The sequence below is a fragment of the Streptomyces sp. NPDC006365 genome, assembly GCF_042870755.1.
Taxonomy (GTDB): Bacteria; Actinomycetota; Actinomycetes; order Streptomycetales; family Streptomycetaceae; genus Streptomyces; species Streptomyces xiangluensis.
The window spans coordinates 478945-521600 of sequence record NZ_JBIAHS010000005.1 but is presented as its reverse complement, the minus strand read 5'-3'; the positions used below and the strand labels follow the sequence as shown (position 1 = coordinate 521600).

General features: G+C 71.0%; 31 protein-coding genes and 1 pseudogene (1 of these 32 running past the window's edge). 15 read left to right on the top strand and 17 right to left on the bottom strand.

Features of this window, described 5'->3' with window-relative positions:
• Positions 1-455: 455 nt before the first annotated feature.
• Entirely contained in the window at positions 456-905 is a 450-nt protein-coding gene (locus ACFYO0_RS18395) for a PTS glucose transporter subunit IIA (RefSeq protein WP_388676543.1), read from the top strand.
• Between the two features lie 76 nt (positions 906-981).
• Positions 982-2652 (top strand): phosphoenolpyruvate--protein phosphotransferase, encoded by a 1671-nt coding sequence (gene ptsP, locus ACFYO0_RS18390; RefSeq protein WP_388676541.1) that lies wholly within the window; start codon positions 982-984, stop codon positions 2650-2652.
• 71 nt (positions 2653-2723) lie between these two features.
• On the opposite strand, the gene ACFYO0_RS18385 is transcribed toward ptsP, so the two are convergent.
• Positions 2724-3614: a hypothetical protein gene (locus ACFYO0_RS18385; RefSeq protein ID WP_388676539.1), complete on the bottom strand. Its 891-nt coding sequence runs from the start codon at positions 3612-3614 to the stop codon at positions 2724-2726.
• Between the two features lie 122 nt (positions 3615-3736).
• On the bottom strand, positions 3737-5713 hold the full coding sequence (locus ACFYO0_RS18380) for an acetoacetate--CoA ligase (protein ID WP_388676537.1): 1977 nt from the start codon (positions 5711-5713) through the stop codon (positions 3737-3739).
• Positions 5714-5925: 212 nt separating this feature from the next.
• On the opposite strand from ACFYO0_RS18380, the gene ACFYO0_RS18375 reads away from it, so the two are divergent.
• Positions 5926-8292 (top strand): TIM-barrel domain-containing protein, encoded by a 2367-nt coding sequence (locus ACFYO0_RS18375; protein ID WP_388676535.1) that lies wholly within the window; start codon positions 5926-5928, stop codon positions 8290-8292.
• 40 nt (positions 8293-8332) lie between these two features.
• On the opposite strand, the gene ACFYO0_RS18370 is transcribed toward ACFYO0_RS18375, so the two are convergent.
• Positions 8333-8869: an NUDIX domain-containing protein gene (locus ACFYO0_RS18370; protein ID WP_388676534.1), complete on the bottom strand. Its 537-nt coding sequence runs from the start codon at positions 8867-8869 to the stop codon at positions 8333-8335.
• Positions 8870-9141: 272 nt separating this feature from the next.
• Between ACFYO0_RS18370 and ACFYO0_RS18365 the strand changes: the two genes are divergently transcribed.
• From ACFYO0_RS18365 to glpK, 5 genes are all read left to right on the top strand, one after another.
• Positions 9142-9567, top strand: a complete 426-nt coding sequence (locus ACFYO0_RS18365) for a Zn-ribbon domain-containing OB-fold protein (RefSeq protein ID WP_388676609.1) — start codon at positions 9142-9144, stop codon at positions 9565-9567.
• A complete protein-coding gene (locus ACFYO0_RS18360) occupies positions 9564-10754 on the top strand; it encodes a lipid-transfer protein (RefSeq protein ID WP_388676533.1) in 1191 nt (396 codons plus the stop codon). The genes ACFYO0_RS18365 and ACFYO0_RS18360 overlap by 4 nt, the downstream gene beginning before the upstream one ends.
• A gap of 124 nt (positions 10755-10878) precedes the next feature.
• A complete protein-coding gene (locus ACFYO0_RS18355; RefSeq protein WP_388676530.1) occupies positions 10879-12531 on the top strand; it encodes a GGDEF domain-containing protein in 1653 nt (550 codons plus the stop codon).
• Between the two features lie 457 nt (positions 12532-12988).
• Entirely contained in the window at positions 12989-13714 is a 726-nt protein-coding gene (locus tag ACFYO0_RS18350; RefSeq protein ID WP_386355292.1) for an MIP/aquaporin family protein, read from the top strand.
• 22 nt (positions 13715-13736) lie between these two features.
• Positions 13737-15248: a glycerol kinase GlpK gene (gene glpK, locus ACFYO0_RS18345; RefSeq protein ID WP_388676527.1), complete on the top strand. Its 1512-nt coding sequence runs from the start codon at positions 13737-13739 to the stop codon at positions 15246-15248.
• A 151-nt stretch (positions 15249-15399) separates the two neighbouring features.
• On the opposite strand, the gene ACFYO0_RS18340 is transcribed toward glpK, so the two are convergent.
• The 5 genes from ACFYO0_RS18340 to ACFYO0_RS18320 are packed head-to-tail and all read right to left on the bottom strand — an operon-like array spanning position 15400 to position 23499.
• Positions 15400-16005: an ATP/GTP-binding protein gene (locus tag ACFYO0_RS18340; RefSeq protein ID WP_388676525.1), complete on the bottom strand. Its 606-nt coding sequence runs from the start codon at positions 16003-16005 to the stop codon at positions 15400-15402.
• On the bottom strand, positions 15986-19612 hold the full coding sequence (locus ACFYO0_RS18335; protein WP_388676523.1) for a hydantoinase B/oxoprolinase family protein: 3627 nt from the start codon (positions 19610-19612) through the stop codon (positions 15986-15988). Before ACFYO0_RS18335 ends, ACFYO0_RS18340 begins: the two co-directional genes overlap by 20 nt.
• Before the next feature lie 24 nt (positions 19613-19636).
• Positions 19637-20032, bottom strand: coding sequence for a DUF742 domain-containing protein (locus tag ACFYO0_RS18330; protein ID WP_388676520.1), 396 nt, complete (start codon positions 20030-20032; stop codon positions 19637-19639).
• A gap of 9 nt (positions 20033-20041) precedes the next feature.
• Positions 20042-20482, bottom strand: coding sequence for a roadblock/LC7 domain-containing protein (locus ACFYO0_RS18325; RefSeq protein WP_388676518.1), 441 nt, complete (start codon positions 20480-20482; stop codon positions 20042-20044).
• A complete protein-coding gene (locus ACFYO0_RS18320) occupies positions 20479-23499 on the bottom strand; it encodes a nitrate- and nitrite sensing domain-containing protein (protein ID WP_388676515.1) in 3021 nt (1006 codons plus the stop codon). Before ACFYO0_RS18320 ends, ACFYO0_RS18325 begins: the two co-directional genes overlap by 4 nt.
• A gap of 376 nt (positions 23500-23875) precedes the next feature.
• Here ACFYO0_RS18320 and ACFYO0_RS18315 point away from each other — a divergent pair, with 376 nt between their 5' ends.
• The gene (locus ACFYO0_RS18315; RefSeq protein WP_388676512.1) at positions 23876-24457 is read left to right on the top strand and encodes a hypothetical protein; all 582 of its coding nucleotides are present in this window, start codon (positions 23876-23878) and stop codon (positions 24455-24457) included.
• 38 nt (positions 24458-24495) lie between these two features.
• On the opposite strand, the gene ACFYO0_RS18310 is transcribed toward ACFYO0_RS18315, so the two are convergent.
• Positions 24496-24720, bottom strand: coding sequence for a hypothetical protein (locus ACFYO0_RS18310; protein ID WP_388676612.1), 225 nt, complete (start codon positions 24718-24720; stop codon positions 24496-24498).
• Positions 24721-24760: 40 nt separating this feature from the next.
• Between ACFYO0_RS18310 and ACFYO0_RS18305 the strand changes: the two are divergent.
• Positions 24761-24960 (top strand): annotated as a pseudogene (locus tag ACFYO0_RS18305) (aromatic ring-hydroxylating dioxygenase subunit alpha); the annotation flags it as partial.
• An 82-nt stretch (positions 24961-25042) separates the two neighbouring features.
• Here the strand turns inward: ACFYO0_RS18305 and ACFYO0_RS18300 are convergent.
• The 4 genes from ACFYO0_RS18300 to ACFYO0_RS18285 form a co-directional block, all read right to left on the bottom strand.
• A complete protein-coding gene (locus ACFYO0_RS18300; protein ID WP_388676509.1) occupies positions 25043-29869 on the bottom strand; it encodes a hypothetical protein in 4827 nt (1608 codons plus the stop codon).
• Between the two features lie 118 nt (positions 29870-29987).
• The gene (locus ACFYO0_RS18295) at positions 29988-30866 is read right to left on the bottom strand and encodes a hypothetical protein (RefSeq protein ID WP_388676506.1); all 879 of its coding nucleotides are present in this window, start codon (positions 30864-30866) and stop codon (positions 29988-29990) included.
• A gap of 187 nt (positions 30867-31053) precedes the next feature.
• The gene (locus tag ACFYO0_RS18290; RefSeq protein WP_388676504.1) at positions 31054-32556 is read right to left on the bottom strand and encodes a hypothetical protein; all 1503 of its coding nucleotides are present in this window, start codon (positions 32554-32556) and stop codon (positions 31054-31056) included.
• A gap of 58 nt (positions 32557-32614) precedes the next feature.
• Positions 32615-33313, bottom strand: a complete 699-nt coding sequence (locus ACFYO0_RS18285) for a GntR family transcriptional regulator (RefSeq protein WP_388676501.1) — start codon at positions 33311-33313, stop codon at positions 32615-32617.
• 217 nt (positions 33314-33530) lie between these two features.
• On the opposite strand from ACFYO0_RS18285, the gene ACFYO0_RS18280 reads away from it, so the two are divergent.
• Genes ACFYO0_RS18280 through ACFYO0_RS18260 form a run of 5 tightly spaced genes read left to right on the top strand, consistent with a single transcriptional unit; the run spans position 33531 to position 37942 of the window.
• Positions 33531-34850, top strand: a complete 1320-nt coding sequence (locus tag ACFYO0_RS18280) for an MFS transporter (protein ID WP_388676499.1) — start codon at positions 33531-33533, stop codon at positions 34848-34850.
• A 26-nt stretch (positions 34851-34876) separates the two neighbouring features.
• Positions 34877-35668 carry a putative hydro-lyase gene (locus ACFYO0_RS18275; RefSeq protein WP_388676606.1) on the top strand — a complete coding sequence of 264 codons (792 nt, stop codon included), beginning with the start codon at positions 34877-34879 and terminating at the stop codon, positions 35666-35668.
• Between the two features lie 20 nt (positions 35669-35688).
• The gene (locus tag ACFYO0_RS18270; protein WP_386355247.1) at positions 35689-36447 is read left to right on the top strand and encodes a LamB/YcsF family protein; all 759 of its coding nucleotides are present in this window, start codon (positions 35689-35691) and stop codon (positions 36445-36447) included.
• Positions 36444-37076 (top strand): allophanate hydrolase subunit 1, encoded by a 633-nt coding sequence (locus ACFYO0_RS18265; protein WP_388676496.1) that lies wholly within the window; start codon positions 36444-36446, stop codon positions 37074-37076. The genes ACFYO0_RS18270 and ACFYO0_RS18265 overlap by 4 nt, the downstream gene beginning before the upstream one ends.
• Positions 37073-37942 (top strand): biotin-dependent carboxyltransferase family protein, encoded by an 870-nt coding sequence (locus ACFYO0_RS18260; RefSeq protein WP_388676494.1) that lies wholly within the window; start codon positions 37073-37075, stop codon positions 37940-37942. The genes ACFYO0_RS18265 and ACFYO0_RS18260 overlap by 4 nt, the downstream gene beginning before the upstream one ends.
• A 6-nt stretch (positions 37943-37948) precedes the next feature.
• Here ACFYO0_RS18260 and ACFYO0_RS18255 read toward each other — a convergent pair whose 3' ends face one another.
• From ACFYO0_RS18255 to ACFYO0_RS18240, 4 genes are all read right to left on the bottom strand, one after another.
• On the bottom strand, positions 37949-38803 hold the full coding sequence (locus ACFYO0_RS18255) for an SGNH/GDSL hydrolase family protein (RefSeq protein ID WP_388676491.1): 855 nt from the start codon (positions 38801-38803) through the stop codon (positions 37949-37951).
• The gene (locus tag ACFYO0_RS18250) at positions 38800-39993 is read right to left on the bottom strand and encodes a glycosyltransferase (RefSeq protein WP_388676488.1); all 1194 of its coding nucleotides are present in this window, start codon (positions 39991-39993) and stop codon (positions 38800-38802) included. The genes ACFYO0_RS18255 and ACFYO0_RS18250 overlap by 4 nt, the downstream gene beginning before the upstream one ends.
• Positions 39990-41114, bottom strand: coding sequence for a glycosyltransferase family 4 protein (locus ACFYO0_RS18245; RefSeq protein ID WP_388676486.1), 1125 nt, complete (start codon positions 41112-41114; stop codon positions 39990-39992). Before ACFYO0_RS18245 ends, ACFYO0_RS18250 begins: the two co-directional genes overlap by 4 nt.
• A 230-nt stretch (positions 41115-41344) precedes the next feature.
• Positions 41345-42656: the 3' portion of a HEAT repeat domain-containing protein gene (locus ACFYO0_RS18240; protein ID WP_388676483.1), read on the bottom strand. 107 nt of this gene lie beyond the right edge of the window; only the last 1312 of its 1419 coding nucleotides appear in the window; the start codon falls outside the window, past its right edge; it ends in the stop codon at positions 41345-41347.

The window sequence follows — 42656 nt, the reverse complement described above, 5'->3', positions numbered from 1 at the left end:
CCGAATGGCCGGAGACGGGGTATCAACATATCTGGCGTTGATTTTTGGCACGCTGTTGAGTTCTCAAGGAACGGACGCTTCCTTTGTACTCACCCGAGATACCAGATCTCGTGGCTTTCCTCCGGGCTTCCCTTCGGTGTTTCCAAACTCTATCAGGGTTCTACCGTCTCACTGACCATGGTACTGCGGGCATGCAGAACCGGGCCTCGCGATAAGATCCGACAAGTTTGGGTGCTGCCAGGCAACGACGCTTGTCGCGTCGCCCGCCTCAAGCAGGTGTACGACTCTACAGCGGGCTCCAGAGCAGGCGCAAATCGTTTGTGCTGTGCCCTACGGTCGCCAACCGAGACCTCTCCGGCGGACCGGGACTTCTCATGACTTACGCTGCTGAACAGCGCGCCGTCCGGTACAGGCAGTGACGGCCCATATGAATCTCCACCCCTGGGAGGCTCCCTATGACCACCGTGACGTCCCCGCTTGCAGGACGTGCCATCGGGCTCGCAGCCGTACCTGATCCCGTCTTCTCCGGAGCGATGGTTGGGCCCGGCACTGCGATCGACCCCGTGCGCGAGCCCTCCGAGGCTGTCGCCCCCATCGACGGCGTTGTTGTCTCGCTGCATCCGCACGCCTTCGTCGTAGTCGACGAGCAGGGACACGGTGTGCTCACACACCTCGGTATCGACACTGTCCAGATGAACGGCGAAGGCTTCGAGCTGCTGATCAACAAGGGTGACACCGTACAGCGCGGTCAGGCCATGGTCCGCTGGAACCCGGTTGCCGTCGAGGCGGCCGGCAAGTCCCCGGTGTGCCCCATCGTGGCGCTTGAAGCTGCGGCCGAGTCCCTCTCCGACCTCAACGTTGACGGCGACGTGAAGGCTGGCGACGCTCTCTTCAGCTGGCACTGACTTGGTGCGGTCATGAACGACAGGCAGGACGACCACCGCGGTGGCGGGACCCGCCGCTCTACTGGAGACAGGTGACATGGAGACAACGCTGCAAGGGGTCGGCGTAAGCCACGGTGTGGCGATCGGCGAGGTTCGGCACATGGGGACGGCGGTTCTCGAGCCGCCTGCCAAGCAGATTCCGTCGGAGGACGCGGAGCGCGAACAGGGGCGCGCCCGTAAGGCCGTGGAAGCCGTGGCGGCCGATCTGATGGCGCGCGGCAATCTGGCGGGCGGCGAAGCCCAGGCGGTGCTCGAGGCCCAGGCCATGATGGCTCAGGACCCGGAGCTCATGGCCGATGTCGAGCGGCGCATCGCTGTCGGGAGCACGGCTGAACGCGCGGTGTACGACGCGTTCGCGGCGTATCGCGCTCTGCTGGCGGGTGCTGGTGAGTACCTGGCCGGTCGTGTGGCGGACCTCGACGACGTGCGGAACCGTATCGTCGCCCGACTGCTCGGTGTTCCGATGCCGGGCGTCCCGGACAGTGACGAGCCGTACGTCCTCATTGCTCGAGACCTTGCGCCTGCTGACACTGCCCTGCTGGATCCGGCTCTGGTCCTCGGTTTCGTCACCGAGGAGGGCGGGCCCACCAGCCACAGCGCGATTCTGGCGCGGGCGCTCGGTGTGCCCGCCGTGGTCGCGTTGCCGGGAGCGGGTGAGCTCGCCGAGGGAACAATGATCGCGGTGGACGGCAGCACCGGTGAGATCTTCGTGAACCCGAGTGCCGGGAAGAAGGCCGCCATGGAGGCCGCGGCCGCCGAGCGCAAGGCGGCGCTTGCCGCGTCGACCGGGCCCGGAGCCACCTCGGACGGGCACAAGGTGCCGCTGCTGGCCAATGTCGGTGGTCCCGCGGATGTGCCGGCGGCGGTCGCGGCCGGTGCGGAGGGTGTCGGTCTGTTCCGTACCGAGTTCCTCTTCCTTGACGACAGCAAGAGTGCGCCGTCGGAGGGCAAGCAAATAGAGGCGTACCGCAAGGTCCTTGAGGCCTTCCCCGAGGGTCGTGTCGTGGTGCGTGTGCTCGATGCGGGTGCCGACAAGCCGCTCGACTTCCTGACGCCGGCCGACGAGCCGAACCCGGCACTGGGCGTGCGTGGTCTGCGGACGCTGCTCGATCACCCGGAGGTGCTGCGTACGCAGCTGACGGCGCTCGCGAAGGCTTCCGAGGGGCTGCCGGTCTATCTCGAGGTGATGGCGCCGATGGTCGCGGACCGTATCGACGCCAAGGCGTTCGCGGATGCGTGCCGCGATGCCGGGCTGCAGGCGAAGTTCGGTGCCATGGTCGAGATTCCGTCGGCCGCTCTGCGGGCGCGGTCGATCCTGCAGGAGGTCGAGTTCCTGTCGCTGGGGACCAATGATCTCGCGCAGTACACCTTCGCCGCCGACCGTCAGGTGGGCGCGGTGTCCCGTCTTCAGGACCCGTGGCAGCCCGCGCTGCTCGACCTGGTCGCGCTGTCCGCCGAGGCGGCGAAGGCCGAGGGCAAGAGCTGTGGTGTCTGCGGCGAGGCCGCGTCGGACCCGCTGCTCGCTTGTGTGCTGACCGGTCTGGGAGTCACCTCCCTTTCCATGGGTGCGGCGTCGATTCCGTACGTCCGGGCGACGCTGGCCAAGTACACGCTGGCGCAGTGCGAGCGCGCCGCAGCGGCGGCACGCGCCTCGGACAGCGCCGAAGAGGCGCGCACGGCGGCTCAGGCGGTGCTGTCCGGCGAGTAGGTCGGACCGCGCCGTTGACCAGTGCGGTGATCGAGGGGTGCCCCGGCTGAGCTGGGGCACCCCTCGCGCGTTCAGTGCGTGTGCGCCGTCGTAGGGCCGTCCCCCAGGTCCGGTGGCACGCAGTAGTCGACGCCCGACTCCGGGGAGACGAGGTCGCCGGATTCGATGTCGGTGCAGTAGGCGTCGAAGACCTCTCCGGCGGTCAGCGGTTCCAGGCCTTCGCCGCGCAGGCGCCAGCCGAAGACGCGGTCGGTCCTGTCGCCGGCGCTGGTGCGCATGACCAGGCCTCCGGCGCTCTGGGTGGCGATTCCGACGGCCAGGACGGTGGTGAATTCGAGGGCCTCGGCCTCGTCGAGCTGGGGTGTGCCCTCCTCGTCGTCGTCGGCATGGAGGACGGCGATGAGTGTTTCTGGTGAGGTCGAGACACTGCACACGAGGTGGCGCTCGCCGGGGCCTGTGCTTTCGAGGATGCGCACGAGCAGGTCAGAGGCTCGGATGAAGGCCGCACGGCCGATGTCCTCGCCGCAGGACGCGCAGCTGCCGATGCGGGACAGGAGCGTGGTCGCGTACTCCCACGTGGCTTGTCGGACGGCCTCGTCGACGAGGTTCGGGACAAGCTCGGCGAAGGGCTGTCCCTCGTACGGGAGGGTGGCGCCCGTCGAGGCGAGTTCTGCTGTGAAGCGGGTGCGGCTGGTCGGGGCGTCGGGTTCCAGGCCGTGCTCGGCGCAGAACTCCGCATACTCCTCGGGGTCGAAGAGTGCCACTGTGGTGTGGCCGCCTTGGGAGGCGAGTGTCCTGAGCAGGGCTTCCACCTGCTGGAGGTAGCTCGCGTGGTCGGTGAAGGTGAACGTGCGATAGCGCCGCATCGCCGTGAAGTCCTGTTCGTCGGTCAGCAGGCCGATGGTGCCGGCGATTTCGCGGCGCAGGACGCGTCGCATGCTTTGCTGCTGGATGTGCGCCATTTTCTCCCCCTGAGTACAGTCGATCAATGCTCACTCACCGTAATCGGCGGCACTGACAACGGCCGTCGTGCGAGGGGGGCACGGACGCGCTTGTGCGATAAACGAGCAGGTCAGCATCGTGATCAGGTGCGTTTGCGAGCCAGGTCCTGATAGAAGCGAAGCAGCTCCACACTGTCCACCGAACCGACGTTGACGGCCTTTTCGAGGGGAGCGCCCTGCAGCAGGCGCTTGACCGGGACCTCGATGCGCTTGCCGGTGAGGGTGTGTGGAATGCCGGGCACCTCGATGACCTCGTCAGGGACATGGCGGGGCGAGAGTTGTTCGCGGATGGTCTGCTTGATGCGCCCGCGGAGGGCTTCGTCGAGTGCGGCGCCCGGCGCAAGGTGGACGAACAGGGGCATCCAGTATCCGCCGTCGGGCTGTTCGACGCCGATGACGAGGGATTCGCGGATCTCGGGGAGGCGTTCGACGGCTTCGTAGATGTCGGCCGAACCCATGCGCACACCTTGGCGGTTGAGCGTGGAGTCCGAGCGGCCGTGGATGATCACCGAGCCGCGTGAGGTGACGGTGATCCAGTCTCCGTGGCGCCAGGCTCCGGGGTACACGTCGAAGTAACTGTCGTGGTAGCGGCTGCCGTCGGGGTCATTCCAGAAGCGGATGGGCATGGACGGCATCGGGTTGGTGACGACCAGCTCGCCGACTTCGTCGGTCAGGGGTTTGCCGCTGGGGTCCCAGGACTGAAGGTCGGTGCCGAGGCACGGTGCCTGGAGTTCGCCGATGTACACAGGGAGCGTGGGTACGCAGCCTGCGAAGCAGGAGCAGACGTCGGTGCCGCCGCTGACGGAGGCGATCCACAGGTCGGCCCCGCTCTCCGCGAACTCGTCGTGCAGCCAGCGGAATCCGTCGGGCGGCAGGGGCGAGCCGGTGGTGGCGACGCACTGCACACGGGAGAGGTCGAAGTCGCGGGAGGGGTGAACGTCCGCCTTGCGGCAGGCCATGACGTATGCGGCAGAGGTGCCGAAGAGCGTGGCTCCTGTGCGTTCGGCGATGCGCCACTGGGCGGCTGTGCCCGGGTAGCCGGGGCTTCCGTCGTACAGAACGATCGTGGTGCCCGTCAGGAGGCCGGAGACGAGGAAGTTCCACATCATCCAGCCGGTGGAGGTGTACCAGAAGAAGCGGTCCTCGGGGCCCATGTCGCAGTGCAGGCCGAGCTGTTTGAGGTGCTCGACGAGGATGCCGCCCTGGGACTGCACGATGGCCTTCGGGAGGCCGGTCGTGCCGGAGGAGTAGAGCACCCACAGGGGATGGTCGAAGGGGACCGCTTCGAAGACGGGCTCCACGTCCGCGGAGGTGAGCGCGGACCACTCCAGAGCGCCTTCGGGAGCCTCGGTGCCGAGCAGCGGGACATGGACCACGGCGCGCAGCGTGGGCAGTTCGCGGCGCAGCTCGGCGACGGTGTCGCGGCGGTCGTGCTCCTTGCCGCCGTAGCGGTAACCGTCGACGGTGAACAGGACGACCGGTTCGACCTGCTGGAAGCGGTCGAGGACGCTGCGGGCGCCGAAGTCGGGCGCGCAGGACGTCCAGACGCCGCCGACTGCGGCCGTGGCGAGGAGGGCGACGACGGCCTGCGGAATATTCGGGAGGTAGCCGCTGACGCGGTCCCCGGGGCTTACGCCGAGGGTGCGCAGCTCGGCTGCCAGGGAGCCGACCTGGCGGCGCAGTTCGGACCAGCTGACCGGGCGCGGCTCGTGGGTTTCGTCGACGTGGAGGAGGGCCGGGGCGTCGGCGCGGGCCTCGGCCGCGCGCAGGGCGTGCTCGGCGTAGTTGAGCGTGGCCCCGGGGAACCACTGGGCACCCGGCATCGAGCGGTCGCCGAGCACACGCGCGTAGGGGGTCGAAAACCGTACGTCGAACCAGTCGGTGACGGCCTTCCAGAAGGTGTCCAGCTCGTCCACGGACCAGCGGTGCAGGGCCGCGTAGCCGCCTTCGGCCGGGGCTCCGTGGTGCTCGGCCGCCCAGGCCTGGAACTTGGTGATCTGTGCCCGGGCGATGCGTTCCCGGTCGGGTTGCCAGAGCGGTGTGGGGTTCGCTGAGGACATGGGCGGCTCCCGGACTGTGCGCGTCGTATACGTGTATCACGCACGGGCTGGGGTGTGCGCGTCACGTGGCTGACACGGACGATGCCATGTGATCGACTTCTGCACCAGGGCGCGCCACGGATGGTCCGGGTCGTGAAGATGTGGCCCCGTCATGGGTGAACGGCAGTTGAACGACTCACACACGTGGACAGGTCAATGGCAGGCTGAGCAGCATGGACGCTCGTGACCTGGTGCGCTCGGTGAAGACAGTCGGTTCGACGGGGGCGGCCCAGGGGTGGCGAACCGTGCGGGCCGCGTGGCGCAGGAAGCGCGCCGACGCCTCCGGGCTTGCACCCCGTGGTGCCGAGCGTGCGCGGGTGCCCGGGCCCTTACTGGACGTGGAGCCGGGGCCCGGCGGCGGACTGGTCCGGTTCACCCGGTCGGAACTGCGGATCACCGTCGCCGTGAACGGAGCCGTCTTCTGGGGCTGGGACGGGGCCGGACCCGAGCCGTCGTACGCGCTCGCGGGCGACTCTCCCAAGCCGGACCTGCGAGCGGTTCTGGAGCCGGAGAAGGACGGCGCCTGGCGGGTGGTGTCCGAGCGCGTGACGGTCGTCGTCTCGCGGAACGGCGCCGTGGAGGTACGTACGCCGGGCGGGGTGACCCTGCGCCGCGATCTGCCCCCCCGGTGGTGGGAACCGGTCGGCGGGGGCCAGGCGCGTTGGATGCAGCGGTCCGAAGTGGCCGCGGACGCACGGTTCTTCGGCCTGGGCGGGCGCGCGTCGGGACCGCGGCTGCGCGACGGCACGTACCGGATGTGGAACACCGATCCCGGCCTCTCCTTCGGTCCGGGCGACGACCCGCTGTACATCACCATGCCGGTGCAGATGGTGGTGGCCGACGCCGCCACGCATCTCGTGTTCCACGACAGCACCTGGGACGGCACCGTGACCTTGCGCGAGGGCGAGGAGGGCGCGGGATCCGGACACGACCGGGCCGGGACGAGTGAGCTGCGGATGGACGGCGGGCCGCTGCGCTGCTGGGTGATGGTGGGCACCCCCGCGCGCGTGCTGCGCACCTGGACATCGCTCACCGGGGCCGCCGCGCTGCCGCCCACGTGGGCGCTGGGGCACCACCACGCGCGGTGGGGCTTCGGCAGCGAGCAGGAGGTGCGGCGGATCGTGGCCGGCTATCTGGAGCGCGGTCTGCCGCTGGACGCGGTTCATCTGGACATCGACCACTTCGACGCGCACCAGGTGTTCACGGTCGACCGGGAGCGCTTCCCGAAGCTTCCGATGCTCGCCAAGGAACTGCGCCGGGACGGGATCCGACTGGTGTCGATCGTGGATCCGGCGGTCAAGGCCGAACCGGGCAACGCTGTGTACGACAGCGGGTCCGCGGTGGACGCCTTCGTGGGGGACTCCGCGAGGAGGCCGGTGCGCGGTGTGGTCTGGCCCGGCGAGTCGGTGTATCCGGACTTCACGCGCGCGCGGGTGCGCCAGTGGTGGGGCAAGCTCTACGAGGAGCGGCTGGCGCAGGGTTTCGCGGGCTTCTGGCATGACATGAACGAGCCGGTGTCGTTCACGGCCTTCGGGGAGAACACCCTGCCCCGTTCGGCACGGCACGACCTGGAGGGACGCGGCGGCGACCATCGTGAGGCGCACAACGTGTACGCGCTCTGCATGGCGCGGGCCGGTTACGAAGGGCTGCGTGAACTGACGCCCGGGGAGCGGCCGTTCATGTTCTCGCGCTCCGGGTGGGCCGGAATGCAGCGCTACGGAGGGACCTGGTCCGGGGACGTGGCCACGGGCTGGCCAGGGCTGCGGGCGTCGTTGTCGCTGGTCGTGGGGCTCGGGCTGTGCGGGGTGCCCTATTCGGGCCCTGATGTGGGCGGGTTCGACGGCAGTCCGTCGCCCGAGCTGTATCTGCGCTGGTTCCAACTCGGCGCGTATCTACCGCTGTTCCGTACCCACGCGAGTCTGCGGGCCGGGCGCAGAGAACCCTGGGAGTTCGGCGACGAGATCCTCGATCACGCGCGCGTGGCGCTCGTCGAGCGGCGGCGGCTGCTGCCGTATTTCCTGACGCTGGCGCATCTGGCGCACCGTACGGGGGCGCCGTATGTGCGGCCGGTGTGGTGGGGCGCGCCCGAGGACAGAGTGCTGCGCGACTGCGACGACACCTTCCTGCTCGGCGACGGCCTCCTGGTGGCGCCGGTGCTGGACCCGGGAACGGACCGGCGTGCGGTGCAGTTGCCGCGGGGGTGCTGGTACGACACGGTGACCGAGGAGTGCTACGAGGGGCCCGCTCAGGTGCTGCTCGATGCCCCCTTGTCGCGGATTCCGGTGCTCGCGCGCGCGGGTGCCGTCGTGCCCGTACACGGCAGCGACGGCGGTCTGGAGCTGGAGGTGTGGCCGCCCGCCCCTGGACATACCGGAGGCGGGCTCGTGGTGCCGGACACGGGTGACGGATGGGACGAGCCTGAGATCGAGCGGTATGTGACGCGCTGGGAAGGAAAGCGCGTGGTCGTCGAGCGGGACGGGGAGGACGGCCCGAGCGAACCGTCACACCCTGTGCGGGTCCGCGGGCTGGGGACCCTGTGACGCACTCCTGAGCGGTGCACCAGGTGTCCTGGACGACGCGTCAGATGTACCGGCCCTCGAAGAACGCCCGCGCCGCCATGGTGTGCAGCGGGAAGGCGAGTTGGGTCGCCGTGCGGAGCAGGTGCCAGCCCTCGGTCTCGTCCGTGGCAGAAGGGGGCGGCAATGTGGCGGCCGGGCGCTCAGGGAGCAGGCCGAAGAGCAGGAGGTGGCCGTCGGGAGAACTCATCGCGTCGGCGAGCCGTACGTCGCGGCTCGCCGCGTCGATGCGCGTTTCTTCCTTGAGCTCGCGAACGACGGCGTGCCGCCAGTCCTCCCGGTGGTCGATGAACCCTCCGGGCAGAGCGGTGCCCCCGCGCGCGGGGGCGATGGATCGGGTGATGACGACCAGGGCGGTGCCCTTGGTGTCGTACACGGGCTGAAGGGCCACCGCGACGGGCAGCGGATTGCGGTAGGCCACGGCGCCACAGGAGGCGCAGGTGCGGGGCCAGCCGGAGACGCCCTCTCCGTAGGGCGCGCCGCAGCTCGAACAGTGGGAGTCCGGCGCGGAGTCGGCGGGCGGGTTCTGTGACGGGGACACGCCGGGGACTGTAGCCGATCATCACATGGGCGCCTCCGGAGGGCCGTCTCTGTGCGAGGAGACGAGAGACGGCCGGAACCACCCCCGTGGGCCCCGGCCGCCCCTACCGATACACCGACGCCCGGGAGGGCCAGAGCGGTTCTCCTGACGCAGAGACGTGTCCGCTGACGCCCTGCCCAAGCGGCGTGCCCCGTGCCACACTTCTGACGAGTCGTCAGATACGCAGCACTGGAGGGATCTTGTCCCGCATCCCCACCCCCAACCGCACACCCGTGGTCCCCGGCTGGTTCACCGGCGAGGGAGACGACTTCCGACTTCTGGGCACCTGTTGCTCGGCTTGCGCATCGGTGTTCTTTCCCCGCGAGGACGCCTTCTGCCGCAACCCGGGCTGCCCAGGCGGAGAGCTGGCAGAGGTCCCGCTGTCCCGGAGAGGCCGTGTCTGGTCGTACACCGACAGCCGGTATCGGCCACCGTCACCGTACGTGTCCGACCCGGAACTCGAATGGGAGCCCTACGCGTTGATCGCTGTGGAGCTGGAATCCGAGCGGATCGTGGTGCTCGGACAGACGGTTCCCGGGGTCACCGTCGCCGATCTGACGGTGGGCATGGAGGTGGAGGTCGTCCCGGGCGTGCTGAACGAGGACGCGGAGACGACCTGGACGACGTGGCACTGGCGACCGACGGGGGTGGGGGCATGACGGGTGAGGTGGCGGTGCTCGGCGCGGGCATGCACCCCTGGGGCAAATGGGGACGGGGTTTCGTCGAGTACGGGGTTGCGGCGGCGCGCGCAGCACTGGCCGACGCGGGGGTCGACTGGCGGGACGTGGGCTCGATCGTCGGCGCGGACACGGTCCGTGGCGGCTATCCGGGGTACGTGGCGGGGGCGACGTTCGCGAAGGCGCTGGGCTGGCAGGGCGCCCGGGTGGCGAGTGTGTACGCGGCGTGCGCGTCGGGGGCGCAGGCCGTCAACACGGCGCGGGCGCAGATCCTTTCGGGTCTCGCCGACGTGGTCCTGGTGGTGGGTGCGGACGCGGCTCCGAAGGGGTTCTTCCGGCCCGCGGGCGGGAACCGGCCCGACGATCCGGACTGGCTGCGCTTCCGGGTCCTGGGAGCGACGAACCCGACGTACTTCGGGCTGTACGCGCGGCGGCGGATGGCCGTGCACGGCGACACGTTGGAGGACTTCGCGCAGGTCAAGGTGAAGAACGCCGCCCTGGGAGCGCTGAATCCGAACGCGCGGTACCGCAAGCGGGTCACCGCCGAGGAGGTCGCCGCCTCGGCCGTCGTCGCCGATCCACTGCGGCTGCTCGACATCTGCGCCACCTCGGACGGGGCCGCGGCGCTCGTGCTGTCCAGCATGGAGTTCGCGCGGCGCCATGGAGCCGCGGATCCGGTGCGCATCCGCGCGGTGTCCACCGTGACACCACGCTTCCCCAACACGGTGCTCGATCTGCCGGACATCGCTACGGACTCCGCGGTCGCGGTGGAGCCGCCGCCCGAGACGTTCCGCGCGTCGATCGCGCGGGTGGCGTACGAGGAGGCGGGCATCGGCCCGGAGGACCTGTCGCTCGCCGAGGTCTACGACCTGTCCACGGCCCTGGAGTTGCAGTGGTACGAGGACCTGGGGCTGTGCGGCGAGGGCGAGGCGGCCAAGCTGCTGCGGGAGGGCGCGACGGCGCCCGGCGGTCGAATACCCGTGAACCCCAGCGGCGGACTAGCCTCTTTCGGGGAAGCCGTTCCGGCGCAGGCCATCGCCCAAGTCTGCGAACTCACCTGGCAGTTGCGCGGTTCGGCGGGCGAACGGCAAGTGGCGGGCGCGCGGGTGGGGATCACCGCGAACCAGGGGCTGTTCGGCCACGGGTCGTCCGTGATAGCCGTCCGGTGAGGGCAGGGTGCCCGTACGGGGGACCTGAAGTGGCTTTCCGTACGCTGAGTGATCGGTCCGGAATCCTGCGTGAACAGCTCGTGAACTGGGCTCGGGCGCATGCCGGAAGAGTCATCATGCTTTCGTGCGCTCCTGGACGGATACTCTCCGCTTCGCCTTCCAGCCGATCGTCAACCTGACGACGGGAGGGGTCGCGGCGCTGGAGATACTCGCCCGCCCGGAGGCCGGTGACGTCCTCGCACAGGCCCGCCGCGATCCCGAACTCGACGGCCGGCTGGCCGCGTTGGCGATCCGGTCGGCCGCCCGTCAGGAGACGCTGCTCCCGCTCCACGTCAACGTGTTCGCAGGCACCCTCGCCGACCTCGGAGGGCTCGCCGCGCTCAGGGAGGCCGTACGCGAGGCCGGGCGCATGCCGTGGGAAGTGACAGTCGACGTCGGCCCGCCCTTCACCCACGTGCCGCACAGAGCGCTCATCGAGGCGGTCACGACGCTGCGCGGCGAGGGCTTCCGGGTCTGCGCGGACGGCATCGGCGACGGCGACGTACCTCTTCGAGTGCTCGCGGATCTCGCGCCCGACCTGGTCAAGCTCGACGCTTCCCTGCTGACGCGGCCCGCGGTCGTGCGGGCGATGCGGACCCTGTGCGAGCAGCTTGGCGCACTGCTGTCGATCGAGGGCGTCGAGACCGAACAGCAGTGTGCGGCGGCCCTGTCGGCAGGCGCGCAGCTGGCGCAGGGCGAGCTGTTCGGTCCCCCGACACGCCGTCCGGCAGCGGACGTATACGTTCCGACGCTCTCCCACGCCACGGCGGCGACGCCTCCGTACGGGCCGTCGGTGCGGCAGTTCGTACGCCCTGCGGCGCTCTTGCCCGCAGGCGCGTCGGCAGGACAGGTGCGGGCGCTGCTGACCGGGTCGCCGGAGGTGTCCGGGGTGCTGCTCGTGGACGCGGCCGGGGTTCCGGTGAGGTCGGTGCACCGTTCCCGGTTCCTGCTGTCGCTGTCGGGCCGCTACGGGCATGCGCTGTACGCCGACCGGCCGGCCGCCAAGCTCGGCGATCCACCGCGTACGGTCGGTGTGGACGCAACCGCGTGGGAGGTCCTCGACGTGGTGGCGGACGGGGGCCGGGACCGTACGTCCGACGACGTCGCGGTCGTCGACCGGCTCGGGCGGTGCGTGGGGGTCGTACGACTGGCCGATCTGGTACGGGCGCTGGCCGAGAGCCGCGTCGAGGAGGCGGCCGGGCTTAACCCGCTGACGCGGCTGCCCGGTTCGGACACGATCACCACAGAGGTGGACCGGCGGATCACTGACGGGCGGATCTTCGCTCTGAGCTGGTTGGATGTCGACGGCTTCAAGCAAGTCAACGACAGTGCGGGGTTCGCGGCGGGCGACGAACTGATCCGCGCGGTGGGGCGAGCGCTGCAGGCGGCGGCGTACGGGGCCACGCGCGTGGGGCACATCGGCGGTGACGACTTTCTCGTACTGACGGATCCGGAGGGGCTCGATCCGCTGGCCATGTCGGTGCTGGACACGCCGTGGTCGGCCGGTGGTCTCGCCGTCACGCTGTCCCTGGCCACGGTGCTGTGCTCCCCGGGAAGCGTGACCGACCACCGTCAGGCGGCCACGTGTCTGGCGCCGCTCAAACAGGCCGCGAAGTCCCTGCGGGGCGCAAGCTGGGTGCTGGGCCACGCCGGCCTGCCCGGCCACGAGATCCGCCGGGGCTCGGGGGCGGCGCCCGCGCAGGCGGGATGCGGGGCGGGCGGGCCGAGCCTGGCCTGAGCGGCCTTCGCGAACCCGGTGCGGTTTCGCGCCCCGTAAGGGGCGCGGGGCAGTGACGTATGCGGCTCCGCCGCGATGGGCGTCCACCCCGCTCGAGCGAAGCCGAGAGTGGGGGACCTCCGCACAGCCGTTGCGGAACGCGGCCCTCCCGGTTCAAGCATCTTCGCGGGCCAGAACCGTTGCCGCCCGCGACCTTGACGGTCCTTAACCTCCGGTGAACACTTCCGGATGTCAGTCGGCGTCGCCGCATTCCGGCGTATTCACGCACTGCGCTGCGCGGGCCCTCGCCTGCGCCAACGGGTCATCCCCCATGGGCGATTCGGCTGCCACGGCACGCTCGTCACGGACGCCGGGCGGGGCGCGGGACTCTCCCTGCCTTCGGCTGAAGTAGCCATGGGAACGCACCCTGCACGGTGGCCCGGGGCCGACCGCCCCGGGCGAGGGCCTAGGAGCCGCCATGAGCAATGGAGACATCTTCGTCGGTGAGATCATCGGCACAGCGATTCTGATTCTCTTCGGCGCCGGAGTCGTCGCCGCCGTTGTACTGAACGACTCCAAAGCGAAGGACGCGGGCTGGGTCGTCATCGCGTTCGGCTGGGGCTTCGGTGTGATGGCCGGGGCGTACACCGCGGCACCGCTGTCCGGCGGGCATCTCAACCCGGCGGTGACACTTGGCATCGCCATCGACACCGGGAACTGGGACAAGGTCCACCTCTACGTCGCCGGACAGATGATCGGCGCGATCCTCGGCGCCGTCCTGTGCTGGCTGGTCTACCTCGCCCAGTTCCAGGCCAACGCCGAGGAGAAGAAGGCGCAACCGACGCTCGGGATCTTCTCCACGGCACCCGCGATCCGCAATCCCATGGCGAACCTCATCACCGAGATCATCGCCACCATCGCTCTGGTTCTGCCGATCCTGGCCTTCGGCCTGACCAAGGGTCTCGGCGAGTCCGGCACCGCGATTCTGATCGTCTCCTTCCTGGTGGTCGGCATCGGCCTGTCGCTCGGTGGTCCCACCGGATACGCCATCAATCCGGCCCGTGACCTGGGCCCGCGCATTACCCACGCCCTGCTCCCGATACCCAACAAGGGCACCTCGGACTGGAGTTACGCGTGGATCCCGGTGGTGGGGCCGCTGATCGGCGGGGCGCTCTCGGGGCTCATCTTCAACGCAGCCTTCTGAAGAATCCGACGAAGGGGACGTCATGACAGACAAGTTCGTCGCCGCAATCGACCAGGGCACCACTTCGAGCCGCTGCATCATCTTCAACGAAGCCGGCGCGATCGTCGCCGTCGACCAGCGCGAGCACCGTCAGATCTTCCCGAAGCCGGGCTGGGTGGAGCACGACGCCACCGAGATCTGGTCGAAGGTGCAGGCCGTGGTGGCGGGGGCGATCGCGAAGGCCGGTCTCCGCGCAGACCAGCTCAGCGCGCTGGGGATCACCAACCAACGGGAGACGACGGTCCTTTGGGACCGCGCCACGGGCAAGCCCGTGCACAACGCGATCGTCTGGCAGGACACCCGTACCTCCGCGCTCTGCAACGAGCTGGGCGGCTCGGACGGGCAGGACCGCTTCCGCGAGCAGACCGGCCTGCCGCTGGCCAGCTACTTCTCCGGGCCGAAGGCGGCCTGGCTGCTGGACAACGTGCCGGGGCTGCGTGCCCGCGCCGAGCGGGGCGAGATCGCCTTCGGCACGATCGACTCCTGGCTGATCTGGAACCTCACCGGCGGCACGGACGGCGGCCGTCATGTCACCGACGTGACCAACGCCGGGCGCACCATGCTGATGAACCTCGAAACCCTTCAGTGGGACGCCTCGATCCTCTCCGCGATGAACGTCCCCGAAGCGATGCTTCCGGAGATCAAGTCCTCCGCCGAGGTGTACGGGACCGCTGTGGGCCAACTCGGCGGGGTGCCGGTCGCCTCGGCGCTCGGCGACCAGCAGGCGGCGGTCTTCGGGCAGGCCTGCTACGACGTGGGCACGGCCAAGAACACCTATGGCACCGGCAGTTTCCTGCTGCTCAACACCGGGAACCGGCCGGTTCCTTCGAAGAGCGGGCTGCTCACCACCATGGGCTACAAAATCGGCTCCGAGGCGCCCGTGTACTGCCTGGAGGGATCGATCGCGATCACCGGCGCCCTGGTCCAGTGGTTCCGCGACCAGCTCGGCATCATCCGTACGGCGGACGAGATCGAGACGCTGGCGTCGAGTGTCGACGACAACGGCGGGGCGTACATCGTGCCCGCGTTCTCCGGCCTGTTCGCCCCCTACTGGCGCTCCGACGCGCGCGGGGTCGTCACCGGTCTCACGCGGTACGTCACGAAGGGGCACCTCGCGCGCGCGGTGCTCGAAGCGACGAGCTGGCAGACCCGAGAGGTCGTCGACGCCATGTACCAGGACTCCGGGGTGCACATCACGACCCTGAAGGTGGACGGCGGCATGACCAAGAACAACCTCCTGATGCAGCACCAGGCGGATGTGCTCGGGGTACCGGTGATCCGTCCGAAGGTCTCCGAAACGACCTGCCTGGGCGCCGCTTACGCGGCGGGCCTCGCGACCGGTGTGTGGAACGATCTCGACACGCTGAAGTCGCACTGGCAGAAGGACGTCGAGTGGACCCCGTCGATGGAGGACTCGGTGCGCGATCGCGAGTATCACAACTGGCGCAAGGCGGTGGAGAAGAGCTTCGGCTGGCACGAGGACGATCCCAGCTAGCGCTCGTTTTCGCGGTGCACGCGCGCGTGCGGCGTTTTCGGGGTGCACGCGCGCATGCGTCACGCGTGTCGTGACCCAGGACTACGGCCCGTACCCCAGTCGGCGGGGGTACGGGCCGTACGCGTGGCGGGCCGGGTAAGGAACGAGCGATTCAGCTGGTGACGGTCTGGCGGCGCTCGGCCGCGTACGCCATGGCGTGCTGGACGACGCCGATGAGGACCTCCTTGACGGACTCCCGGTCACGCGCGTCGCACAGCACGACGGGCACATCGGGGTCGAGGTCGAGGGCCTGGCGGACGTCTTCGGTGGGGTAACGGGCGGCGTCCTCGAAGCAGTTGACGCCCACCAGGAAGGGTATGGAGCGCCGCTCGAAGTAGTCGACCGCGGCGAAGCAGTCCTCCAGGCGGCGGGTGTCGGCGAGTACGACGGCCCCCAGGGCGCCGGTGGAGAGCTCGTCCCACAGGAACCAGAAACGGTCCTGTCCGGGCGTCCCGAAGAGGTACAGGACCAGGTCCTCGCGGAGTGTGATGCGGCCGAAGTCCATGGCGACCGTGGTGGTGTGCTTGCCCTCCACACCGCTGGTGTCGTCGACCGGCCGGCCGGCCTCGGTGAGCACTTCCTCGGTCCGCAGCGGCTTGATCTCGCTGACCGCGCCGACCATTGTCGTCTTGCCCACGCCGAAGCCGCCCGCCACGAGGATCTTGAGCGTGACGGGCTCGACGGGGGCCTTGCCGCGCTCAGAACGCCCGAAGATCATCGTTCTCTTCTCCTGCTTCAGTGGTGTCGTACGGGGATGGGGCGGGGGGTTGACCGTAACCGCCGCCCCCGGGGGTTTCGATGACCAGTACGTCGCCGGGGCCGACATCCGCCGCGTCGCTTCCGCCGAGTTCGGTGACCGTACCGTCCGCGCGTTCCACGCGGTTGGCACCCAGTGCTCCGGGCTCGCCGCCCGCCATGCCGTAGGGCGGGACCCTGCGGTGCTGGGAGAGCGTGGAGACGGTCATGGGCTCGTGGAACCGGATGCGGCGTACGGCGCCGTCTCCGCCGCGCCACCGTCCGGCCCCGCCGCTGTCGCATCGTACGGCGAACTCGTCGAGTTGGACGGGCAGTCGCCACTCGAGCACCTCGGGGTCCGTGAGCCGCGAGTTGGTCATGTGGGTCTGGACGACGGATGCGCCGGGGAAACCTTCGCCGGCGCCTGATCCGGAGGCCACGGTCTCGTAGTACTGGTGGCGTTCGTTGCCGAAAGTGACGTTGTTCATGGTGCCGGAACCCTCCGCCTGCACTCCGAGGGCTCCGTAGAGGGCACCCGTGATGGCCTGAGAGGTCTCGACGTTGCCGGCGACTACGGCGGCCGGGGGTTCGGGGGCGAGCATCGAGCCCGGGGGCACGATGATGTCCAGGGGCCGCAGACAGCCGTCGTTGAGCGGGATGTCGTCGGCGACCAGGGTGCGGAAGACGTACAGGACGGCGGCGTTGACCACCGAGAAGGGTGCGTTGAAGTTGGTGTCGAGCTGCGGCGACGTACCGGTGAAGTCGACGGTGGCGGAGCGAGTTTCGCGGTCCACGGAGATGCGCACGCGGATGACGGCACCGGCGTCGGTCTCGTAGGTGAACTCACCGTCTTCAAGGGCGTCGATGACACGGCGTACGGATTCCTCGGCGTTGTCCTGGACGTGCTTCATGTACGCCTGGACGACGTCGAGGCCGAAGTTCTCGATCATGCGGGCGACTTCGTCGACGCCCTTCTGGTTGGCGGCGATCTGGGCGCGCAGGTCGGCGAGGTTGGTCTTCGGGTTGCGCGAGGGGTAGGGCGCCTCGGTGAGGAGCCGTCGTGTCTCTGCCTCGCGGAGACGGCCGCCTTCCACGAGCAGCCAGTTGTCGAAGAGGACGCCCTCCTCCTCGATGACGCGGCTGTTCGCGGGCATCGAGCCGGGCGCGATGCCGCCGATCTCGGCATGGTGGCCGCGCGAGGCGACGTAGAAGAGAATCCGGTCACCCTCCGTGTCGAAGACCGGAGTGACCACCGTGACGTCGGGGAGGTGGGTGCCGCCGTGGTACGGGTCATTGACGGCGTAGGCGTCCCCGGGGCGCATCCCTGAGCCCCGGCGGCGGATGACCTCCTTGACGCTGGTGCCCATCGATCCCAAGTGCACAGGGATATGAGGGGCGTTGGCGACCAGGTTGCCTTCGGGGTCGAAGAGCGCGCAGGAGAAGTCCAGGCGCTCCTTGATGTTGACCGACTGGGCGGTGGACTCCAGGCGGGCGCCCATCTGTTCGGCGATCGACATGAAGAGGTTGTTGAAGACCTCGAGGAGAACCGGGTCGGCTTCCGTACCGAGATCGGAACTCTCCGTGACCGCCGCGCGTTCCATGATCAGATGCCCGTCGTCCGACATGGCCGCCTGCCAGCCGTCGTCGACGACGGTCGTCGCGCTGGCTTCGGTGATGATCGCGGGGCCGGTGACGGTTTCACCGGGGGGCAGTTCCTCGCGACGGTGCAGGGGTACGTCGCGCCGGGCGCCGCCCGTGTGGAGGCTGACGGTCTCGGGGGTGCCGGGGGCCGAGCTGGGGCTGGCGAGGGCGGAGAGATCGGGGGGGTCGGTGAGGCCGGTGGCTTCCACGGAGAGGGCTTCCACGACGACCGGACGGTCGAGGGTGAAGGAGTAGGTGGCGCGATGACGGTCTTCGAAGGTGCGGGTCATGGTGTCGGGCGCGGTGAGCTCGACGACGAGTGCCGTGTCCGTGCCGTCATAGCGCAGCTGGGCCCGGCGGGTGACCCGGATGCGGTCCTCGGGGACGTCCTCGGCGAGGAGTTCGGCGCGGGCAGCTCCCTCCAGGTCGTCCGCGGTCTTCAGGACACCGGGCATCGAGGACGCCTCAAGGGGCGCCTCGACGGATTGTTCGCGCATGGCTGTCGTGTCGGCGAGCCCGATGCCGAGCGCGGAGAGCACACCGGCCATGGGCGGCACGAGGACGGTGCGGATGCCGAGCGAGTCGGCGACCATGCAGGCGTGCTGCCCGCCGGCGCCACCGAAGGTGGTGAGCGCATAGCGGGTGACGTCGTGGCCCTTCTGGACCGAGATCCGCTTGACGGCGTTGGCGATGTTGGCGACCGCGATCTGGAGGTACCCCTCGGCGACCTGCTCGGGGGTGCGGTCGTCGCCGGTGGTTTCCCGGATCTCGTGCGCGAGGGCGGCGAACCGGTCGCGGACCAGCGCGTCGTCGAGCGGCTGGTCGCCGCCTGGGCCGAAGACCCTGGGGAAGTGGTCGGGTTGGATGCGGCCGAGGGCCACATTGGCGTCGGTGACGGTGAGCGGGCCGCCGTTCCGGTAGCAGGCGGGCCCCGGGTCCGCGCCCGCCGAGTCCGGCCCTACCCGGTAGCGGGAGCCGTCGAAGTGGAGCACGGAGCCGCCGCCCGCCGCGACGGTGTGGATGTCCAGCATGGGCGCGCGCAGCCGTACGCCGGCGATCTGGGTGGTGAAGACGCGTTCGTACTCGCCCGCGAAGTGCGAGACGTCCGTGGACGTGCCGCCCATGTCGAACCCGATGACACGGTCGAAGCCGGCGAGCTGCGACATCCGCGCCATGCCGACGATGCCGCCCGCCGGCCCGGACAGGATGGCGTCCTTGCCGCGGAACTGTCCGGCCTCGGCGAGCCCTCCGTTGGACTGCATGAACATCAGCCGCACGCCCCGCAGTTCATCGGCGACGTGCTGGACGTAGCGGCGCAGCACGGGCGAGAGGTAGGCGTCGACGACGGCCGTGTCCCCGCGCGGGACGAGCTTCATCAGCGGGCTGACCTCGCTGGACAGCGAGATCTGCGGAAAGCCGATACGCGCGGCCAGCCCGCCGATGGCCTGCTCGTGGAAGGGATGGAGGTGGCTGTGCATACAGACGACGGCCAGGGCGTGGATTCCGTCGTCGTACGCCTCCTGGAGCGGCCCGGCGAGGGCGTCCAGGTCGGGGGCGCGCAGGACGGTTCCGTCGGCGGCGATGCGCTCGTCGACCTCGACCACCCGTTCGTAGAGCAGCTCGGGCAGTTCGATCGCGCGGGCGAAGATCCGCGGGCGGTTCTGGTATGCGATGCGCAGCGCGTCCCGGAAACCGCGTGTGACGACGAGGAGGGTGCGCTCGCCCTTGCGCTCCAGAAGGGCGTTCGTGGCGACGGTGGTGCCCATGCGGACGGCGTCGATGGGGCCGTCGTCGCGGAGGAGTTCCCGTACGCCCGCGACGGCGGCGTCGGCGTATCGCGCCGGGTTGTCGGAGAGGAGCTTGTGCGTGAGCAGGCGGCCGTCGGGGCGACGCGCGACGATGTCGGTGAAGGTGCCGCCTCGGTCGACCCAGAACTGCCAGCCTGTCACGTCTGTTCCCCGCTTCCGCGCTGCTCAGAGCGCCCGGAGCCCATTGATCACGTCGCGCAGAATACTCTCGTCCGGCAGCTCGGCGGGGGGTACCGGACGCGTCACATGGACCATTTCGTCAGCCACGAGATCTCCTATGAGGACACGTACCACTCCAATGGGGAGGTCGAGTTCGGCGGCGAGTTCGGCGACCGACTGCGGCGCGTCGCGACAGAGGTCGACGATGTCCTCGTGCTCCGGGGACATCGTCTGGTCCGCCCCCGGGTCGTCGGCATGCGGTTCCGTCACGACCACCGCGATCAGGTCGAGGCGATGCTGGGCCGGGCTGGTCGTGCGGCCGCGTGTCATGGCATACGGACGGACCACCGGTCCGGCCTCGTCGTCGAACCAGTGGGACATCCCCTGACCGTCTCCGCTCATGCCATCCCACTACCCGCCTGCGGGCAGATCGGTGCGCGGAGCCTGTGCCAGATGTGCGCCGACCCTCTTGACCAGCAGCGTCATCTCGTACGCGACCTGCCCGACATCCGAGTCGGCGTCCGAGAGGACGGCGAGACAGCTGCCGTCACCTGCGGCCGTGACGAACAGGAACGCGTCGTCGAGCTCGACGATCGTCTGCCGGACACTGCCCGCCTCGAAGTGGCGGCCGACGCCCTTGGCGAGGCTGTGGAATCCGGAGGCGACGGCGGCGAGGTGCTCGCTGTCCTCCCTGGTCAGGCCCTCGGAGACCCCGGTGGGCAGACCGTCGCTGGAGAGCACGAGTGCCTTACGGATGCTGGCGACGCGGTCCACCAGGTCGTCGAGGAGCCAGTTGAGTTCGCCGGACACCTTGTTGGTCCTGATGTGGCCGGCGTCCTTCGGTGCGGTCATCGACCGTCCCCCTTTGTCGTTCCTTGTGCTGTGCCGCCCTGGGCCCCGTCGCCCGCGGCGTTCTCCTCACGGCCGCGCTGCCAGCCGCGCTGGAGCGAGGCCATGCGGTTGCGTACCTGGTCGGCGTCACGCTCGGTGGCCTCCGCGCCGTTCCCGTCGCGGGTCGCGTCGCGCTCGGCGCGCCGGTCGGGTCCGTCCTTCAGCTGCGGGGCCAGATTGGCCTGCCGTACGCGTCGGGGCAGCGGACCGGTGCCGCCGCCTGAGGGCGGGGCGCCGGTGCGGTTGCCGCCCGGCGCGGTGCCGCGACGCGACGCCCGCTTGGGGAGGGGCGCGGCGTCGCCGGGCTCACCGCCTCGGGCCGAGGCTTCGGTGCGTTCGAGTCCATGGGTTGACGCCTCACCGGCATCGAGGCGGCTGTCTCCCGGTTCAGAGCCGCGGCCGGCCGGCCGGATGCTGCCCGTGGGCTCGGTGTCGCGGTCCGGTGTCCGGCCGAGCCCGGCCCCGCCATCCGCAGGCTCGGTGCCCGCGTCGGGCTCGCCCTGGCGGGTTGACGGCGGATTCGCCGGTTCCCGACGTGACGGCAGCCGATCAGCTTTGGCGGCGCGCGTGCGCTTCGGCAGTTCCTCCAGTGCGCCCGGTCGTCCGGGCGCCCCCTCAGCCGATTCCGCCGCTTGCGTCGACTCCTCGGCGTCCGCGCGTTCCGACGGCTCAGCGCGCCGTGGCTTCGTCTGGGTGACGGGGCGGCCGTGGGAGCTGACGAGTTTCGGGGCCCTGCGGCGCGGGAGCGGCACGGGTTCGCCGGGGTGGTCGCCATCGCCCGGGCGAGCCGACTCGCCCGGGGCCTCGCGTGCCTGCTGGTGCTGTTCCACTGGAACACCGGCGATGGAGCGGCGCGGACGGAAGATGCCGCCACGCTCGCTGTCCTCGTCGTCGAGGCCGCCCGGGAAGTCGTCGAGGGCGTCCAGGTCGACGGGAGACTCCAGCTCGATGGGCCCGTCCAGAATGGAGGCCGGCAGGCCCGGAAGCTGGACCGGTACCTGGGAGAGCGCGGCCTTGCGGTTCTCGTCGCCCTCCTTCGGCGCGAGCGCCCGGTCGAGCCGGAAGCCCACGCCGTTGGTGTCGGGCACGTCCTCCGTGAGCAACGCGTCGGGGATGAACACCACGGCGGTGGTCCCGCCGTACGGGGACGGCTGCAAGGAGACGCGTACGTTCTGCCGCTGGGCGAGGCGGCTGACCACGAACAGCCCGAGTCGGTCGGTGTCCGACAGCTCGAACTCCGGGGTCTCGGCGAGCCGCAGGTTGGCGTCGAGGAGCGCTTCCGGGGCCATACCCAGACCGCGGTCGTGGATCTCCAGCGTGAAGCCGTTGGCGACTCGTTCGCCGTACACCTGGACTGCTGTGTGCGGGGGCGAGAACACCGTGGCGTTCTCCAGGAGTTCGGCCACGAGGTGGGTAAGGTCGGCGACCGCGGGACCGGTGACGGCCAGGCGTGGCAGTCGGCGTACCTCGATCCGTTCGTAGTCCTCGACCTCGGCGACGGCGGCGCGGACGACGTCCATCAGCTGGATGGGCTTGCGCCACTGCCGGGAGGGGGCCGCGCCGGAGAGAATCACCAGGCCCTCGGCGTGGCGGCGCATGCGGGTGGTCAGATGGTCGAGGCGGAAGAGATCGGCGAGTTCGTCGGTGTCCTCGGTCCTGCGCTCCATGCTGTCGAGCAGGGTGAGCTGCTTGTGCAGCAGGACCTGGCTGCGGCGGGCGAGGTTCACAAAGACCTCGGAAACGCCGTCGCGCAGTTCGGCCTGCTTGACGGCGGCCTCGACCGCGGCGCGCTGGAGGGTGTTGAGGGCCTGGCCGACCTCGCCGATCTCGTTCCTGTCGTACTCCAGACGCGGCACCTCGGTCTCCACGTCGACCTGTTCGCCCGCGGAGAGCCGACGCATCACGCTGGGCAGCCGCACGCCGGATGCCTCGTGGGCCTCCAGGCGCAGCCCGCGCAGGTCGCGGATGAGACCGCGGCCGATGCGTACGGACAGGAAGAGCGAGACCAGCAGGGCGATCAGGCCGAGGACGCCGGCGATGGCCGCCTTGACGATGACGTCGACGGCAATTGGGCGGACGCGGTCCTGGTAGCGGTCGCTCGCCTCGTCGTTGAGGGTGCCCAGCTCGTCGAGGACGTTGCCGGCCTCGGTGTCCCAGCTCTTCGCGGTGACGCCACGGGGCGTGCCGGACTCGGACGAGATGACAGCCTGTTCGGCCACCCGCAGCGGAGCGGTGGCGGCGTTCTTCCAGAAGCGCTCGTAGCGATCACGCTCCGCGGAGGGGAGCAGCGGCAGGTTGCTGGCGTACATCAGGTCGCGCTGGGCCACGAGGTCGGAGATGTCGCGGATTTCGTCGGAGGAGAGCCTGCCGACGACCAGCGCCGAGCCGAGCAGGGCGTCCTCTCGGGAGAGCAGTTCGCGCGCGAGGGCGATGTTGACGAGGGCGCGGGACTGCTTGTCCATCTCCACGTCGTCGACCACATGAAGGTTTGAGAGCACGACATAGCAGGGCTCGACGAGGTTGTTGTAGAGCTCCAGGGCCTGGGCCCGGGTGAGTGTGCCCTCTTCGACGCTGCGGCGCAGCGACTCGATGCCGTCCAAGGAGTCCAGCATGGCCGTCAGCCGCCCGCCGGTGCCCTCGCCCACCGCGTCGCGTACGTCGGAGTTCTTGGCGTTTCTGCGGATCTCGGTGATGGCGTCGTCGGTGGCGGCCCGGCTGCGACGGAGTGCGGCGAGCCCATCGGAGGCACGGGGGTCGGCGAGATAGACGAGGGTCTGACGGCGTTCCTGCTGCAGGACGCGGACGGTGTCCTCGGTCGGATAGGTGACCTTCTCCACGACGGACGAAGCGTCGAAGAGCTCACCTGCTTCACGCCCGGTGAGTACCGTGGCGAAGCCCCAGATCGCTGTCAGGGACACCAGCGGCACGACGAGCAGCGCCACGATCTTCCGGCGGATGGACTTCCCGCGAAAGCGCATGGCCTCCCCCAGCTCGACCCCCTCCGGATGGGGGTACACATGTGCGTCAACAAACGGCGTGAGCCTACTACCGACACACAGGGAACTCGAAGGCCCGTCCGGACGAGCCCCTTCCGTTTCGCCGACGCGACAGGAACAAGACATCCGCAGTTGTCCGTTCATTGGGGGAGATTGCCTCCCCGATTCCGGCACAGAACGCCGAACGCCAACCTCTCTGGAGACTTGGTCAGTTGGCCGAAATTTTCCGCTCGTTGGGAATCTTCGCGGTGCGTCGATCGTCTGTCTGTATGGGAGTTGGGGACGGAATCGGCTCAGGCGCCGCATGCCGCACCCGGGTGGCATAAAACGGCGCAAGCCGGGCAGCCGTGAGGTGTTGATGTCTCGTGACACCGAAGCGAAGGGCTGCTGGGCGGTGGGGAGTGACAAGTTGATGGGCACGGCAGAGCGGCGCGAGGCGCCCCCTCCGAGCGCGGGGGCAACGGCGGTGGCGGAGCGGGATGCCCGGGCACAGGCGCCGGATCGCGGCATTCCGGCACAGGAGGAGCAACAGGAGGAAGAGCGGGCGTACTACCGGCCGTTGTGGGTCGAGGAGCCCGCGCGCCGACCACGGCTGCCCGATCCGGTGCGTACGTCCGCGGTGCGGGCCGTCATCATCATCGCCATCACGCTGATCCAGGCGATGGTGGCCTTCCTGGGCACGCTGGCCGGTTCCTGGCTCGCGTTCCCCATGGTCCTGAGCAGTGTGGCGAGCACGGTGGTTGCCACGTGGGGCGCGCTGGACGTGTGGGTGACCCGGCAGGTGTGGATGCAGCGGAACGGCGTGGTGTCGACGCCGAGCAGCACGGCGCGTGCCTTGCGACGTGAGCGCCGCAAGGCACGGCGCCAGGAGCGGGCGTCCGAGCGCGCCAAGGAGCGGATACGCCGTCGGGGCGGCGCGGGGCAGTTGTCGCACTCCTGATGAGCTCCCGGTGAGCTGGTACGGAACTCAAGGCCGGCTCACCGGGAGGCGACTGCCGCCTCCACCGCGCTTGCCCCGCGCGCCAGTTCGCGCCTGGCCCGCCATGAAGGGGCGCGGGCGTTCCACGAGAGCACCGTCGTTGTGCGGCCGTCGCGCTCGTACCTCGCGAGGAAGCCGCCCTCGTCCGGCGCGCCGCCGATCGAGCCTCCTTCGATGCGGACGATGTCGGTGGCAAGCCGCCGCCCCCGCGAACTGGCGCGCACCGTACTGGTCGGACCAGAAGTAGGGCACGGAGCGCACGCTCTCGCCGATGCGCTCCCGGAGTTCGCCGACGGATGCGCCACCACGTACCACGTGGGCCACGACGCCGAGTTCGGCGACGGGGTCAGGGGTTCACCGTCGACGGCAGCGAGGGCTTCGCGAAGCCGCCCTCAGTCGCGGGGAACCAGGACCGCCGTTATTACGCGATCACGGACAACCCCACCGTTTTCATCGATCTCTTACGCCTGTGGGGCGACTGCGGGTCGTTCGTGCGTTGATCGCGCCCACGCGGCCGAGCCGCAACTCGATACCGACCAGCGCCCCTCAAGGGGCGCTGGTCGCTGGCCTCTTGTACATCCGCGTCGCCGTGATCTCGCTGTGTACCGACTCCCCCTCGCCGGCCGGAGGCTGCTGTGGCAGTCCCGGCCGGAGGTGTTCCTCGACGCTGATGTACTTCAGGCCCGCCCTGAGGTCGGCGTCGTTCCGCAGCCGGATCACCAGTGGGAACTCCGCCAGCGCGGTCGTATCGAACAGGCCGGTGGTGTAGAGGAGTTGGACGCCCAGCGCGTCCGAGACCGCCCTCTGCAGTTCCAGCAGGTACGTCGCGTTGGCGCGGCCGATGGGGTTGTCGAGGAACAGCGTGCCGGCGTGGCGGTGTTTGTCGCGGCCCCGGTCGTTCGAGCGGAGCGCGGCCATCGTGCAGTACAGGGCGATGGCCGCGGTGAGCAGCTGGCCCCCGGAGAACACATCGCCCATCTGCCCGACGGGGACACGCTCGGCGCGCAGTACGGCGTCCGGCTTGAGGATCTCGACGGCGACGCCCCTCGGCTGGAGTGCCGCGCCGACGCCGCGCAGGAGCAGCGTCATGCCGTCGCGGCGAAGGTCGGAGTTCTTCTTCACGGCCGCTCGCGTCGCCTCGTCGATGACCTCGCCGAGCCGCTCGGTGAGCGTGGCCTGGTCGGGCTCCTCGAAGCGGATGCGCAGGAACTCCTGCCCGGACCACTCGCCGAGCCCTTCGGGGAGACGGGACAGCCGCTGGGCGGACCGGAGTGTGGCCAGCGCCGACTCCACCAGCCCTCGCAGCCGGTCCACGATCGAGTCCCGGTTGCGCTCCAGCTGCGCCAGCTCGTCGGTGAGGACCCTGAGCCGAGGTGCGAAGGCGTCCGCCCACTTCTGGGCGTGCTCGGGCAGCGCGGCGGCGGGCAGCTCGCGGATCTGCTGCCGGGCAGGGGTGCGGACCTGCTCGTAACGTGTCGAGTTGGCATGCCGTACGAGGACATCGCTCGCGTCGCGTACGGCTGACTCGGCGGCGGAGAGGTCGGCGGCGCAGCCCCGCAGGGAGCGGCGGGTCGCGGCGGCGGACTGCCGGGCCTCTTCGAGGGTGCCCGGGTACGACTCGGGCTCCTCCTGCTCCTCGTCCGTCGTGTGTTCGCGCAGGAGGTCCCGCAGGAGGGCGGCCGTCTCATCGAAGCCGCCGGCCCCGTCCTCGGCGGCTCGGTGGGCGTCGAGCAGTTCGGCGTGGACCTCGCGCGCCTGGCTCAACGCCTCGGTACGGGAGGCGAGTTCGGCCGTGGCGGTACGCAGCAGGCTCTGCGCATGCTCGGCGTCTCGCGGGACAAGCTCCCCGGGCAGCTCGGTGTGGGCCTCGCCGTCCTCGGGGGCGTGCCGCTCGGCCTCGCCGCGCAGCCGTCCGAGCTGCTCGCTCGCGGTCGACATACGGGTCTCCAGCAGCTGGACGAGTTCCTCGGCCCGGGCGGCGGCGGCCTGCCGGGACGGCCCGTCGGAACCGTCCGGGGACTCCAGAAGCTGCGCCGCGCGTGTACGCACCTTGTTGCTGAGCCGGTCCAGCTCGGCGAGCGCGGCGCTCTCGTCGCTCTCGGCCCGCGCCTGCTCGGCGCGCAGATCGGCACCGACGCCGACCTTCTCGTAGAGCTGCGACGCGGCGCGGTAAGCCTCGCGGAGGGCGGGGAGGGACGGCTTGGGGTGGGCGCGTCCGGGGGCCTTGTCGCCTGACGAGTCTGCTGGTGCGTCTTGTGCCGTGTCTGCCTGGGGAACGCCCTCGCCTTTCGCCGCCGCGTCCTCCTGTACGTCGTCGGGGACGCCCGCGATCTCCGCGCGTTCGGCGCGCAGGGTGCGGGCCGTACGGCGGGCGTCGTCGGCGGCTCGTTGGGCGGCTCGCCGGTCCTCGTCGGCGGCTCGGGCTCGCTCCAGGCAGGACTGGGCGCGGGCCTCCGACTCGGCTGCCTCGTCGGCGAGTTCGCGCAGCCTGGCCTGCCAGCCGGCCCGCTCGCGCAGCCGGAAGGCGAGTCCGGCGAGCGCGTCGGCGGCGCGTCGGGCCCGCTGTGCGGCGTCCTGGCGCTCGTCCCGTACCCGGGCCGCGTCGGACGCGGCCTCGTCTGCCTCCGCCCGCACCGTGCGCGCCTCGGCCAGTTCGGCCTCGGCCTCCTCGGCGAACGCCCGCGCATCGCGGGCCGCCACGGCCAGTTCGGCGAGCCGGCCCGCCGGGCACCCGGCCCGCCAGGAGGCGAGGCGCGCCGCCAGCTCACGGTCCTTGGCCAGCCGGACCGCCAACTCCCGGATCTCCTCGTCCCGTTCGGTCGCACGCGTGCGCAACGCCTGCCGTTCCTCGTCGGCGGCGTGCTCGTCGTGCATGGCCGGGTTCGGCGGTACGAGGAATACGTCGCTACGGCCGCCGTCGCCCGCTTCGTTAGCCGGCGTCGGGGCGAGCAGCGCAGCGGCCGTACCGACGGCCACGGCGGACCGGGGCAGCAGCGCGGCATCGGCGAGGGCATCGCGTGCGCGCGCGTGGGTTTCCGGATCCGTGATGATGACGCCGTCCACCAGCTCGGGCCGGGCGGTCAGCACGCGTGCGTGGTCGACGGGGTCGACGGCCTGCGCGAGATAGCGCCAGCCGGGGAGCGCGGGGATACCACGCTCCCCCAGGTACTCCACGGTGGCCACGACGTCCGGCCCCGGTGGCAGCAGCCCGCCGTCACCGAGGGCTCCGAGAATCCGCGCGTCATCGGCCGCCGCGGTCCGCAACCCGAAGAGCTGCCGCTCGGCGGAGGCGACCCCGTCGTCGAGCAACTCCCGCAGTTCGTCGGCGTAACGGTCCAACTCCTCGGCGGTGAGGGGGCCTTCCGTCATCGGCCGCGCGGCGGTACTCCGGCCGTGGGCAGCACCGGCATCCCGGCTGACGCCGGGCACACTCGCGCCGTCGGCCGGGCCGTGCGCGGGCTCTCCGGAGCTGTCCGCCGCCGCTCGGGGCATCGGCACCCCGCCGCGGCCCGGGCCCGAGGCAGCCGCCCCCGGCAAGCTCAGCAGTTCGGCCAGCCGTTCCTCCTCCGCCAGGGCTTCGCCGGTGCGCCGCTCCGCGTCGTACGCACGCTCGGCGGCCGTCGCCGCGTCCGACGCGCGAGCCGCCGTGAGTTCGGCGCGGGACTCGGTGGCTGCGGCCTCTCGGGCGTGTTCCGAAGCGCGGCGGGACGCCTCGCGTGCGGTGTCCCAGGCGGCGACGGCGGACTTCTCGGCGTCGCTGGCCGCCAGGGCCGCGCGGGCGGGGTCGGCGTCGGGGGCCGTGTCGTCGAGCCATCCGGCGCGTACCGCCTCGGCGGTCTCCTGCTCGACCTCGCCGAGCCGCTGCCGCAGGTGACCGGCCTCGCTGCGGGCGCGCTGCGCCTCGGTGGCGGCGGCCGTGGAGTCGCGGTGGGCGGCCTCGCCGGTCTCCTGGAGCGCGGCGGAGCGCTCCTCCTCCTCGTTGGCGACCGTCTCGGCTCCTTCGGCCGCGGTGTGCAGCGCGCGGACGAGGTCGACGGCGGCCTTGGCGCGCGCGGCGAGCGCGGGCGCGGCATCCCGCTCGGCCTCACGGATCGCGGCGGCCACGCGCGCGGAGCGGTCCGCGGCCGCCCGGTGGCGCAGCACCGCCTCGGCGGCCTGCCAGGCGGAGTGCAGCGTGCGCGCGTCGCCAAGCTCGCGCTTCTGCGCCGTCGCTGCCTTCTCGGCGCCGGCGAGCGCCAAGGAGGCGTGCCGGTAGGCGAGTTCGGCCGCGATCAGGGCGCTCCTGGAGCGAGCACTCTCGGCTTCGGTGACCGTGTGCGCGGCGGCGGTGACCTGCTGGGCCAGATCGGCGGTCCGGGCCCGCTCCTGCACGGCGCGCGCGGTCAGCCGCCGGGCCAGCGTGCGCGTACGCCGCTCGGCGGCCGTGTGGATGTCCCGCGCGCGCGAACGGGTCTCGGCCGCTTCCACGATCCGCCCGAGCAGTTCCACGGACCCCGCCGTGAACTCCCGCTCGGCGATCAACTCGGCGCGACGCCCCAGCTTGCTGCCGAACCCGCCGACCAGGTCCGCGAGCCCGTCGGTGTCCCGGGTGTCGGTGACCGCGCGCAGCAGCAGGTCGGTGAAGTCGGAGTCCTTCTTGACCGCGAAGAGGCCGGCTGCCTCACCCTCGTCGGCGTTCATCTCCCGCTGGTAGCGGAAGAGTTCGGGATCCAGACCGAGATCCCCGAGGTGTTCGTTCCAGCGGTCGTGGATCTCCTCCCAGTGCACCTCCAGATGCGGGTACGCCTTCCCCGCCTCCGTGATCGCGTCCCGGAAACCCTTCATCGTGCGCCGCCGCCCCTGCGCCCCGGACACGCCCTCGACGTGCGGCCGTACGGCGGTGGCCTCGGCGACCGGCAGATTGTCGAGGCTCAGCCCCGGTCCGGGCCGGAACGAGTACCACGCCTCCGCGAACTTCCGTGGATCGTTGGACACTTGACGCCCGCGCCACTCGCTCACCTTGCCAACCACAACGCACTCACCGGTCAGCGTGTGCTGCCACTCCAGCGCCACATGCCCGCAGTCGTCGGCGAGCAGAAACTTCCGCAGCACCCCCGAACTGGCCCCGCCCAGCGTGTTCCGGTGCCCAGGCAGCATCACCGAGAAGATCAGCTTGAGCAGTACGGACTTGCCGCCGCCGTTCTCCAGGAAGAGCACACCCGCGGGCGCGGGACGGCGCGGCGGCCCGGTCGGCTCCTCCTCGAAGAACTCCGCCTGCGTGGGCGCGGGGTCGGGCACGGGCTCGCCGACACCCCGCAGGTCCAGCACGGTGTCGGCGTAGCGCGCACCGGCCGGCCCGATGGAGTAGAGGCGGACCCGGGACAGCTCGTACATGGCGGCGGACTCTCGTAATCGGACGTGGTCGGAAGGGAGTTGGGTTCAGTCGCGGTCGGGAGGGATCAGGTTCGGGGCGGTCGGAGTCGGGAGTGGTCGTGATCAGGAATCGTCGAGGTCAGGAGTGGAACGGCAGCCCCGCGTCGGCCGCCAGTTCCAGGTCGTCGGTGTCCTCGGCGGGCAGCAGGGTCGCGGTGCCGTCGGTGACCGGCACGATGCCCAGCTCGAGCAGCTCGGCCATGGCGGCGCTGCCCGCCATGTCCCGCACCTGGAGCTGGTAGCGGGCGGTCGTGCGGTATGTCCCTCCGCCGTCGTCCCCGGTGCGCTGCAGAAACCCGGAGTCGGTGAGGAACGCGACGGCCTTGCCGACGATGCCGGTGGTCGAACCGGCAAGGCGGCGTGCGTCCTTGGTGGCCCCGGTCGCGCTGCGTCTGGCCCAGATCCGCCAGGCGGCCTCGAGGCCGGGCGCGTCGGTGGCCGGGTCGGTGTTGTCCCCCTGTTCCTCGGCCCGCTCCTCCAGGCGACGGCAGGCCTGCCGTACGAAGGCGTCCACTCCGTTGACCGAAACCCGCCCGATGTACCCGTCGTCGGCAAGGTCCTCGGGCCGCGGAAACGCCATCGCGGCGACAGCGAGATGCGCGAGCCCGTGCAGGAACCGGTCCCCGGCGTCCGCGGACGCCCGCCGTGCGTAGTCCCCCATACGCACGGCGAACACCGAGTCCTCGGCCGCGGTCACCGCCATCCCCGCGCGCGGGGACACCTCCAGCACGACCAGCCCGAGCCCCGCGGCAACGGCATCGGCGAGCCGGGCGAACGACGGGTCCTCCCGATACCGCCGCAACAGCTCTGCGTACTCCTGGTCGCGGGCGGGCTGGAGCTTGGGCTGCAGCCCGAAGGCGACGAGCCGGGCCGCGTCGGCTGCGTCGGCAGGAGTGACGGCGGCGGACGCCGGCACGGCGACGGCATCCGGCTCACTCCACTCGACGTGCTCGGTCACGGCTTCGGCTCCTTGTTCAGAGGTACGGCGGTGAGAGCGCCCCTGTAGGAGGCGCGGGGCTGTGACATATACGGCTCCTCCCCCACTCTCGGCTTCGCTCGAGCGGGGGGACCCCCATGAGCGGGAGGACCCCCATCGTGGGCGCGAGCAACCACTGACGGCCCGCAGTCAAACGACAACCCGCGCTTCACCGGCCCTCCAAGCGGAGCGTCGCCGTACCCACGATCAAATCGGCCCCGCCGAACTCGGGATCGTCCAGCTCCATCCCGTCGTCCACGGCGAACAACAGCTTCTCCTCACCCTGGCGATAAGCGGTCCCCACCGGCGGACTGGCCGCGTGGACGGCCAACAGCGCGACGAGGTAGGGCAGTTCAGAATCCTGACGCCGGGCGTCGTCAAGGATCCCGGACAGCCGCCGCGGCGCATCCGCAGGCAGATCGAGCAGCTCCTTGGCGGCAGCCAACTGCTCCTCGCTGAACCGGCTGTCATCCGGCGTGGCGATCAGATCCGGCTCCGGCATCTCCGCCCCCAGGTGTTCTCGCTCCATGGGCGGCGTCAGCAGGATGTCGACCAGATCCCCGACCCGTACGGACACGGGAGTGCGCAGCCCCGTCCCGCGCGCGAAGAACGCGTCCGTCACGCGCAGCGCCTCCTCGACGGGCAGGGGCAGCACCGGCGCGACAAGGTGCCCGTACAGGTCTGTCCCCGACGTCGCCATGGGCGCGGCGAAGGCCTGTCGGTCCTGCTCGGCGCGGAACAGCGGGCCGGCCTCCAGGAGCCGGGACTGCAACTGCGTATGACGGCGGATGCAGTCCTTGACGATGTCGACGAGCTCGGCGGCACGGCGCTTGTGCTCGGGGTCCTCGGACTCGTCGCGCGCCTTGCGGATGTTGGTGAGGATCGCGTTCTCGTGGCGATAGCGGTCGGCCACGTGGTCGAGTGCCTCGGCGATCATGTCGGGGACGGCCTGCAGCCAGTCCACCGCGCGGACGTTGCGCCGTGTCGCGTCCAGGGCCCTGCGGAGCGTCTCGGAATACTGCACGGTCCGATAGCGGGCCTGCTCGGCGGCGAGCTGTGCGTCGGCGAGCCTGCCGCGGCTGATCAGTACCTCCAGCTTGACCTCGGCGGCGATCTGCGCGCTGGTGACGTCCGTGTCGAGGGCGCCCACGAGGACGTTGACCGCCTCGTCCGTCGTGCGGAGATACACGCTTCCGCCGTAGCCGGGCACCTCCTCGATCAGCTTGAAGTCGTAGTCGCGGCGCACATAGGAGCCGTCGGGTGTGAACGTGCCGTATACGGCCCGGAAGCCGCGGTCGACGCTGCCGACGTTGATCAGGTTCTCCAGGACCCAGCGGGCCACGCGCTCGTGCTCGGCGACGGGGCGGCGCGGCGCCTGCGCGGCGATGCGCGGGATGAGCCTGGCCACGATCTGGTCGTGGTCGGCGCCCGTGTCGAAGTCCATGTTCAGTGTGACGAGGTCGATGGCGGCGAGGGCCACCTCAGCCATGCCGTATACGGAGTACTCACCCGCGAGGTTCGCCTTGCGTACATCGAGGTCGTGCAGGGGTGCGGTGCAGGCGAGCGCGCGCAGGCGCCGCGCCAGCCCCTCGTCGGCGGCCGGCCCCGGTGCGGGGCGCGGCCCCGCGCTGAGCTGGGGCGGAACACTGTCCGTCGATGCAGGCGAAGTCACGATGCAAAGACTAGGTCCTGGGTCTGACAACGCCCCAAACGCCCAAGAAGGGCCCGCGTCACCCGAGCTTCTTCTCCGCCACGCGTCGCCCATAGACCTCCCCGACCCGCCTGCGTGAATCGACGAGGTAGGTCGCGAGCAGTTGCTCGGCCTCGTCCCGGTCGCCGTCCTGCAGGGCCTTGAGGATCTGGGCGTTGCGGGCGAGGTACGGCTCGTGCAGCCGTCGTGGGTCGTCCACCAGGTGGAAGGCGAGTCGGAGTTCGGCGAAGACCCTGCGCATCAGCTCGTCGGTGCGGGCGCTTCCGGCGAGCGCCACCAGCTCCCGGTGGAACCGGATGTTGGACGTGCCCAGGGCTTTCCAGTCCTTTTCGACCGTCGCCCGCTGCCCGTCGGTGACGGCTCGGGCGAGACCGTCCACGACGTACGGCGGCTTGCCGAGGCCGCGGACGACGGCGCACTCGACGAGGCTCCGGGTGCGGAAGATGTCCTCGACGTCCTCGACGGTCGGGATCCGTACGAACACGCCCCGGTTGAGCTCGTGCACCAGCAGCCGTTCGTGCGTGAGCAGCCGGAATGCCTCGCGCAGTGTGTTGCGCGAGACGCCGAGGGCGCCGCCGATGCTGTCCTCGGACAGCCGCGTGCCGGGCGGGAAGAACCCCTCGGCGATCCGGCTCCTGAGGATGTCCGAGACCCGCTCCGCAGTGCTGGTGCGTCCCAAAAGTGCGCGATCGTCCGCCAGTCCGTTCAGTTCGGCCACACCCGGATTCAATCGCAGATACAAGAACGAAACAACATAAGTATTGAGGGATCGTTCAACAATCCTCTACCTTGCTGGGAATGGCGCCGACCGCTCGTCCCGGCGCCGACGGCTTTCGCATGCCGGTTCCGTACCTCGGCGTGTCCGCACGGCACGGCTCATCAGTCCTGAAGCACCAGTCCTGAAGCACCCTCCGTCCTCAATTGCGAGGTGCACCATGAGCACGACCCCTCCACCGCAGGCCCTGCCCGCCGAGGCCGGCACCGGTCCGGGCGAACCCCCCGCCGACGAGGGCGCGTTCGCCTGGCTGCGGGCCCTGGGGCCGCGGGGCCGCCGCGCCTTCGGCGGCGCGTTCGGCGGCTATGCCCTCGACTCGTACGACTACTTCACGCTGCCGCTGAGCATGGTCGTCCTGGCCGCGTACTTCGGCCTCAACAGCGGCCAGACCGGGCTCCTCACGACCGTCACACTGGTCGTCTCCGCGATCGGCGGCGCCATCGCGGGGGTGCTCGCGGACCGGATCGGGCGCGTCAAGGCCCTGATGATCACGGTGATCACGTACGCGGTCTTCACCGTGGCCTGCGGCTTCGCACCCAACTACGAGACCCTGCTGGTGTTCCGTGCCCTTCAGGGGCTCGGCTTCGGCGGCGAGTGGGCGGTCGGCGCGATCCTGGTCGCCGAGTACGCGAGCCCGAAGCACCGGGGGCGCACGCTCGGCGCGATCCAGAGTTCCTGGGCCGTCGGCTGGGGGCTCGCCGTGATCGTCTACACGCTGGTCTTCGAGTTCATGGACGACGACATCGCCTGGCGGGTGATGTTCTGGACCGGCGCGCTGCCCGCCCTGCTCGTCATCTGGGTGCGCCGCCAGGTGAAAGACGCCCCCCAGGCGACCGAACGCCGTGAGCAGAGCGCCGAGAAGGGCTCGTTCGCGGCCATCTTCAAACCGGGCACAGCCGAATCACCCGGACTGCTCCGAACGACGATCTTCGCAGTTCTGCTCTCCACCGGTGTCCAGGGCGGCTACTACACACTGGCCACCTGGGTGCCCACATACCTCAAGACGGAGCGCGAACTGTCCGTCGTCGGCACCGGCGGCTATCTCGCGTTCCTGATCAGCGGAGCCTTCCTCGGCTATCTGACCGGTGGTTATCTCACCGACAGGCTGGGCCGCAGGCGCAACATCTGGCTCTTCGCGGTGCTCTCGGCGATCTGCATCCTGGCCTACGCCAACATCCCCACCGGTGCCAACACCCTCCTCCTTGTGCTTGGTTTCCCGCTCGGCTTCTGTATGTCGGCGATTTTCAGCGGCTTCGGTTCGTTCCTGAGTGAGCTGTACCCGACGGCGGTGCGCGGCACGGGCCAGGGCTTCACATACAACACCGGCCGCGCTGTGGGCGCCGCCTTCCCGACGTGCGTCGGGTACCTGGCCGACAGCTGGGGTGTCGGCGGTGCGCTGGTCTTCGGCGCGATCGGCTACGGTCTCGCGGCGCTGGCCCTGTTCGGGCTGCCCGAGACGCGGGGGAAGGAGATCCTGTGAACCACACTCAACTCCGGCACCAGAACATGCTCGACGAGCACGCGCACGCGTGGAGCCCCGACGAGGCGCGCACCCACTTCCGTTCGGGCCTGTCCGGCCCCACGGCGGGCTGCGCGGCGGGCCACACCCAGGCGAACCTGATCTCGGTGCCCGCCGACTGGGCGTACGAGATGCTGCTGTTCTGCCAGCGCAACCCGAAGCCCTGTCCGGTCCTCGACGTCACCGACACCGGCTCCTGGACCACCGTCCTCGCCCCGGGCGCCGATCTGCGGACCGATCTGCCGCGCTACCGGGTCTGGGAACACGGCGAGTTGACCGACGAGCCCCCGGACGTGCTGGCCCACTGGCGCGACGACCTCGTGTCGTTCCTCATCGGGTGCAGCTTCACCTTCGAGTGGGCCCTGACCGAGGCCGGCGTGCCGCTGCGCCACCTCGAGCAGGGACGCAACGTCTCCATGTACGTGACGAGCCGTCAGTGCCGTCCCGCGGGGCGGCTGCACGGCCCCATGGTGGTGTCGATGCGTCCGGTGCCGCCCGAGCACCTGGCCGCGGCGATCCGGGAGAGCAGTCTGCTGCCCGCGGTGCACGGCAGCCCGGTCCACTGCGGCGAACCGGCCGGGCTCGGCATCGAGGACCTGGCGCGCCCCGACTTCGGCGACCCTGTGGACGCCGGCCCCGGCGACATCCCGGTGTTCTGGGCCTGTGGGGTGACGCCGCAGGCCGCGGTGATGGCCTCGCGCCCGCCGTTCGCGATCACCCACGCACCGGGACAGATGTTCATCACCGACGCCCGCGACGAGCAGTACCGCGTGGCCTGACAGGAGGAATCGACATCTCCATGACCTCGATCGATCTCAACGCCGACCTGGGCGAGGGCTTCGGCCGCTGGCGCCTGACCGACGACGAACAGCTGCTGTCCGTCGTCACCAGCGCCAATGTGGCCTGCGGCTTCCACGCCGGGGACGCGGCCACCATGCGGCGGGTGTGCGAGCTGGCGGCCGAGCGCGGTGTACGGATCGGCGCCCAGGTCTCGTACCGCGACCTGGCGGGCTTCGGACGGCGCGCGATGGATGTGCCGCCCGACGAACTGGCGGCCGAAGTGGCGTACCAGATCGGCGCCTTGGAGGTCTTCACGCGCGCGGCGGGCGCGCGCGTGGCCTACGTCAAACCGCACGGCGCGCTCTACAACCGTGTGGTGCATGACGAGGAGCAGGCCCGGGCCGTGGTTGACGGGGTGCTCCTCGCGGACGCCACGCTCCCCGTGCTCGGGCTGCCCGGATCGCGCTTCCTCGACGTGGCGGAGAAGGCCGGACTCCCGGTCGTCACCGAGGCGTTCGCGGACCGCGCCTACACGGACGAGGGCACGCTCGTGCCACGTAGTCAGGACGGCGCCGTGATCACCGACCCCGGTGCCGTTGTGGAGCGCTCCGTGCGCCTCGCCGGATCCGGCGTGGTCGCGTCCCGCTCCGGGCGGGACATCGGGGTGCGCGCCCGCTCCCTGTGCGTGCACGGCGACACGCCCGGAGCGGTGGAGCTGGCGCGCCGGGTCCGTACGAAGCTGGAGGCGTCGGGCGTCCGCGTGGAGGCGTTCGCATGAGGGCGCTGCCGGTCGGGGACCGTGCCCTTCTCGTCGAAGTCTCGACGGACGAGGAGGCGCAGGCGCTGCACGCGGATCTGCTGCGCCGTCGCGCGGAGGGGGCCCTCTCGGTACGGGAGATCGTCCCCGCGGCCCGTACGGTCCTCCTCGACGGCCTCGACGACCCTGTGCGCCTGGCGGAGCAGCTGACCACCTCACAGGTGCCGCCTGTGCCCTCGCGCGCCGAGGAGATCGTCGAGGTCCCGGTCCGCTACGACGGCCCCGACCTCGCGGAGGTCGCGGCGCTCTGGGATGTGCCCGTGCAGGAGGTGGCGCGGATTCACGCGGCGGCCGAATTCCGGGTCGCCTTCTGCGGGTTCGCGCCGGGCTTCGGCTATCTGACCGGGCTCCCGGCCCGCTACGGCGTGCCGCGCCGCGCGACACCTCGTACGACCGTCCCGGCCGGTGCCGTGGGGCTCGCGGGCCCGTACACGGGTGTCTACCCGCGGCCGTCGCCGGGCGGCTGGCAGTTGATCGGCACGACGGACGCCGTTCTGTGGGACCACGCGCGCGTGCCCGCCGCGTTGCTGTCCCCCGGCACCCGGGTCCGCTTCGTCCCCGTGGGGACCGTCCCGGTGGGGTCCTCATGACGGACCGTGCTCTCGCCGTCGTACGGGCGGGGGCGCTGACCACCGTGCAGGATCTCGGGCGTCCCGGTCACGCGCACCTGGGCGTACCGCGTTCCGGTGCGCTGGACGGTCCCGCCGCCGCCCTGGTGAACCGTCTCGTCGGCAATCCACCCGAGGCCGCGGTCCTGGAGACGACGCTCAACGGCTGTGCTCTACGGCCGCGTTCGACTGTCACTGTCGCGGTCGGCGGGGCCCCGTGCCCGGTGTCCGTGGATGGGCGCCCGGTTCCCTGGGGAGCCCCGGTGCGTGTGCCCGGCGGGGCACTGCTGTCGGTGGGGACGGCGGTCTCCGGAGTACGCAGTTATGTCGGCGTGTCGGGTGGGGTGGCCGTCGAGCCCGTGCTCGGCAGCCGGTCGACGGACCTGCTCTCGGGTCTCGGCCCGCCGCCTCTGACCGACGGGACGGTGCTCCCCCTGGGGCGGCCGAACGCTCCCCACGCGCGCGTGGACGTCGCCGCGCAGCCGGGCCCGCCCGCCGAACTCGTACTCCGAGTGACCCTCGGCCCCCGCGACGACTGGTTCACGGCAACGGCCGTACGCGCCCTCACGACGCACATGTACCGGGTCTCCTCGGCGAGCAACCGCATCGGCCTGCGCACGGAGGGGCCCGCCTTGGAGCGGGCGCGCCCCGGCGAACTCCCCAGCGAGGGCATGGTCCTCGGCGCGATCCAAGTGCCCCCGGACGGCAGGCCCGTGGTGTTCCTGGCCGATCACCCCACCACCGGCGGCTACCCGGTCATCGCAGTCGTCCGGTCCACGGACCTCCCCGCCGCGGCCCAGGCCGCGCCGGGCACGCCGGTGCGGTTCCTGGTCGTGCGGCGCCGTTGACCAGGCTTACGCCGCATCGGGCTGCTCCGTGACCGACAACGCAGCCAGCGCAGACGCCACCGCATGCGACGCGCTCAGGTCGAGCCGGGCGCTGGTGCCGCGGGCGCGGTGGCGGATCTCGTCGGCGGCGAGTGTGAGGAGTTGGGGCAGAAGATCGGTGCAGCGGCGGGCCACCCAGCCGGTGCCGGCGGTGGCCAGCCACCACAGGCTCGCCGAGCGGGTGGGCGCGGGGAACTCGGGCTTCGAAGAAGGCGCACGCCCCGTCGCGATGCCCGCCTCCGCGAGCAGCGCGTGGAAGCGTACGGCGAGTTGCCGGTGCCCCAGCTCGCCCGGATGCAGCCGGTCCGCGCTCCACATGGCGCGCTCCGTGAGCCACGCCCCTTCCGCGGCGTGCAGATGGACGGCGCCATACCGCTCGGAGAGCGCGTGCACCACCGTGTTCACCGCCCGCTGGCGCCGTGCGAGCGGCCGGGCCAGGGCCCCGGGCAGCCCCAGCATCGCGCCGGGGTCGGGCAGGCAGGCGGTGAGCAGCACCGCCCCCTGCCGCGTGAACGCCGCGTACACCTCGTCGAGCCGCGCGGCCACCGCGTGGATGTCGAAGGTGCACCTCAGGGTGTCGTTGACCCCGATGACGACCGAAGCGACCTCCGGCCGTACGGCCAGCGCGGCAGGGGTCTGACGCTCCAGGACGTCACGCGTCTGGGCCCCGCTGACCGCGAAGTTGACGAACTGTGCGGGCGCGTCTGCGGGGGCGAGCCCGTCGGCGAGCAGCGCGGCCCAGCCGCGCCACCCTTCACCGACGGGATCGCCCACTCCTTCGGTGAGGGAGTCCCCGAGCGCCACGAACCGCAGGGGTCTCATGCCACGCCCTCCCGAGCCCTTCGCGCGGAGGAGGCGCCCGCCTGCGACGACGGCCGGTCGACCCGTACGGCCGCGTCGTGCGCCGTGAGGAACGCCTCGACGGCGGCCGGCCAGCCAAAACAGGCGGCACGCGCGCGTGCCGCCTCCCGGCGCTCGCTCTCGGGACGGTCCAGCAGCAGCCGCACCTTGTCCGCGAACGACTCTCCGTTGTCGGCCGCGGTGGCTCCGGCGGAGCCGATGACCTCCGGGAGCGCGGAGGAGGCGCTGGCGACGACGGGCGTACCGCAGGCCATCGCCTCCAGGGCCGCGAGCCCGAAGGTCTCGGCGGGCCCGGGGGCCAGGCATGCGTCGGCGGAGGCCTGCAGACCGCCCAGGAGCGCGCGGTCGCCCACATGCCCGAGGAAGGTGACCGGCAACCGCCGCTCGTGCGCCCGCTGTTCGAGCCGGGCCCGCAACGGCCCGTCACCTGCGACGACGAGCACCGCGCGTTCCCCTCGGCGCAGCAGCGCCTCCAGGGCGTCCAGCGCGGTGCCGGGCCGCTTCTCGACGGACAGCCGGGAGCACATCACCAGCAAGGTCTCGTCCACGCGCGCATGCCGGGCGCGCAGCCCCGGGTCCCGCAGCGAGGGATGCCGACCCTCCAGGTCGACGCCCAGCGGGGCGCGTACGACATTGCGGGCGCCGATGCGGACGAACTCGCGCTCCGCGAACTCCGTGGTGCACACCACGCGTGAATAGTGGTGGGCGGTGCGGACGTTGAGGGCGTCGGAGGCCCGGCGTGCGATGCCTTCGGACAGACCCCAGGTGCGCAGTACACCGTCGGCGGTCTCATGGGAGACCATCACGGCGGGCACCCGGGCGCGCCGCGCCCAGACGCCGGTCCAGCGCAGCGTCGTGCGGTCGGAGACCTCGAGCCGGTCCGGCGCGAGCTCCTCCAGAAGGGCGGACACACGCTTCTTGTCGGTGAGTACGCGGTAGCCGCCGGTCCCGGGCAGCAGCGGTCCAGGCAGGGTGATCACCCTGCCCTGCTCGGTCTCGCGGTCCGTGGCTCGCTCTCCGGGCACGATCAGCACGGGCTCGTGCCCGGCCTCCCGGTAACCGGCGCCCAGCTCCCGCAGCGCGGTCCTCAGGCCGCCCGAGGCGGGGGCGACGAAGTTGGCCAGCCGGACGATCCGCAGCGACTCGCTCATGCCGCCACCACCGCCCTTCCGGCGAGCACATCGGCGTAGTGCCCGATGAGCTGGTCACCGACGGCCGCCCAGGTGCGGCCCTCGACGGTACGGCGTGCCTCGGCGCCGTATGCGGCCCGCCGCGCGGGATCGGCGGCGAGCGCCGCCACGGCGTCGCGTACGGCGCCCTCGTCCCGCGGCGGGACGAGCAGTCCGGTGCGCCCGTGGGCCACCAGGTCGAGCGGCCCGCCCGCGGCGGGAGCGACCACGGGGATGCCGCTGGCCATCGCCTCCTGCACGGTCTGGCAGAAGGTCTCGAACGGTCCGGTGTGCACGAAGACGTCCAACGAGGCGAAGATCCGGGCGAGTTCGTCACCGGTGCGACGACCCAGGAAAACGGCTCCGGGAAGTGCCCCGGTCAGACTCGTCTGGCTCGGGCCGTCGCCCACGACCACGACGCGTACGCCGTCCAGGCCGCAGGCCCCGGCGAGGAGTTCGACCTGCTTCTCGGGGGCGAGCCGGCCGACGTAGCCGACGATCAGCTCGCCGTTCGGCGCGAGTTCACGGCGGAGTGCGTCGTCCCGGTGTTCCGGGCGGAACCGGACGGTGTCCACGCCGCGCGGCCACAGCCGCACCCGGGGCACACCGTGCGCCTCCAGGTCCTGCAGAGCTGCGCTGGACGGGGCGAGCGTCCGGTCGGCGGCGGCGTGGACGGAGCGGATGCGCCGCCAGGCGGCCGCCTCGCCCGCGTGCACGTACGTGCGGGCGTATCCGGCGAGGTCGGTCTGGTAGATGGCCACGGCGGGGATGCCGAGCCGGGTGGCGGCCGCCATGCCGCGGACGCCGAGAACGAAGGGGCTGGCCAGGTGGACGAGGTCGGCGCGGTGTTCGGTGAGCGCGGCGGCGACGCGTCGACTGGGGAGGGCGACACGGACCTGGGGGTAGCCGGGAAGCGGTAGGGAGGGGATTCGGACGACGGGGCACGGCGCGAGGGCGTCGGGCCCGTTGCCGGCGGCGGTGGCCGGGGCGACGACTAGGGGGTCGTGACCGCGGTCGACGAGGTGTCGGGCGGTCTGGAGCGCGCAGTGGGCCACGCCGTTCACGTCGGGGGGAAAGGACTCGGTCACGATGACGACACGCATACCCGTGTTGTCGTCGTGCAGGACGTGGCCGCGTCAACGTGGATCTTTCCGGAGAGGGAACGTCCCATGAGCGTTGCGCTGCGTGCGCCCCCGGATCACGACCCGGTCACGCCCCGGCATCCAGGCTCGTACCAACGGGCTACGGGCGGTCGACAACACGCTCACACCACGGTCGCATCCCGCACCGCACCGCAGAGGCGCCCGATCTCACACTGTGGACGCGGCGGCCTTCACACGGCAGTCGTGTCCGGGCCGATTCTGCTGCGGACCGCCGTCTGCACCTCGGCCTCCTCGGCGGGATCGGCGGCGAGCCGCCGAAGCTGGTCGACCACACGGGCGTCACCGGTCTCGGCGTGCCGGGCGGCGATTTCCCGGGTCGTCTCCTCGCAGTCCCAGAGGCACTCGACGGCGAACCCGGCGGGAAAGGACGGATCGGTGGCGGCCAGCGCGCGAGCCGTGCGCCCGCGCAGATGCGACGAGGCCGTCTCACGGTAGACATGGCGCAGCACGGGGGCGGCACAAGCGATACCGAGCCGGCCTGCGCCGTCGACGAGGGTGCACAAGGTCGGCGCGTCCGGCCCGTCCCCCCGTACCGCCTCGCGCAGGGCGCCCAGCACCAACTCGCTGTCCTGTGCGCCGCCCCGGCAGGCGAGCACGCGCCCCGCGGCCTGACCGAGCGCGTCGGGCCGGTGCGCCCACCGTCGCGCCCGCTCCACGGCGGCGATGCTGCGCATCCGCTCGAAGGCGTCCACGGCGGCATCCACGACGAGTCGCGAGCCGGCGGCCTGAGCGGCCTCGATCAGGTCCAGTACGTCGGGATCGTGGCTGTCGGCGAGATAGCGCAGGGCCGTGCAGCGCGCGCCGTCGTCGCCGTGCCGGGCCGCGTCGATGATCTCGGGACGGTCGTCGGGCCCTGCGACGGCGCTGAGGCAGCGGGCGGCCGGGACATGGAGCGCGGCTCCACGTTCGACGCCCTGCTGGGCCCATTCGAAGACGGCCCGCACGCTCCACCCGGGACGGGGCCCGGAGGATTGCATCTGCCGCTGCCAGCGGTCGAAGGAGCCTGCTTCCTGGGCGGCACGCACGCGTGTGGCGATGGATGTGCGGGAGTCCTCGGCCCACAGCCGCCAGGGCCGGGGTTCGAAGGCGTCGCGCACGGCGGCGGCGAGCTCGGCCTCGCCCTCGGAGTCTGCCGGGAAGCGCGCGAGGACCGGCGCCGCGAGGGCGCGCAGTCCGGCGTCGTCGTCGCGCAGTGCCAGTTCGTCCAGGGCCCAGGCCCAATTACTGCCGCGGGCGGCGTACCGCCGCAGCAGTTCGAGCGCGTCTCTCCTGCCGTACGAGGCGAGATGCCCGAGCACGGCGAGCGCGAGGCCGGTGCGTGACTCGTCCGTGTCGAGGATGTCCTCGGCGTCGAAGAGGTGGGCCTCGATCTCGTCGAGTTCGCCGTTCAGGTCGAGATAGAGACGGGCGTAGAACAGGGAGCGGTTCTCCACCTGCCAGTCGTGGCGCGGGTCGTGCAGCACACACGCGTTGAGCGCGGCG

Coding starts and splice junctions, on each gene's coding strand:
- ACFYO0_RS18260 (WP_388676494.1), top strand. CDS start 37,073: ATGACGGACCGTGCTCTCGCCGTCGTACGGGCGGGGGCGCTGACCACC.
- ACFYO0_RS18385 (WP_388676539.1), bottom strand. CDS start 3,614: ATGGCGCACATCCAGCAGCAAAGCATGCGACGCGTCCTGCGCCGCGAA.
- ACFYO0_RS18275 (WP_388676606.1), top strand. CDS start 34,877: ATGCTCGACGAGCACGCGCACGCGTGGAGCCCCGACGAGGCGCGCACC.
- ACFYO0_RS18360 (WP_388676533.1), top strand. CDS start 9,564: ATGACGGGTGAGGTGGCGGTGCTCGGCGCGGGCATGCACCCCTGGGGC.
- ACFYO0_RS18325 (WP_388676518.1), bottom strand. CDS start 20,482: ATGACCGCACCGAAGGACGCCGGCCACATCAGGACCAACAAGGTGTCC.
- ptsP (WP_388676541.1), top strand. CDS start 982: ATGGAGACAACGCTGCAAGGGGTCGGCGTAAGCCACGGTGTGGCGATC.
- ACFYO0_RS18255 (WP_388676491.1), bottom strand. CDS start 38,803: ATGAGACCCCTGCGGTTCGTGGCGCTCGGGGACTCCCTCACCGAAGGA.
- ACFYO0_RS18395 (WP_388676543.1), top strand. CDS start 456: ATGACCACCGTGACGTCCCCGCTTGCAGGACGTGCCATCGGGCTCGCA.
- ACFYO0_RS18265 (WP_388676496.1), top strand. CDS start 36,444: ATGAGGGCGCTGCCGGTCGGGGACCGTGCCCTTCTCGTCGAAGTCTCG.
- glpK (WP_388676527.1), top strand. CDS start 13,737: ATGACAGACAAGTTCGTCGCCGCAATCGACCAGGGCACCACTTCGAGC.
- ACFYO0_RS18245 (WP_388676486.1), bottom strand. CDS start 41,114: ATGCGTGTCGTCATCGTGACCGAGTCCTTTCCCCCCGACGTGAACGGC.
- ACFYO0_RS18330 (WP_388676520.1), bottom strand. CDS start 20,032: ATGAGCGGAGACGGTCAGGGGATGTCCCACTGGTTCGACGACGAGGCC.
- ACFYO0_RS18250 (WP_388676488.1), bottom strand. CDS start 39,993: ATGAGCGAGTCGCTGCGGATCGTCCGGCTGGCCAACTTCGTCGCCCCC.
- ACFYO0_RS18300 (WP_388676509.1), bottom strand. CDS start 29,869: ATGTACGAGCTGTCCCGGGTCCGCCTCTACTCCATCGGGCCGGCCGGT.
- ACFYO0_RS18315 (WP_388676512.1), top strand. CDS start 23,876: ATGTCTCGTGACACCGAAGCGAAGGGCTGCTGGGCGGTGGGGAGTGAC.
- ACFYO0_RS18350 (WP_386355292.1), top strand. CDS start 12,989: ATGAGCAATGGAGACATCTTCGTCGGTGAGATCATCGGCACAGCGATT.
- ACFYO0_RS18340 (WP_388676525.1), bottom strand. CDS start 16,005: ATGATCTTCGGGCGTTCTGAGCGCGGCAAGGCCCCCGTCGAGCCCGTC.
- ACFYO0_RS18320 (WP_388676515.1), bottom strand. CDS start 23,499: ATGCGCTTTCGCGGGAAGTCCATCCGCCGGAAGATCGTGGCGCTGCTC.
- ACFYO0_RS18380 (WP_388676537.1), bottom strand. CDS start 5,713: ATGTCCTCAGCGAACCCCACACCGCTCTGGCAACCCGACCGGGAACGC.
- ACFYO0_RS18270 (WP_386355247.1), top strand. CDS start 35,689: ATGACCTCGATCGATCTCAACGCCGACCTGGGCGAGGGCTTCGGCCGC.
- ACFYO0_RS18375 (WP_388676535.1), top strand. CDS start 5,926: ATGGACGCTCGTGACCTGGTGCGCTCGGTGAAGACAGTCGGTTCGACG.
- ACFYO0_RS18280 (WP_388676499.1), top strand. CDS start 33,531: ATGAGCACGACCCCTCCACCGCAGGCCCTGCCCGCCGAGGCCGGCACC.